The sequence below is a fragment of the Bacillus sp. EKM206B genome, from assembly GCF_011066015.1.
GTDB classification, from domain to species: Bacteria; Bacillota; Bacilli; order Bacillales; family Bacillaceae; genus Bacillus; species Bacillus velezensis.
This window is the reverse complement of record NZ_JAAMNL010000002.1, coordinates 230,686-288,356: the sequence shown is the minus strand read 5'-3', so window position 1 is coordinate 288,356 and position 57,671 is coordinate 230,686. Positions and strand designations below refer to the sequence as shown.

Genomic DNA, 57,671 nt, shown 5'->3' with positions numbered 1-57,671 from the left:
CGCTCCTCTTGCTTTAGCCGCGTGTACGGCATCATAAATAACCGCAGCAGGGTCGCTTCCGGCAGCCTGCTTAATGACAGGCACGCCTGTACGCTCCCCCCACACTTCAAGCTGTTCAATCGCCCCGGCTCTGAAGGTGTCTCCGGCAGCGAGCACAACGGATTTGCCTTCATTCTTCAGCTTATGGGCAAGTTTTCCGATCGTTGTCGTTTTTCCGACGCCGTTTACCCCGACAAGCAGAATAACGTTCAGGCGCCCGTCCTGAATATTTAATTCAGAAATCTGTTCGTCGCCGCTGTTATAAATGTCGACAAGCTTTTCAGAAATGACGGACTGCACTTCCTGAGGATCCTGGATGTTTTTCAGCTTCACTTCTTTTTTGAGCTCATCAATCAGCTCCATAACGGTTGTAAAACCTACGTCAGCGCCAATCAGCACTTCCTCAAGCTCCTCGAAGAAATCCTCGTCGACTTTCCGGTAGCGGGAGACGAGTTCGTTCACTTTATTTGAGAAGGAATTTCTTGTTTTTTCAAGACCATCTTTAAATTTTTCAGAGACGGAGTCTGTCTGTTTCGTGATTTTCTCTTTTAATTTTTTAAAAAAGCTCATCTTTCAACCTCTTTCCTCGTTACTGAACGAATTCTTTTGTTTCTTCCAGTTTGACCGAAACCATTCGGGAAACGCCGGATTCCTGCATCGTAACACCGTAGAGGACATCCGCTTCTTCCATGGTGCCTTTTCTGTGGGTGATGACGATAAACTGGCTGTCGCCGCTGTATTTTTTTAAATATTGCGCAAACCTGAATACATTGGCTTCATCAAGCGCAGCTTCCACTTCATCAAGGACGCAGAACGGCACGGGCCTTACTTTCAGAATGGAGAATAAAAGGGCAATGGCAGTCAGCGCCCGTTCTCCCCCTGACAAAAGATTTAAGTTTTGCAGTTTTTTGCCCGGAGGCTGCGCGATAATGTCCACCCCGGAATTAAGAAGATCATTCGGATCAGTCAGCTTCAGTTCAGCCCGTCCTCCTCCGAATAAAGAACGGAACACGTCGTTGAATTGAGAACGGATCTGGATAAACGTTTCATGGAATCGCTTCGTCATTTCAGAATCCATTTCTTCAATGACTTGAAACAGTGTATTTTTCGCTTCCGTCAGGTCATTTTTCTGCTCTGTTAAAAACTGATACCGTTCGTTTACTCTTTCAAATTCATCGATGCTGCCGAGATTGACCGTTCCGAGCTCTTCAATTGAAAGCTTGATCAGTTTGACCCGTTTTCTCGCCTCTTCAGGCTCGAGTTCGAGCTGATATTGTTCTTTTGCTCCTTCAAAGGATAAGCTGTACTCCTCGCGTAAATACTGCAAGAGATTATCAAGCTCAACTTCCATCCGGCCGAGTTTTACCTCTTCATCTTTCAGAATGTCTGTTTTTTGCTTGTACAGACGCTTCATCTCTTTCAGCTCAAGTTCGTTCGTATCAAGAGCCCGCTGGAGCTTCACACGCTGGTCGCGCCGGCTGGCGATCAATTCGATCGTTCTCGTTTTATCGTGAAGCTTGTGATGGGCTGCTTCTTCAAGCTGCTCCTCACCGCTTGTGCTGGACGTCATCTCTGAGGTCAGGAGGCTTAAATCTTCCCGTGTTTCTTTCAGAGCGAGCTGTGTTTCTTCAAGCTCTTTTTTCAGCCTTTTGAGGTTGTCTTCCTCACTCGAGCACGCCTGTTCTTTTTTCGCAGCGGCCACTTTACATTCCGTCAGTTCATGAGAGAGCGTTTCTTTTGTTGAGGATAGGGTCTGCTTTTGTTTTGTCAGCCTTTCCATCTCTTCCTCAAGCTCTTTCAGCTGGCCGGATGCCTCACTCAGCTGTTCTTCCAGAGCTGATTTGCGCGTCTCTTTTTCCCGGCTGCTTTCCGTCAGTGATGCTTTCTCCTGATCGTAAAGCTCCAGATGGGTATTGATGTTCTTTTCAGCGACTTCGAGTTCATACAGCCTGCCTTTTACATCCTGCTGCTTTGTTCTGAAAGCTTCACCGTCTTCACGGAGACCGCTCAGCGTATGTTCAAGCTCTTGAATGGCCTGCTTCAGCGTTTTGACCTCTTTTTCGAGCAGAGCTGTTTTTTCTTCCATTTCGGCAAGCCGCGCAGTCACCGTCTCAAGCTCACGGCTTCTGCCGAGCAGAGAATTGTTTTTCTTTTTGACCGCGCCGCCTGTCATTGATCCGCCTGGATTGACGACATCGCCCTCAAGCGTCACGATGCGGTAGCGGTGCCCGAGAAGCTTGGCCAGTTCATTCGCGCCTTTTAAATCTTCAGTGATCAGCACGGTGCCGAGAAGGTTTTGAATGACATTCCGATACGCGGCATCATATGTGACAAGCCCGCTCGCTGTGCCGAGGAAAGACGGATGCTTCTGAGCCGTCTGTTCATCACGGGTTTGGAGCTGGCGCGGTTTCATAACCGTAAGCGGCAGGAACGTCGCGCGGCCGAATGAATTCTGTTTTAAATATTGAATCGCTTTCCGCGCCGCCTGCTCGTCGTCTGTGACAACGTGCTGCGCCGCTGCGCCGAGTGCAATCTCGATCGCCGTTTCATACTTTTGTTCGGTGGCAATCAGTTCGAGAACGGCGCCGCGGATGCCGCCGAGCTTCTCTTTCTGCTTCAGCACTTCTTTTACGCCTTGGTAAAATCCTGAAAAATCGCCTTGCATCGTTTCAAGCATATCTTTTTTGGATCTGGCCTGCTGGACGAATTGATATGCCTGATACAGCGCAGATTCTTTCTTTTCATATTGGCGTTTTTTCTGTTCATATGCTGTCTGGACTTCGCGAAAGCGGACGACCTGATTGTGAATATCCTCTTCAACGGCGGCCAATTCTTCTTCGCACGCCGCTTTGCGGACTGCAATATCGTTACGTTCTTCAAGATATTTTTCATTGTTTGCGGTCAGTCTCGCCTGCTGGACCGCAGATTGGGACATCTGGTCATCTAAAAGCTGCAGCTCGTTGCGAATCGACGCCTGGCTGTTTAACAATTCAAAGTAATCGCTTTTTAATTGTTCAATTTTCTCTTCTACATTTTCATTATGCAGACTGAGAGCCTGCTGCTTTTCTTTCACTTGGGCGTTTAACCGCTTCACTTCCGCACGCAGCTTATCATAGACGGCAGACTGTTTTTCAATGTCGGCTTTCAGTTCGGCTTCTTTGTTCGTGTAATGTGTAACGGATTCCTCAAGCTGTTCCCGGTTTTGCGCGGCATTTTTTTTGCGCTCTTTCAGCACTTCTTTCCGGCCTTCCAGCTTTTCCAGCTCTTCACTTGTCACGAGCAGAACCTGCTGCAGCTCGTTGACGGATTCATCAAGCGCGAGGATTTTATCTCTCGTCTCTTCTATCATCGCTTCTTTTGCGGATAGAGCCGATGATTCCGCCAATTCTTCTTCTTTAGCAGCCTGCACCTTGTCTTTTAAACCCGACCATCTGCCATGCAGTTGTTCGATGTCAAAGGCGGTAAGGGCAATTTCGACATGCTCAAGCTCTTTCTTTTTTTCTAAGTAGTCTTTGGCGATTGATGCCTGGATTTTCAGCGGTTCGACCTGATCTTCAAGCTCATGGAGAATATCTTCCACCCTGTTTAAGTTATCCTGCGTCTCAAACAGTTTGTTTTCCGCTTTTTTCTTTCTTGTTTTATATTTCAGCACGCCGGCCGCTTCTTCAAAAATACTGCGGCGGTCTTCCGCTTTGCTGCTGAGAATCTCTTCGACTTTCCCCTGGCTGATAATAGAGAATGCTTCTTTTCCGAGCCCGGAGTCCATAAATAAGTCAATGATGTCTTTCAAACGGCACTGCTGATTGTTGATGAGAAATTCACTTTCTCCGGAGCGGTACACCCGTCTCGTCACGCTGACTTCGTGGTAATCGATCGGGAGAAAATGATCTTCATTATCAAGCGTTAACGTGACTTCGGCAAGGTTCAGCCGCTTGCGCGAATCACTTCCCGCAAAAATGATATCTTCCATTTTTCCGCCCCGAAGCGAGCGGGCTGATTGTTCGCCGAGCACCCAGCGGATGGCTTCGGTAATGTTGCTCTTCCCGCTGCCGTTCGGACCGACAACGGCCGTGACGCCTTTTACAAAGTCAACGGATATCCGTTCTGCAAATGATTTAAATCCTATAACGTCTAAACGTTTGAGGAACATCCCAGATCCTCCTTATCGTATAAGTATCTCAATATTATCATAATCACCCGCTTATATCAGGCGCAGACATACTGAAATCCCCCTAGGGAAACAGGGGGATTTTATTGTTTCGTATGATGTTTTTGCATTTTTGCAAGAGCTTCCTGTGCCGCATGCTGCTCGGCTTCTTTTTTGGAACGTCCGTTCCCGATACCGAGCGCCTCACCTTTAAGGGAGACTAGCGCCTCGAATTCCCGGTTGTGGGCAGGCCCTTTTTCATTGAGAATTTTGTACTCAAGCGATCCTTTTCCGTCCCGCTGTACAAATTCTTGAAGCTGGCTTTTGAAATCCATCACATGAGAAAAAGCACCATCGTTTATTTTAGGGAACACGTACACTTTCAGGAATTGCTGAACCGGGTCAAGGCCCTGATCCAGATACAGTGCGCCGATAAACGCTTCAAACACATCCGCTAAAAGCGCAGGACGCTTTCTGCCGCCCGTCATTTCTTCTCCTTTTCCCAAGAGAACAAGATCGCCGAATGACAATTCATGGGCAAGTGAGACGAGTGACGGCTCGCATACGATAGCGGCTCTCAGCTTCGTCAAATCTCCTTCACTCATGGCCGGATATTTGGCAAATAAGAATTGGGAGATCGTCAGTTCCAAAACAGCGTCACCTAAAAATTCAAGCCTTTCATTGTCTTCATACGGCTTTTTCCGATGCTCATTCACATAAGATGAATGTGTAAATGCTTGATACAAAAGTTTCTCGTTTTGAAAATGAACCGAAATCCGTTCTTGGAACTCTTTAAATTGCTCTATTTTTTTATAGAACTTTTTTTTATCTTTAAAATGTGAGTGTTTTGACATAGTAACCTCCATAGGCACATCAGGTTCACCGCGCTCCCCGCCGTAAACGGAATCGGCAGCGCGTACAGCGTCAGACGCCGGTAACCGAACGATTAAAGGGCTAAAGCCCCGCTGTCAGGCGGGACTTTTAGCATCAGCTTATTGCTGGTTTTGTATGTAGTTCACAGCGTCGCCGACTGTTGCAATCTTTTCAGCATCTTCGTCAGAAATCTCCATATCAAACTCGTCTTCAAGTTCCATAACAAGCTCAACTACATCTAGGGAATCAGCACCTAAGTCTTCCTTGAAAGAAGCTTCAAGTTTGACGTCAGCTTCATCAACGCCAAGGCGGTCTACGATGATTTTCGTTACACGCTCTAATGTATCTGCCATAGCAATTCACCTCCCCTCAAGTATTATAGAGGATTCGTTTTTAAAAAACTAGAGAAACTAGGATGAAATTTTAAAAACAAATCTTTACATCACCATTCCGCCGTCAATATGAAGGGTTTGGCCCGTCATATAACGCGATCCTTCAGAAGCAAGGAACGTAACAACGCTGCTGATATCGGAAGGATCACCGAAACGCGCGAGCGGAATCTGCTTCAGCATTTCATCTTGGACTTCTTTAGAAAGCTTGTCCGTCATATCCGTGGAAATAAAGCCCGGAGCAATGGCATTGACCGTAATATTTCGGCTCGCAAGCTCTTTGGCTGATGACTTCGTTAAGCCGATTACACCGGCTTTTGCCGCCACATAGTTTGCCTGGCCGGGGTTTCCGCTGACGCCGACGATTGATGATACGTTGATAATCCGGCCGGAGCGCTGTTTCATCATCTGTCTTGTCACGGCTTTCGTGCAGTTGAATACACCTTTTAGGTTAATGTTAATGACATCATCCCATTCATTTTCTTTCATTCTCATCAGAAGATTGTCTTTTGTGATCCCCGCATTGTTCACGAGAATGTCGATTGAAGAAAATGCAGCGACAGCCTCTTTCATCATGTTTTGTACTTCTTCGGAATTTGATACATCAGCTTTTACCGCGATCGCGTTTCGGCCCAAAGATTTGATTTCATCTACGACTTCGTTCGCTTTCGCTTCATTCCCGGAGTAGTTGACTACTACGTTACAGCCGTTTTTCGCAAGATCAAGCGCGATCGCCCGCCCGATTCCGCGGGACGCTCCCGTTACCACTGCTGTTTTTTCATTAAGCATCCTGATTCTCCTCCTTCAGCGTTTGAATCGCCAGTTCGATGGTTTCATGGTCAGAAACCGCGATTGTTTTAAGGCGGCGGTTCACTTTTTTCACAAGGCCTGAAAGCACTTTTCCCGGCCCGATTTCAACAAACGTCGTGACGCCTTCGTCAATCAGTTTGTTAATGGTTTCTTCAAAGCGAACAGGTGAGTACAGCTGTTCGATCAGTTTTTTCTTGATATCGTCTTTTTCTGTCATAACGTCAGCCGAAACGTTTGAAATCACGGGAACAGCCGCATTTTTTAACTCACAGGCGCTGAGCACCTCCTCGAGTTTTTGCGCTGCCGGCTTCATTAATTCAGAATGGAACGGTCCGCTTACTTCTAATGGGATTGCCCGTTTTGCTCCGTTGTTTTTCGCTTCCTCTGAAGCCAGCTCCACGCCTTTTGCCGTTCCGGAAATTACGATCTGGCCGGGGCAGTTCAAGTTTGCAAGCTGTACAAGATGACCGTTTTCCGTCACTTGATCCGTCACCTTTTTCAATGACTCCGCATCCATGCCGAGAATAGCGGCCATGGCGCCTTCTCCGGCCGGCACGGCTTCATTCATGAATTCTCCCCGTTTTCTTACCGTGTAAACGGCATCTTTAAATGTCATCGCTCCCGCCGCAACAAGCGCCGAATATTCTCCGAGGCTGTGGCCGGCGGTGAAATCAGGCGTGATGCCGGATTCTTTAAACTTTTCCAATACGGCAATGCTCGTTGTCAACAGCGCAGGCTGCGCATTGTATGTAAGGGTTAATTCTTCGGCGTCACCTTCAAAAATGAGCGAGCTCAGCTTTGTTTCAAGCGTTTCGTCCGCTTCATCAAAAATACGTTTTGACGCTTCTTCGCGTTCGTACAGGTCTTTTCCCATACCGATATATTGTGATCCCTGTCCGGGAAATAAAAATGCAATCTTACTCATGATGCGGTAACCTCCAGACTACTCATCTGTTTTTTCTTCTTTTACTTCTTCTTCTATAAATGCGGCCACGTTTTGGCTGACCATTTCTCTCGCCTGGCGCAGCGCATGGTAAACAGCGCGTGCGTCAGAAGAGCCGTGCGCTTTAACGACGGGCGCTTTCAAACCGAAAAGACTCGCCCCGCCGTACTCAGAATAGTCCATTTTCAGTTTCATTTCCATCAGCTTCGGCTTCAGCACTCCCGCTGCGAGCTTAGAAACAAAACTTGAAGTCAGTGTATCTTTCAGCATTTTGAAAATCGATAACGCTGAACCTTCCAATGTTTTCAATGTGACGTTGCCCGTAAAGCCGTCTGTGACGATGACGTCAGCAGCGCCTTCGAGCAAGTCTCTCGCCTCAACGTTTCCGACAAAATTCACGTTTGTTTCTTTTAATAGTTCAAACGTCTTTTTTGTCAGGTCGTTTCCTTTCTTTTCTTCCGTGCCGACATTTAACAATCCGACGCGGGGCGAGCTGATTCCGAGAACCTGCCGGGCATATACAGATCCCATAATTCCGTACTGGACGAGATGCTCCGGTTTGGCATCGACATTGGCTCCCACGTCCAAAAGAAGGAAACCGTCGCCTGAAACGGTCGGAAGCGTCGGCGCAAGCGCAGGCCGGTCGATTCCTTTAATTCTGCCGACGATAAACAGTCCCGCTGTCATGAGTGCGCCCGTATTCCCCGCTGAGATGCAGGCGTCCGCTCTGTTTTCAGCCACTTCCTGCGCCATCAGCACCATAGAAGAGTTTTTCTTTCTGCGTACGGCGCGGACCGGTTCATCCGTCGGTTCAATCACTTCATCGGCGTGCAACACAGTGATGCGGTCTGATGTTGTTGGCAAGTGTGATTCTATCGTTGTCTTGTCACCGACCAGCGTAATATGAAGATCGTCAAATGCCTCAATACTCTTCATTACTCCGTCAATAACAGCTTTGGGTGCGTTGTCGCCTCCCATTGCATCTACAGCTATTCTCATGCATGCTCCACCTTTATGATTGTTTTGAACGGTACATGTCAAAGCTGCCGGAGAACACGACTTCTTCTCCCACATAGCTGTTGACTTCGACTACCGTTCTGCCTTTTTCTTTTTCGACTGCCGTCACTTTGGCTTTCGCAACGACGCGCTCGCCTTCTTTCACCTGTCTTGTAAAGCGGATATTTGCGCTTGCGGTCAGCGCCAGCTCATCATCAATGACGGCTACGGCGAGTGAGTTCGCCTGCGCAAACAAATGATGCCCCCGCGCAATTTGATTGCGGCTGAAGACATGCTCGCGTCTTACTTCTAATATGGAAATGGCCTGGCCGTCAAGCTCCAGATCAATAATTTCACCGATCACTTCGTCTAAAGACAGTGATTTCACTTCATCATCAAGCGTTTGTTCTGCCACGTTTTTAATTCTTTCCCTCAGCTCCGGTATTGAGAGCTCTAAGCGGTCTAAACGGATCGTCTGAATGCTGACGCCGAATTTCCCCGCTAATTCTTCATCTGTGATGAAGGGTGTCGATTTGATCGTCTGCTGCAATAATTTTTGGCGTTCTTTCTTGCTTCTTCTCATCTGTAAACACCATCCGGACAATTAAGACTAGGTACTAATAGTAGTATATAATCTCATAGATTGGAATGCAATGATTGTTTTTTGAAAGCTGCCGAATTTTGCAGAATCAGCTTAACTTCTCCCCTTCCAGGACGCCGCTTGAAAGTAATTGACCGCGCAGCATGCGGTATTCGTCATCTTTCCAAAACGCCTCTGAAGACACCAGATTGGCCGCATCCTGGCGGGCCGTTTCCAAAGCTCTGTAGTCATGAACCATATCCGCCACCTTGAACTCGGGCATACCGCTCTGTTTTTTTCCGAAGAAATCACCGGGGCCGCGCAGTTCAAGGTCCTTTTCAGACAGCTCGAAGCCGTCGTTTGTCTCCGACATGATTCTCATCCGTTCCTTCCCGGTTTCGGATTTCGGATCTGCCATCAAGATGCAGAAAGATTGGTGGTCTCCCCGCCCGACCCGGCCGCGGAGCTGATGGAGCTGAGATAATCCGAAACGGTCGGCGTCATAGATGACCATAATCGTCGCATTCGGCACGTTCACCCCGACTTCTACGACGGTTGTTGACACAAGTACCTGACATTGATTGGCGCTGAATTCTCTCATCACCTGATCTTTTTCATCAGAATGGAGCTTCCCGTGCATCAGGCCGACATTCCATTTACCGCGGTAAACGTCAGACAGCATGTTATATACGTCAATCGCATTCTGTACATCCAGTTTATCCGACTCTTCAATGAGCGGGCAGATAATATAGGCTTGCCTTCCCTGCTTCAGCTCTTTTTCTATAAAAGCCAAAATCCGCTCCAGCATGTCGTGTTTCACCCAATACGTTTCGATTTGTTTTCGTCCCGCGGGCATTTCATCTATCACGGAAACATCCATTTCTCCGAAGACGGTAATGGCCAGCGTTCTCGGAATCGGAGTAGCTGTCATAAACAGCACATCCGGATCCTGACCTTTATTCTTGAGTTTTTTGCGCTGTTCGACCCCAAACCGGTGCTGCTCGTCCGTAATAACAAGGCTCAGCGCTTTGAATTCCACTTCATCCTGGATTAAAGCATGGGTCCCTACTAAAATATCAATCTCTCCGAGAGCAAGCCGCTCCAAAAGCTCCCTGCGCCGCTTTCCTTTGACAGAACTCGTCAAAAGCGCGATATTTACATCTTCATTTGCAAACAACGATACGAGAGAATCTGCATGCTGTTCGGCCAAAATTTCAGTCGGCACCATTAATGCCCCCTGATACCCCGACAAAATCGCAGCGTACAAAGCGATGGCGGCGACGGCCGTTTTCCCTGAACCGACATCACCTTGCAGTAGACGGTTCATTCGGTAAGGGGATGTCATATCAGCGGTAATTTCCCGAAGCACACGCGTCTGTGCGGTCGTGAGCGAAAACGGCAGGCCGTCTGTGAAAGCGGCGAGCTTTTCAGCAGGAAACACATGGCTGATGCCTTTTGACTGTTCCCTTTCCGCTTTACGGAACGCCTGCATTTTCAGCTGAAATAATAAGAATTCCTCGTAAACAAACCGGCGTCTTGCCTGCTGTAACGATTCCCTTGTTTCAGGCTGATGCATCGTCTGCAGGGCATGTTTGTAATCAGGCAGCTTGTAGCGGATTCTCAATTTTTCAGGAAGCGGATCGGCCGCACTGTCCAAATGATGCTGCAGCGCTTCCTTAATAAACCGTCTCATCATTTTTACGGTGACGTTTTCTTTAACGGAATAAACAGGCTCAATGCTTTTATCTTCTTGATGAGGACCGTTTTTTAATTCCTGCACGGAAACGGTCTGTCTGTGTTTATCCCATTTCCCGGATATCGTGACGACAGAACCTAACGTCAGTTTCTTTTTTAAGTAGGGACGGTTAAAGCAGACCGCGGTAATTAAATAATTGCCGACAAGCACTCTGAATGTCAGCCTGTTTCGTTTTTTGCCGTAATAGGTAAGAGAAGGTTCTGAATGAACCTTCCCTTCTACCGTCACTCTTTCTTCATGTTTTACTTCTTCTAAATCCCTCAGCTCATAGTCGTCATAACGGTAAGGGAAATAATTCAGAAGATCAGAAATGTCATAGATACCAAGTTCGTGCAATGTTTTTTCTGTTTCCGGCCCAATGCCCTTAATTTCCGCTATACTAGTTTGCTGATGGTGTGTCACTTGATTTCAGCGCTCCTCCGAAAATTTTTTTCTCTAATTCTCTTCCCGTCGGTGTCGCGGCTAAACCGCCTTGTCCGGTTTCACGCAGTGCTGTCGGCATTGTCTGGCCGATTTTGTACATCGCGTCAATCACCTCATCGCAAGGAATGCGGCTTGTAATTCCGGCCAGCGCCATATCCGCCGCGATCATTGCGTTGGATGCTCCCATTGCGTTTCGTTTGACACACGGCACTTCTACCAATCCGGCAACCGGGTCACATACGAGACCGAGCATATTTTTCAATGTAATCGCCATTGCTTCCGCTGATTGCTGAGGCGTTCCGCCCGCCATTTCCACAATCGCAGCCGCTGCCATGCCTGATGCTGACCCGACTTCCGCCTGACAGCCTCCTGCCGCTCCTGAAATACTCGCATTATTTGCTACGACAAAACCGAACGCGCCGGCTGTAAACAGAAAACGGATCATTTGTTCTGTCGTAGGGTTCAGCTTATGCTTTACGGCGAATAACGTTCCCGGCACGACCCCGGCAGAGCCGGCGGTCGGTGTAGCGCAGATCGTTCCCATCGCCGCATTGACTTCATTTGTCGCCACAGCTTTAGAAACGGCGTCTAAAATCAGATTGCCCGACAGGCTTCTTCCCGATTGGATGTATGCTTGAAGTTTCACGGCATCTCCGCCTGTTAAACCGGTCTGACTCGTGACGCCCTTCAGCCCTTTTTCAACAGCTGCTTCCATGACGGAGAGATTGCGCTCCATTCCTTGAAAGATTTCTTCCCGCGTTTTTTGCGTCACTTCCATCTCTTGGGTGATCATCACTTCCGAAATCGGAATTTGTTTTTCTTGAGTGATTTCTATTAATTCTTTTACATTACGAAACATGTCATTTTCCTCCTGACTTTTTAGTCAGCTATCTTAGTAACCTGTATAATATTAGGAAGTGTTGAAAGCTCGTCAAGCACTTCTTCTTCAATATTCTGATCGACCTCAATCGTCATCAGCGCAAGCTGGCCGACGTCCTTACGCGCCACTTCCATATGTCCGACGTTGATGGAGAATTTCGCAAGCACATTGGCAACGCCTGCAATCGTGCCGAATTTATCATTGTGAACGACTAAAATAGCCGGATGGTTTCCGGACAAACGCAGCTCAAAGCCGTTGAGCTCCGTGATTTCTATTTTTCCGCCGCCGATGGAAATACCGGTAAGGGCAAGCTCTCCCTCATCATCAGAAATGACGATGCGCGCTGTATTCGGATGAACGGGCACGGCATCCTCTGTACGGAACTCTACATATATGCCCTTCTCTTCCGCAATTTGAATCGCTGTTTTAATCCGCTCATCAAATGTATCAAAATCAAGCAGGCCGCCGATAATCGCGACATCAGTGCCGTGACCCTTATACGTCTCCGCAAATGATCCGTAAAAAGACACAACGATCCGGCGGGGCTCCCGCCTGAATAAGCTTCTGGCCACTCTGCCGATCCGGGCGGCGCCTGCGGTATGTGAACTGGACGGACCGATCATTACCGGGCCGATAATATCAAAAACGCTTCTATACTTCATGCTGGTTTGTTCCTCCTTAACATCACTTTATTCAGCGCTTTTCTTTAGACTAATTGAACATTTCTCAATTGGCAAGCAGGCACACTGCCGCACTGCCGCAGGTAAATAAAGGCATAAGAATAGAAGGGCCTGATAAGCCCTTCTATTCTGCCGCAAATATATATGGATACAGAGGCTGTCTGCCGTTATGGATTTCAACCTCGATATCTTCATAGACGCTTGCAATATACTCAGCAAGTTTCTCAGCTTCTTCTTCCGGCGCGTCCTCTCCGTACAGGATGGTGACGATTTCATCTTCTTCCCCGATCATTTCATCCAGCAGCAATTTCGCCGCACTTATCCGATCTTCGGCGCTGCCGATAATTGAACTGTTTAAAATGCCGATAAAATCACCTTTTTTAATATCCTTGCCGTCGATATGGGTGTCTCTGACTGAATATGTCACCTGTCCGCTTTTCACATTCCGGATGGCCTCAAGCATATTGGCTTTATTTACATCAGCCGGCTGGTCAGGGTTAAACGCAAGCAGGGCGGTCATGCCTTGAGGGACCGTTTTTGCCGGAATGACAATGACATTTTCTTCAGCCACGCTCGCCGCCTGATTGGCAGCCATCACAATATTGGAATTGTTCGGAAGAATGAAAACCGTCTCCGCATTGACAGACTGAACGGCTTCAACAATATCTTCCGTGCTCGGATTCATTGTCTGGCCGCCTTCGATTACGTGTGAAGCGCCGATGCTCGTAAACAATTCAGAAATGCCCTCTCCCATTGCCACAGTCACGATGCCAAAAGGCTTGCGGGCTTCTTTCATAACGCCGGCCGGCTTTTTTTCATCATGTTCTTGACTGATGATTGAAGTATGCTGTTCCCTCATGTTTTCAATTTTAATTTTAATCAAATCGCCGTAACGCTGTGCGAGATTGAGTACGTTCCCTGGTTCTTCGGCATGAATATGAACTTTCGCAAGCGTATCATCAGCCACGACCAGCAATGAATCGCCGAAACGGCTCAGTTCGTTTCTGAACGTCTCTTCCTTGAACGTCCGTTTATCTTGATCCAGCCTCACCATCACTTCCGTACAAAATCCGAATTCAATGTCTTCTGTACTCAGCATGCTCTGCGCGCTTTTATGATGCTCGGCATTCACCATATCATCGAGTGCCGGAAGAACCGCTTTTTTCGGTACGGCCTCTCCTTTTAAAGCAGCCAAAAAGCCTTCATATACACAAAGCAGACCTTTTCCGCCGCTGTCAACGACACCGACGTCCTTTAAAACAGGAAGCAGATCCGGCGTGCGGTTCAGCGACGCTTCCGCTTCTTCAATAACGGCCTCCATGACCGAAATAATATCGGTTTCTTCTTTGGCCGAGGCGACCGCTTTTTTAGCCGCATCCTTGGCCACGGTTAAAATCGTTCCTTCAACCGGTTTCATGACCGCCTTATATGCCATATCCACTCCCGCTTGGAGTGCTGCGGCAAATTCTTGGGCGTCTATTTGATTTTTGTTTTCAATGCTCTTTGTGAAACCTCTGAACAATTGGGACAAGATCACCCCTGAGTTTCCTCTCGCTCCCATAAGCAGGCCTTTTGACAGGGCGATGCCGACTTTGCCGATGTCGGGTGAGTCAATGTGCTCTACCTCTCTTGCACCGGATGACATCGATAAATTCATATTTGTTCCGGTATCGCCGTCAGGCACGGGAAACACGTTCAGCGCATCCACCGCGGACGCGTTTTGAGACAATGTCTCAGCCCCCGCCAGAATCATTGCCGCAAAAGCTCTCCCATCTAAGTTTCGTCTAGACAATACTCATCCTCCTCACTACGGGTTCGTTACTCGTACGCCTTGGACATAAATATTTACAGAATCAACTGCAAGTCCGATTGTTTGATTTACTGTGTATTTTACCTTCGTCTGAACATTGTGGGCTACTTCGGATATTTTAGTGCCGTAGCTGACAATAATGTACATGTCGATATGTATTTGTTCGGCTTCCTGACGGACATGTACGCCTTTTGCGAAGTTCTCTCTCCGGAGGATTTCAGACAAACCGTCTTTAATCTGGTTTTTTGAGGCCATCCCCACTATTCCGTAACAGTCAATGGCAGCGCCTCCGGCAACCATTGCGATGACTTCGTTGGATATATCAATCTGTCCGTATTTTGTCTTCATTTCAATGGACACACAGGTTCCTCCTTCAGGTGCATAGAGTTATCATTATTCTACTATATGTATCCCATTATGAAAAGAAAAGATACAGACAGCGGCCTTCAGCGCGGAAATGTGATTGGTTTTACATGTCAAGTGATTTTTCTTGAAAGTAAGGGAAACAATAGTTGCAAACGGTTTTTAGCTGTGGTAAATTATTTAAAGTATTGTATAACGAAAGCATCTGAGACACTATGTTTGAAAAGATGTTTCGCGCAGTTAGGAGGGAAACAAATGGCACGTAAATGTTTTATTACAGGTAAAAAAACAAAAGCCGGAAACAACCGTTCTCACGCAATGAACGCTTCTAAGCGTACTTGGGGCGCCAACCTTCAAAAGGTCCGCATCCTCGTTGACGGCAAACCTAAAAAAGTATATGTATCTGCCCGGGCTTTAAAATCCGGTAAAGTTGAGCGTGTATAAGCAAAAATGAACGCCTGCCCTTTTATGCGGCAGGCGTTTTTTATGCGTTCAAAGAGGGCAATTTCAGTTTCTTGGGCCTACTCTTTTCTAAATGAGCCCAGCATCGCCCGGACAATTCCTCCTAAAAACTTCGGCAATTTAATGGTATAAAATTTCATTTTGTCCCCTCCTATAAGTCCCGTATCCGCTGCGTTCATCACTTTAGGATTCATGGTTTTTTCCGCATATGGCAGAAGCCGCTTTTCTAATCCGCGCTCCTTACCATTATTAATATGCCTTTTGCAAACGAAAAAGTACCTCGTGAATGAATGAGTTCGTTACTAATACATAGTGTGGAACCCAGAGGAATATGACAATTATCAAGGGGATATTTAAAACCGTCGAGTGTCAGGCCGTCTGCCGCTTCCGTAAACGGAATGAAAGAAATATAGCGTCTGCGCGCTTTTTCTTCAATTGTATAACGGCCGGGCCCGAACATCTGAATGTCATTCTGCCGGTCGATCAGCTCGACATCGGTATTCTTATGTAAGGCTTTATACAGCAGCTGGATGTTCCCTAAAAAGTGATCGGCTCTTCCGCCCGTCACACCGAATATCCGAATGGTTTCCGGTTCTTTTTGTAAAGCCCAGTCAAGGGCGAGTTCAAGATCGGTATAATCTTTTTCCGCCTGAAACACATGGAGGGCCGGCGCCGCTTTTTGAATCTGCTTGAGCTCCTCTTCCGTAATGCTGTCAAAATCACCGAAAGCTTCCTGCGGAATGATTCCGGCCTCCAAAAGAGCAACCGTCCCTTTATCGACTCCGACCCACGTCGTATCTCCGTCTGTGTATTCGGATAGATCGGGAATAAGCTCCCGCGGGCCGCCCGCAACGATATTGATTGTCTTCATATGTTTTCCTCTCTCTTAGACGCGAAAAGAGCCGGCGGCTTTCACCGGGCTCTTTTTCAGCATGTTTATTACGCGTTTCGGATGTCAGCGATGGCTTTTTTCCGATCCGGCTGATTATATACGGCAGACCCGGCAACAAGCAGATTGGCGCCCGCTTCAGCGCATAAAGGGGCTGTTTCTTTATTAACGCCTCCGTCCACCTCGATTAAAAGCTCAGACAGGCCTTTCTCCTCAGCCAGCTGTTTGACCTGACGGATTTTCGGCAGAACCGAATGAATGAAGCGCTGTCCGCCAAAACCGGGGTTAACCGTCATTAACAGCACAAGGTCAAGCTCCTCGATCACATGTTCAATCATTTGGACGGGCGTATGCGGATTGAGCACAACTCCCGCTTTTACTCCCTGCTCTTTTATCAATTGAATGGTCCAGTGAAGATGCGGACACGCTTCAGCATGAACGGAAAGGATGTCCGCACCGGCTTTTGCGAATGCCGGGATGTAGCGGTCCGGGTTTTCAATCATAAGATGGACATCCAGCGGCAGATCAGTCACCGGACGGACGGCTTCAACGATAAGCGGCCCGATTGTAATGTTAGGGACGAAATGGCCATCCATGACATCAATATGGATATAGTCCGCCCCTCCTTTTTCCACGTCTTTAATTTCCTCGCCCAGTGAAGCAAAATCGGCGGAAAGAATTGATGGCGCAACCTTAATCATATTAATACCTCGGCTTTCTCTCTTTTATTTCCTGCATAAATTCTTTGTAATGCTCATAGCGGTACGGCTGAATCTCTCCTTCTTCCACCGCTTGCTTTACCGCGCATTTCGGCTCTTTAAGATGCAGACAGCCTCTGAATTTGCAAGAGGCGCTTATTTCTCTGATCTCAGGGAACGTGCTGCCCAGCTCTTCTTCCTCAATGCCGGTAAATTCAAGCGAACTGAACCCCGGAGTATCCGCCACCAGACCGCCTGATGTATGAATGAGCTCCACATGGCGCGTCGTATGTTTTCCGCGTCCCAAATGCGCGGAAATCTCGTTTGTTTTCAGCTCAAGCTCCGGGCTGATCGCATTTAAAAGCGAAGATTTTCCGACTCCGGACTGACCGGCAAACACCGTCGTTTTGTTCTCGAAGTGTTTCACAATGCCTGTTAAACCGCTGTTTTCTTTTGATGACGTCACATATACGTCATAACCGATCGCCTGATAGTCTTTCACGTAAGAAAGTATCGCCTCTTTCGATTCCCCGTCTGCAGCTAAGTCCATTTTGGTTATGCAGATGATCGGGTGAATGCCGTTGGCTTCCACAAGGACGAGAAAACGGTCCAATAAAGACGTGCTGAACGCCGGCTGAACGGCAGAAAAGACGAGAACGGCCTGATCGACATTTGAAATCGGCGGCCTGATCAGCTCGTTTGTTCGTTCTTTGATTTCCAGCAGGTAGCCTTCTTTATCATTTTCAGCCTGATAAACGGCATAATCGCCGACCAGGGGCGTTATTTTATTTTTTCTGAAAATGCCCCGGCCCCTGCATTGAATGATCTTGTCCTGTGATTCATCCAAGACATAATAGAATCCGCTTAACGCTTTTATAATTTTGCCCTCAGGCATAGGGTCCCTCCTTGTCAGTCATTATCTTTCGGGTATTCAATCGTTTTGTAGCTGACGACTTTATGATCGACCATCACTTGATAATACCCCTTCTGTCCCTGATCAATCTTCAGTTCAATTGTTTTTTCAGTCGGCTCTTTTATTTTAAATGAGTCATACGTATCAGAGATGCTGTGGTCCTTATCATCGATGGCGATTTGCACTTCAAGCTCGTCCCCTTCATGTTCGGGTTCGTAAGGAATGCTGATTTTTTCTTTTACCGTTTTCGCCGGTTTTTCTTCAGGTCCGAGCGAGAACGTCACTTCAACATTACTTCCCGGCTTAACCGCAGTGCCGGCTGCCGGCTCTTGCTTCATGACTTGTCCTTCCGGCACGTCATCTGAATGGGCTTGTTTTTCAACAAGCTGCAGGCCGTTATCTTCAAGATACCCTGAAGCCGCTTCTTTGCTGTAAGTCTTTAAGTCCCTCAGCGTAACATCCGCGGGGCCGAGGCTGACCGTTAGATTGACTTCATCGTCGCTTGCGACCATGTCGGTGCCGGCTGACGGGTTCTGATCAATTACGGTGCCGGCCTCGCTGTCATCGTTCTCTTCTTTGACATTGACATGTTTGAAGCCTTTTTCCTTCAGCGCTTTTTTTGCGTCGCCGATCTGCCGTCCTTTCACGTCGATCAGCTGGGTTTTCGGTTTTCCGATGCTTTTGTACAGTTTTACAGAAGAGCCTTCTTTAACGGTAGACCCCGCTTTTGGGTCCGTTTTGACCATTAATTCCTCTTCTATTTTTTCATCTTCAATGTCCGTTATATCAGGATCCGCCCGGAGCCCGTTCTTTTCAAGCAGGGCTTCCGCTTTTTCGTACTTCATGCCCCGTACGTCGGGGACGCTTACATCTTTAGGCATAAACAAAGACGGAAACACGGTAACCGCAAGAACAGCTGCCATAATGAAAATGAAACAGACGGCCAGCAAAACCCACGGCCATTTCCGTTTTTTCTTTTTGGCGGGCTGCTGTTCCTTATCATCCGTCTCCCCCGGCGTTTCCGCCTGAGGCGCGGCTTTTGCGCCGTCAGTAATAACGGGAATGGCTTTTGTCATTTCCTCATCATCCTGCACGGAAAATTTTTGTTCATTCAGCCTGCCGGCGTCAAAAGCCGTTCTGATGTCCGCTTCCATGTCCTCGGCGCTTTCATAGCGGTGAAACGGGTCTTTAGCGGTTGCCTTTAAAATAATGTTTTCGACGCTCTGCGGAATGGAAGGGTTCCACTTTCTGGCGGAAGGCGTTTCTGTTTGCAGATGCTTTAGCGCTATACTGACGGCTGATTCTCCGTCAAAAGGAATTTTACCTGTTAAAAGCTCAAACAGCACGATGCCGAGCGCGTAAATATCTGATTTTTTCGTTGCCAGACCGCCTCTCGCCTGCTCCGGAGACAAATAATGAACCGAGCCCAGCACAGAATTCGTATGTGTGATTGTCGTAGACGTAAGCGCTGTGGCGATGCCGAAATCCGTCACCTTGATATGCCCTAAATGATCTATCAATATATTGTGCGGTTTAATATCCCGGTGCACGATATGGTTTTGATGGGCATGGGCGATGGCCGAGACGATCTGCTCCATAACGGACAGCGCTTCTTTCGGATGAAGCGGTCCGTGTGCGTTTATGTATTCCTTTAATGTCATGCCTTCCACATATTCCATGACAATGTAATAAATATCGCCTTCCTCCCCGATATCGTAAATACTGACGATATTCGGATGATCGAGGCTTGATGCCGACTGTGCTTCTCTTCTGAAACGCCTGATAAAATCAATGTCATTCACAAAGTCAAACCGCAGAATTTTAATTGCGACTTCACGTTCGAGAATGATGTCCTCAGCTAAAAAAACGTTTGCCATTCCGCCGCCGCCAATGGGCCGGAGGATATGATAACGCCCGCTGATCCGCTTGCCGGTTAGCACTTGTCTTCACCCTCTTTTGCATCTGCGGAAAACTCAATCAACACAGCCGTGATGTTATCTTCGCCGCCGTTTTGATTCGCTTTGCTGATGAGAAGGTCTACTTTTTCCTGAGGATCAGATTCGGCTTGAAGCATTTGTTTGATCTCGTGATCTTCTATTTTATTTGACAGTCCGTCAGAGCATAAAAGCAGCTGATCGCCGTCAGACAGTTCAAAAGAACGGGCGTCGGGACTGATGGTTTCATCTGTCCCCAGCGCTCTCGTCAATACATTTTTCCGCGGATGGTGCTCGGCGTCCTCTTTCGAAATTTCTCCTGTCTTGACCAGCTCATTCACAAGCGAATGGTCTTCAGTCAGCTGAGTGAATTCCCCCTCTTGAAGCAGGTAGCACCGGCTGTCACCGATATGAGCCACAGTGACAAACTTCCCCGTGAATAAGGCGCAAACAACAGTGGTGCCCATTCCCCGGCATTCTTCATTCGCTTTAGCGTGGTCATGTACTTTAACATTCGCCTCATGAATCCGGTCTTTCAGCCAATCCTCGCAAGCAGACGGCAGAGAAGGAACCGTTTCGGTCCGGTTCCACTGCTCTTCCATCGCCGCAACCGCCATCCTGCTCGCTACATCTCCGGCAAGATGACCGCCCATGCCGTCGGCGACAACCGCAAGCACCGCGTCTTCTTTTGTGAAAATGCCCGCCGCATCTTCATTATGCCGGCGGACTTTACCTGTATCTGTTTTCAAGGCTGTAATCAACCTCTTCACCTCGTCTCGTCTTGACGCTCCTTCGCGCGAAGCTGACCGCAGGCCGCGTCAATGTCATGGCCTTGCTCTCTTCTGATCGTGACATTTACACCGCGGGATTTTAACGTTTTTTCAAATGCGAAAATCTGATCTCTCGGTGTGCGGACGTAATCCCGTTCAGGCACATAGTTTACCGGAATTAAATTGACATGGCATTTCACGTCTTTTAACAGTTCTGCAAGCTCTTCTGCATGTTCGACCTGATCATTTACGCCGCCGAACAGCCCGTATTCAAAGCTGATCCGTCTGCCTGTTTTCTCGATGTAATATTTGACGGCCTCCATAAGGTCAGGAAGCTTATAGGCTTTATTAATCGGCATCAGACGGCTTCTGATTTCTGTATTCGGAGCATGCAGAGAAATCGCGAAATTGATCTGCATTTTTTGATCCGCGAAATCGTAAATCTTCGGAATGATTCCGCTGGTGGAAACTGTGATATGACGCGCTCCGATGTTCAGCCCTTTATCGTGGTTAATGATTTTTAAGAAAGCGAGCATTTCATTGAAATTATCAAACGGCTCTCCGATTCCCATGATGACGACTGAGCTGACGCGTTCATCCGTTTCATCAAGCGCCTTTTGCACTTTCACGACTTGAGCGACGATTTCTCCCGCTTCAAGATTCCGTTTCAGTCCGCCGAGCGTTGACGCGCAAAATGTGCAGCCGATCCGGCAGCCGACCTGTGTCGTTACACATACAGAATTACCATACTCGTGTCTCATTAAAACCGTTTCGATCGTATAACCGTCATGAAGCTCAAATAAAAATTTCATCGTGCCGTCTTGAGATGTCTGTTTTACAGCCGTTTTCAGCGTTGTCAGCACAAAATTGCTCTCGAGTTTTTCACGCAGGCTTTTTGAGAGGTTTGTCATTTCATCAAATGAAGAAACCCGCTTTTCATAGAGCCATTCAAAAATCTGTGCTGCGCGGAACGGCTTTTCGCCATTCTCGGTCAGCCATTGTTTGATTTCATCTAATTCAAAAGAGTAAATGGACGGCTGCTCAGTCCGCAGCTCTTTCCGTACGCTTGTCTTTTTTAATTGTGTCATTTTTTATCCCTTCTTTCTCATGCTGCTAATAAAGAAACCGTCTGTTCCGAAATAATGCGGAAGAATTTGAAGGCTTCCATCCTGAACAAAGGGTCTCGCCTTTTCAGGCAGCCGCTTTTCAAGAGACAAATCGGGTTCAAACTCAGGGTGTTCTTGTATAAACGCATGCATAACTTCTTCATTTTCTGTCCGGTCCATTGTACACGTACTGTATACGAGTGTGCCACCTTTTTTTACTAATGGGGCGATTTCCCTTAAAATGCCGAGCTGGATTTCTGACAGCCGTCTGCTGTCCTCCGGCGTCTTCGTATATTTCATATCGGGTTTTCTTCTGATGACGCCGAAACCTGAGCAAGGGGCATCAACGAGAACACGGTCAAACCGTTCTGCGCCAAAGGCCTCTCCCGCTTTTCGCGCATCCATCGTTTGTGCGTCGATGATCGTAAGCCCGAGCCGTTCTGCGCCCTCTTTAATCAGCTTCACTTTATGGCGGTGAAGATCAAGCGATGTGAGGCTCCCCTCGTTCTCCATCAGTTCCGCAATGTGAGCCGACTTTCCGCCCGGTGCGGCGCATGCGTCTAAAACGGTTTCGCCCGGCTTCGGGTCCAGCGCCCGCGCGACAAGCATTGAGCTTTCATCCTGTATGGATACCCGGCCGTTTTGGAAAAATGCCGTGTTCGCGATACTTCCTTTTAAAAGCTTAATCGCATCAGGAGAAAGGTCTCCGGCTTCAGCTTCAAGACCGGCATTCTCCATCTCATTCAGCACCGTTTCCCTGTCGCTCTTTATGTGATTGACACGGAGCGTCTGCTTCGGCGGAATGAGATGAATCCGGCAGATCTTTTCAGCTGCCTCAAAGCCGTACGCCTCGACCCACTCTTTTACGAGCCACTCGGGATGGCTTGTCTCTGTGGAAAGACGGAGAACCGGGTCTTCAATTTCAGCGAATGACGGCGCCCCTTCACGCTGCAGGGAGCGGAGGATGCCGTTGACAAAGGACGCAATGCCCTTATGCCCGCGTTTTTTGGCGATCTCAACCGCTTCATGAATGGCGGCGCGATCCGGTATTTTTTCTAAATACTCCATTTGATACGCGGACAGACGAAGCAGCTGAATCACCCATGGCTTCACTTTATTCGGCTTGCGGATAAAAGGCTTCAGCATGTAGTCTAAGGCGATTTTATTTTGCAGTGTTCCGTAGACAAGCTCTGTCAGCAGTCCTCTGTCCTGATCGCTGAGCGTGTTCGTTTTGATAACCGATGTAAGAAGCAGGTTGCTGTATGCCTGATTTTGCTCAAGCTTCTCAAGCGCTTCAAGGGCGAGCTCCCGGACATTAATTTTCTTCATTTGCTTCTCCTAACACGTCACCGGGCTGCACATTTTTGCCTCTTACAAAATCTTCGCCCTTCATCCGTTTTTTTCCCGCCGGCTGCAGCTCAGTAATTAAAAGTGCGGTGCTGTTTCCTGATGCGACGACAATGCCGTTTTGCTCCGTGCGGATGACTGTTCCGGGCGCAGCTTCAGTTTTTGCCGCAACTTTTTCAGAAGCCCATACTTTCATATTTTGACCGTTCAAAGTTGTATAGGCGACAGGCCAAGGGTTTAAACCTCTGATCTGGTTGTAGATCTCTTCTCCGGGCTTTGCCCAATCAATCCGCTCCTGCTCACGCTTAATGTTAGGCGCGTAAGTCGCTTTTGATTCGTCCTGTTTGATCGGTTTAATATTTCCGGAAATGACGTTCGGGACGGTCTCTGACAAAAGCTTTGCCCCCGCTATGCTTAATTTGTCGTGAAGCGTGCCGACGTTATCCGTTTCATCAATTTCCACTTCGATTTTCGAAATCATATCGCCCGCATCAAGCTTTTCAACCATATACATGATTGTCACGCCCGTTTTCTTCTTGCCTTGGAGAATCGAATAATGTATCGGCGCTCCGCCTCTTAATTCAGGCAATAGTGACGCGTGTACGTTGATACAGCCGTATTTCGGGCCGTCCAGCAGCTGCTTGGGCAGGATCTGTCCGAATGCCGCCGTAACAATCAGGTCCGGCTTCAGGCTGAGCACTTTTTCTATTTCTTCTTCGAGCCTTACTTTTTCGGGTTGAAGCACGGGAATGCCGTGACGTTCAGCTTCAGCCTTTACAGGAGGGGGCGTCATGATTTTTTTTCTGCCTTTCGGGCGGTCAGGCTGCGTAACGACACCAACCACTTCATACCCGTCTTCAATAAGCGTGCGCAGGACGGGAACTGAAAAGTCGGGCGTTCCCATAAAAACGATCCTTGTCATCCAATCATCCTTCCATTTCTGCCAGTTCTTCTTCAGTGTAGTAAGCCGTAATTTTTGATGTGAATAAAATGCCGTCTAAATGATCCATTTCATGCTGAACGGCTCTGGCCAAAAAACCCTCCGCTTCTAAAATAAACGGTTTTCCTTTACGGTCGTGGGCTTTTACCTTTACGTAATCCGGGCGGGTGACATCGCCGTAAACCCCGGGAAAGCTTAAGCAGCCCTCGACTCCGGTCTGTTCACCGCTCTTTTCAAGAATAACCGGATTTACAAGGTCGATCCGGCCGCTTTCTTCACCGATGTCCACGACGGCCGCTCTTTTTAAAATGCCGATTTGCGGCGCGGCGAGGCCGACGCCATCCATTTCGAGCATCGTATCGTACATATCGTCAAGCAGTTTTTTTAATTTTTTATCAAATACTGTCACTTCATCGGCAGGTGTTTCCAGAACCTCCGCCGGGTGTGTGACGATTTTTTTCACAGCCAAAATTTTGCCCTCCAAAAACTAATGTTACATCAGCATGTACGGATTCATATCGATTGAAATCATTACATGCTTTTGCGCAATGTCGCGTTTATAGTGCTCCAGTATCTTTTTCAACTGAATCTGCAACTCGTTTTCCTGTCTGTATTTTATCACGCATTGATAGCGATATCTATCTTTGATCCTGGCGATCGGGGAAGCCGCCGGCCCGAGAATTTTCGTATCAGGCCCGCATCCCGCTCTTAAATAGTTTGTAATCTTTTCTGCGGTGACCGCGGCTTTTGCCGCTTCTTCATGAGAAACGGTCACCAGCGCCACGTAATAATAAGGCGGGTATGACTGGGCCCTTCTGTGCGCCATTTCCTGCTGAAAAAAAGTTTCATAGTCGTGCGTTTTCGTCAGCTGAATGCTGTAATGAGACGGTGTATACGTTTGAATGACCACCGTTCCCGGCTTTTCATGCCGCCCGGCCCGTCCGCTTACCTGCGTCAGCAGCTGGAATGTCTTCTCCGCGGCCCTGAAATCAGGGATGTGAAGCGTCGTATCTGCGCTTAATACTCCGACGAGCGTCACGTTCGGAAAATCAAGCCCTTTTGCGATCATTTGCGTACCGAGCAGGATATCCGCCTTCCCTTCACCGAACGCTGACAACAGTTTTTCATGGGCGCCTTTTCTTGAAGTGGTGTCCACATCCATCCTGATCACGCGCGCCTGAGGCAGCACTTTGGTAAGCTCCTCCTCCACACGCTGCGTGCCCGTGCCGAAAAAGCGGATATGTTCGCTGCCGCATTCCGGGCATGTTCCCGGGACAGGTTCCTCATGGCCGCAGTAATGGCATTTCAGCCTTTGTCCGTAGCGGTGATAAGTCATCGAAATGTCGCAATGCGGACATTGCGGCACATAACCGCAGTCCCGGCACATCACAAACGAGGAATACCCCCGTTTATTCAGAAAAAGGACGGCCTGCTCTTTTTTTGCAAGCTTCTCTTCCAGCTGTTCCATCAGCTCTCTTGAAAACATTGATCTGTTGCCGTTTCTCAGTTCTTCTCTCATATCAACGAGAGAAACGTCAGGCATGAGCTGGCGATTTACGCGATGTTTTAATGGAAGCAGCTCATAAACGCCTTTTTTCGCCCGCGCAAATGACTCCAATGTCGGCGTGGCGCTCCCGAGGACGACCGGACAGCTGTGATGCTCGGCCCGGCGGATGGCTACGTCCTTTGCATGATACCGCGGCATTTCCTCCTGCTTATAGGAAGATTCGTGCTCTTCATCAATAATGATCATGCCGAGATTTTCAAACGGGGCAAAGATGGCCGATCTGGCTCCGACGACAAGCCGGACTTCCTTGCGCTGAATCTTCCGCCATTCATCGTATTTTTCACCTGTGGATAATCCGCTGTGCATGACCGCAACCTGTGAGCCGAAGCGGCCTTTAAAACGGTTGACCATTTGCGGTGTCAACGAGATTTCCGGAACGAGCACGATGGCTTCTTGTCCTTTTGCCAGCACTTTTTCAATGGATTGCAGGTAAATTTCCGTTTTGCCGCTTCCCGTGACGCCGTGAAGCAGAAAGACGTGATGGACTTGATCGGCTACAGCTTGTTTAATCGGCTCAAAAGCGGCCTGCTGCTCTTCTGTAAGAGAGAGCGGCTCTGTTTTTTTGAACATTCTGTCCTGATAAGGATCGCGGTAAACCTCCTCATAGCTTTCCGTAAGAAGCCCCTTTTTAAGAAGCGTTTTCAGCGTCGCGGAACTGGAATCGGTCTTTTTGCAAAGCTCGGCCGCGGAAATCTTTGCTCCCCCGCCGATAAAATAAGTAAGCACGGCGAGCTGTTTAGAAGCCTGCTTTGTCAATGCATCTGCGTGCCGGGCGAGTTCTTCTTTGTCCGCCCCCGCTTCGATCATGCGGATCATTTTTTTATTCGTTTTTTGGGCGACTTTATATGTGACATCAATGCTTCCTTTGCGCACGAATTTTTGAAGTGACGAAAGAATGCTTTCATCGGTAATATCCGAGTACAGAAGACTTTTTTGATTCCTGAAAAGCTGTTTGATGTCCGGTGTCAGCGCTTCTTCGTCAACAACTTTCAGCTCTTTCTCGTACTTCGCCTTCAGTGCGGCGGGCAGCATTGCCTGAAGCGCCGTGATTTTAAACGACAGCGTTTTGTCAGAAAGCCATGAAGACAGCTGCATCAGTTCCTCAGTCAGAACGGGCGTCAAATCAAGAAGCTTCTCGACTTCCTTCATTGAGCCGCCGTTTAATTCAGACGAATCTTTCAAACCGGTCACAAATCCTTGAAGCTTGCGCGGGCCAAACGGGACAATCACCCGCATGCCGACTTCGATCATCCCTTTTAAATGATCGGGAATTTTGTAATCAAAGGGTCTGTCAATGTTTTTGGAGCTGACATCGACAATGACTTCTGCTACATTCATACGGGTTTTCGGTCCTCGGCTTTCAAAGCGGTCATTTCCTTCAGCATTTCAAAGGAAACGTCAAGTTTAGACATAAGCGCAAGCTCCCGTTTTCTTCCGTCCCGGAAATAGAAGGTGACGACATTCGTATCCGTGCCAAATCCGGCCCCTTCTGCTTTCACATCATTCGCAACGATCATATCAAGGTTTTTCTGTTCGAGTTTTCTGCGCGCATAGCGTTCGACGTCTTGCGTTTCAGCCGCAAATCCGACCAGCAGCTGGTGTGTTTTCCGTTCGCCGAGTTCTTTCAGTATGTCTGCCGTACGGTTGAATTCGATCACGAGCGAACCGTCTTTCTTCTTCATTTTGTGATCAGAAACAGCCGCCGGCGTAAAATCGGCCACGGCCGCCGTCTTAATCACCATGTCGCATGAATCAAACACAGAAAGCACGGCTTCTCTCATATCGGCTGCCGATTGCACAGGAAGAAACTGATACAGCCCGACTGGCGGCTCTATTGACACCGGGCCTGAAATCAGCGTCACCCGCGCCCCGAGACGGACAGCGGCTTCAGCAGCGGCGTAGCCCATTTTGCCGGTGGATTTATTTGTGAAGAAGCGGACAGGGTCCACGGCTTCGCGCGTCGGACCGGCCGTAATGACAATATGTTTTCCTTTCAGCGGCGCATCGTCTTCAGGCTCCTTAAAATGCTCTCTGACACGCTCAACAATAAGCTCCGGCTCCTCCAGCCTTCCTTTGCCGACATATCCGCATGCCAAATAGCCTTCACTCGGTTCGATAAAGCGGACCCCGTCCTGATAAAGCACAGAGATGTTCCGTTTCACCGCCGGATGATCATACATATGGACATTCATCGCAGGCGCCACCCAGACCGGGGCCTCAGCCGCCAGCACCGTCGTTGTGAGCATATCGTCAGCAATTCCGTTGGCAAGCTTGCCGATGATATTTGCCGTAGCGGGCGCGACAATAATTAAATCCGCCCAGTCAGCGGCATCAATATGAGAAATCACCTTCGGATTTTGTTCATTAAATGTATCTGTATATACTTCATTCCGGCTCAGCGCCTGAAATGTCAGCGGAGAAACAAACTCACGCGCGGACTCAGTCATAATCACTTTGACGTTTGCGCCGGCCTGAACCAGCTTGCTCGTGAGTGCGGAAGCTTTATAAACGGCAATTCCTCCGCTTACGCATAGCAAAATGTTTCGGTTTTTCATGAAGTCTTCTCCCCTTTATGAAAGCATTGGACAAATCCCAAACGGAAAAAAATAACAACCTATGTAGAGATAGGTTGCTACGTGTGCTTGTTATTCGCTGTCTTCTCTTTCAAACGAAAGCAGGCCCGCGTCAATTTCTTCTAAAGCTTTGCCTACATATTTGTGAGAAATGGTATGTTCAATCTGCTGGTCTTTTTTGATCTGCATTTCACGCGCGCGTCTTGCAGACACGGTCACCAGCGTATATTTAGAATCTAATTTATTCATTAAAGAGTCAATTGACGGATCTAACATAAGTTATTCTACCTCCAGCATTTTCTTATATCTCGGAGCGACGCGTTCACGTTTTAAGTGCTCGGCGAGAACGATTGCGTTAATCTTATCACAAGCCGTTTGGATATCGTCGTTTTCAACGACATAATCATACGCGTCCATCATTTCGATTTCAGCTTTTGCGGCATTCATTCTGTTTTCGATTAAATCGTCGGTTTCAGTTCCTCTTGTCACGATTCTGTTTTTCAGCTCAGAAAGACTCGGCGGCGCTAAGAAGATAAACAGGCCTTCCGGAAATGCATTCCGCACTTGGAGCGCGCCCTGCACTTCAATCTCTAAGAAGACGTCTTTTCCTTCTTGAAGCGTCTGTTCGACATAATCAACGGGCGTTCCGTAATAGTTGCCGACATATTCTGCCCACTCAAGCAGTTTGTTGTTTTCAATCATGCGTTCGAATTCATCTCTGGATTTAAAGAAATAATCGACGCCATCGACCTCGCCCTCTCTCGGGTTTCTCGTCGTGACTGAAATTGAGTATTCAAATTTCGTGTCCTGTTGTGAAAATATTGCTTGCCGAACCGTTCCTTTTCCAACTCCGGAGGGACCTGAGAGAACGATTAATAACCCTCTTTCTTTCATGCGGCAATTACCCCTGCCCTTCATCCATAATTTCTTCTTTCACAGAAAGTCTGTGTGCAACTGTCTCAGGCTGGACGGCAGATAAGATAATGTGATCACTATCCATGACGACAACTGCACGGGTTCTTCGTCCGTATGTAGCGTCTATTAGCATTCCGCGGTCTCTTGCATCCTGGATCATTCGCTTTATTGGCGCAGACTCCGGGCTGACAATCGAAATCATCCGATTGGCGGAGATGATATTGCCAAATCCGATATTAATCAGTTTAATCGTCATCTTCTACGTTCCCCCTGTAAAATAGACGTCTCTAGTGTAACCTGAAGAGGCCGTCTGTAAACAATACGCACAGTCGCTATTCTATATTTTGCACTTGTTCCTTCAATTTTTCAATAGAACTTTTCATTTCAACGACAAGCTTTGTGATTTGATGATCATTGGCTTTTGAGCCGATCGTATTCGCTTCCCGGTTAAGCTCCTGAACAAGGAAATCAAGTTTGCGGCCGACTGCCCCGCCTTCTTTTAATATATCACGGAATTGAACAAAATGGCTCTTCAATCTGGTAATTTCTTCCGTTATATCAGAACGATCGGCGAAAATGGCGCATTCCGTGATCAGCCTGCTTTCGTCGAGCGCATCCTCCGTCCATTCCTTCATTCGGGCGTAAAGACGCTCGCGGTATTGAATAACAACGGCCGAAGCGCGCTCTTTCACCTGTTCGGACAGCGTCTCAAGCCGCTCGATGTGCAGAAAGCAGTCTTCCGCCAAAAGCCGTCCTTCTTTTTCCCTCATGTCACAAAGTTCCTTTACAGCCAGCTCAGCGGCTTCCCTGATGACTTCTTCAAGCTTGTCATCACGCATCTGTTCTTCGTGTATCTGCGCAATATGTTCAAATTTAAAGAACTCCATTGCATCGGGTTCTGCGGCCAGGCTGTAGCGCTCTTTCATGACGCGTGCGGCGCTCACATATTCATCAAGGAGCTCCCAATCGATGTTCAGGCTTCTTTTTATGAGCGCGTCACTGTTTACAGTGAGAAACAGCTCTACTCTTCCGCGCTGTATATGCTGCAATATCGTTTGTTTCAGCTTATCCTCTACATATAGCAAAGGCCGTGGCAGGCGGGCGTTCACTTCTTTGAACCGGTAATTGACGGATTTCAATTCAACGGTTGCCGAGAGATCGCCTTTTGTGCTGCTTGCGCTGCCGAAGCCTGTCATACTCCGTATCATATGAAACACCCAATTCTTTCCCGTTATCAAAATAAAAGGGCAATAGATATGCTATTACCCCTAAGATTATATCATATGGAATTATTTTTTTCTTGTCAAAAGTGAACCCGCCAGCAAAAAAGTAGGTATGCCCGACATACCGATAATCAGCATCCAATCGCCCGGCGTAATCGGCACTGTTTTGAAAATCGGCTGCAGCGGCGGATAATAGATGACGATGACCATCAGGAAGATAGAAGAAATGATGGCCCCGAGCAGATAGATATTTTCAAACGGATTCCGGGAGAAAACAGACGTTTCGCTCCGGCAGTCAAACACGTGTATAAGCTGAGCCAGGACAAGAGTCGCGAATGCAACGGTCTGTGCGTAGGGCAGATTTTCAGGATTGCGGTGATAGACGATGATAAACGCTAAAATGGTTGCAGCTCCGATTAAAAACCCTCTTGATACGACTTTCCAGCCCAGTTTTCTCGCAAACACTCCTTCTTTCGGGTGCCGCGGCTTCCGCCTCATCAGGTCTCCTTCCGGCTGATCCATACCGAGGGCCATCGCCGGCAGCCCGTCAGTGACTAAGTTCACCCACAGTATCTGAATCGGAACGAGCGGCAGCGGCAGAGCGAGAAGCATCGCAAACAGCATCACTAAAATTTCACCGACGTTGGAGGCGAGCAAATAACGGACGAATTTTCTTATATTTTCATAGATATTCCGTCCCTCTTTTATGGCTGATTTAATCGTAGCAAAGTTATCATCTACCAGAATGAGAGAAGAGGCTTCCTTTGCCACATCCGTTCCCGTCACGCCCATGGCAACGCCGATATCTGCCTGCTTTATGGCCGGCGCGTCATTAACCCCGTCTCCCGTCATGGCGACGACGTGTCCGTTTTCCTGGAACGCTTTGACGATTTTCAATTTATGTTCAGGCGACACGCGTGCGAAGACGTAGACATCATCGACTGTTTCGATAAGTTCTTTCTCCGTAAGCTCATTCAGCGTCTTGCCGTCCATCACACGCCCCTTTTTCGGAAGAAGACGCAAATCTTTTGCAATGGCCTTTGCCGTTTCGACGTGATCCCCTGTGATCATAACCGTTTTAATGCCGGCTTCACGGCATTCTTTAATCGCCTGTCTGACCTCCGGACGGGGCGGATCAATCATGCCTGACAAGCCGAGTATCGTCAGATTTTTTTCCGCCTGCTCCATTGTCGGCTTTTCTCCGGGCTTAAGCGGTTTATAAGCAATCGCGATCGTACGCAAAGCTTGCGACGCCAGCTCTTTCAGAACCGCTTCCGTTTCTGCTTTCTTTTCTCCTGAAAATGGCGCGCTTCTTGCGTCGTACATCAGATGTGACGAGCGGTCAATCAGCACATCGGGCGCTCCTTTAGTGATGACGAACTGCTTTTTTTCCTGATCCTCTACAATGACGGTCATCATTTTGCGGACGGAGTCAAACGGAAACTCGGCAACCACGCGGTAGTGCCCGCTGAGCCAATCGTTTGAATAGCCGCCCTTTCTTGCAGCCGTCAGCAGCGCTCCTTCTGTCGGATCGCCGTCGAGTACATAATGGCCGTCTTTCAGTGCGATTTCGGATGTGTTGCACAACGCGCCGAAAACCAGCATCTGTTCAAGAATCTTCTCATCTTTCGGCTTGATTTCCCGCTCATCTCGGGTGAAAACGCCCTCCGGCTCATAGCCGATGCCTGACACTTTAAATGTTTTTCCCCCTGACCACATATGGGTGACGGTCATTTTGTTTTGTGTCAGCGTGCCGGTTTTATCAGAACAAATGACAGAGGCGCAGCCCAATGTTTCAACCGCCGGGAGCTTTCTGACAATTGATTTTTGTTTGATCATGCGCTGGACGCCGATTGATAATGCCACCGTAACAATAGCGGGAAGCCCTTCCGGAATCGCGGCGACGGCCAATGACACCCCGGCCAAAAACATGCTGTAAAGCTCATGTCCCTGTAAGACGCCGACTGCAACGACCAATACCGTTAAAAGGAGCGCGACGATAATTAAAATTTTGCCGAGCTCTTCAAGTCTTCGCTGCAGCGGTGTTGAAAGGCTGCCGGCGGATTCCAGCATATCGGCGATTTTCCCCATTGCCGTATTCATTCCTGTACCGACGACGACGCCGACACCGCTGCCGCGCGTTACGATCGTACCCATAAACGCCATATTGCTGATGTCGCCTAACGAAACATCCGGCTTTCTCAGTTTATCAGCTTGTTTAACCACCGGAATTGATTCCCCGGTCAGCGCCGATTCCTCAATTTCAAGGCTTTTCGCTTCAACAATCCGCACATCCGCGCCAATCCGGTCGCCGCTTGAAAATTTCATGATATCGCCGGGAACGAGCTCCTTGGACTGAATTTTCTTCCAGCTCCCGTCCCGCAACGCTGACACATACGGCGTTGACAGCTCTTTTAATGCGTGTAAAGACTTTTCCGCACGCCGCTCTTGAAAAAAACCGAGAACCCCATTGACAAATACAATCGCCATAATCGCTACGGCATCTACATATTCGCCTAAAAACCCGGATATTAAGGTTGCCGCCAGCAGCACAAGCACCATAAAATCTTTAAATTGGGCGAAAAACACGGCGATCGCCGGTGTCCTCTTGCCCTCCTGAAGCTCGTTCGGTCCGTGCTTTTCAAGGCGTTTTTTCACCTCTTTTTCGGTCAACCCCTGTTTAATGGACGTATTTGTTGCTTTCAGCAAATCGGTTTGTCCCATTTCATGAAACTTCATTCTTCTCGTCCACTCCCCTGCCTCGCTTTAGAGATGTCACTCTGTAAACAAGCTTATTCTGACTCGTCCCTTTTCATGCTATAATTATCGAATGCAGGAAGAAGGAAAGGGTGTTTTATATGTCTTTTGATGGCATGTTTACATACGGAATGACACATGAATTAAACAGCCGGATCGCCGGAGGCCGGATTACGAGAGTCCATCAGCCTTTTAAGCATGATGTGATATTTCATATCCGCGCTAACGGAAAAAACCATAAATTATTATTATCGGCGCATCCGAGCTATTCACGGGTGCACATGACAAACCAGGCCTATGAAAATCCGAGCGAGCCGCCGATGTTTTGTATGCTGCTCAGAAAGCATATAGAAGGCGGATTTATTGAGAAAATAGAACAGGCCGGATTAGACCGGATTATGATATTCCGGATAAAAAGCAGAAATGAAATCGGCGACGAAACCGTCAGAACGCTGTATGTTGAAATTATGGGACGGCACAGCAATATTATTCTGACTGACGGAGAAGGAGCCATCATCGACGGGCTGAAGCATTTATCTCCGTCGATGAACAGCTACCGGACCGTTCTGCCGGGCTATGATTACAAGCTTCCTCCCGCTCAGGAAAAAATTTCGCCGCTTGCCGCGGATGAAGAGGACGTTTTGCGTTATCTCAGTTTTCAAGAAGGACGGCTTGACCAGCAGATCGTCAGACATTTCTCCGGTGTTTCTCCGCTGTTTGCAAAAGAAGCCGTGCACAGAGCGGGCCTCGCTAACAAAATAACGCTGCCGAAGACGCTGATTGAAATGTTCCATGCCGTGAAAGATTGCAGGTTTACACCGAACATTACGACAGCCGGCGGAAAGGAATACTTTTATCTCCTGTCTCTCACACATGTAAACGGTGAGGAGCGCACCTTTCACTCGCTGAGTGAACTGTTGGACCGGTTTTATTTCGGCAAGGCGGAACGCGACCGCGTCAAACAGCAGGCTCAGGATCTCGAGCGGTTTGTCGCAAATGAACGGAAAAAGAACGCCAATAAGATAAAAAAGCTGGAAAAGACGCTCGACTACTCAGAAAATGCGAAGGAATTCCAGCTATACGGCGAACTGCTGACGGCGAATTTGTACATGCTGAAAAAAGGTGACAAAGAAGCGGAAGTCATCAATTATTATGATGAAGAAAGTAAGACAGTGACCATCCCTTTAAATCCGAACAAAACACCGTCAGAAAACGCGCAGATGTATTTTACAAAGTATCAAAAGGCGAAGAATTCCGTCGAGGTGGTAAAAGAACAGATCCGTCTGGCTGAGGAGGAAATCGCTTATTTCGATCAGCTGATCCAGCAGCTCTCCTCCGCCTCCACAAAGGATATTCACGAAATAAGGGAGGAGCTCGTGGAAGGCAAATATCTGCGACCGAAACAGCAGCGAGGACAGAAAAAACAGAAGCAGCACGTTCCTGTTTTGGAGCAATATGAATCTTCACGGGGATTGACGATTCTTGTCGGCAAAAACAATAAACAAAATGAGTACTTAACGACAAAAGCTGCCGCAAGGGATGATTTATGGTTCCACACGAAAGACATTCCGGGTTCCCACGTTGTGATTAAAAGCAGCGATCCGGATGAACAATCCATACTGGAGGCGGCTGCGATCGCCGCTTATTTTTCCAAGGCGAAAGATTCCGGCTCCGTTCCCGTTGATTATACAAAAATCAGACACGTGAAAAAGCCAAACGGCGCAAAGCCCGGATTTGTCACCTATGACAGCCAGCATACCGTATTTGTCACACCTGATGCCGACCTTGTCATACGGCTGAAAAAATAAACGCACCTCCAAGCTGAAACCCGCACTCAGCTTGGAGGTGTTTTTTATTACGTATAAACGGAGACGAAACTCTCCCAGCCGTCAGAACCGATTTTTACAATATCTGTTCAGTTCCCCGTCATGTCTGCCTGATCCGCCGGGCCGTCTCTGATTAAAACGGTCACACCTGATTTGGCGGCGGATACTGTCACCTTCCCTCGCCGCACCTGAGCACATCCGGGCAGTCAATATAATCATGCCGGGTCTCTGACCGTTCCTTTGTATGCGGGCGGAATCCAGGCGGCATTGGGATCAGATACATATTCCGCATCACTTCGCAATTCTGACCTCTTGCCGGCATATACCGTTCAAACTGCCCGCTTTCGTTTTGAATTGTTCACATTCGGGGACTGTGAGAACAGTATAAAAAACACCCTGCCTGATGACAGACAAGGTGTTTTTTATGGTCTTCTTCTTTTCTCAAATAATCGATCCACTTCTTCAGCCAAATCAGCAGTAATGAGAGGCTCTATGTCCTCAGCCAGTCTTTTCGTATGTGCCGGGCTTGCGCCGCTTGTTGATACGGATACTTGAATGCGCCCTTTGCGGATGATCTTCGGCATATACACGCTGCCCTGTTCAGCCTCGCTTACACAATTGACCAGCTGCGTTTCAGAAGCGCTCGCGGCTATCTCCTGATTTACGCTGCGGTCATTTGTCGCGGCAATGATGAAAAAAGCGGGCGCGAGATCCTTCATTTCAATTTTACGGGAAACCCAGCGGATGCGCCCTTCATCCGCCAGCTGTTTAATTTCGGGCAGGGCATCGGGACTGATTACAGTAATATCCGCGCCTTCCGGAAGCACCGTTTTGAGCCTTCTTAAGGCAACATTGCCTCCGCCCGCGATGATAATTCTTTTTCCGCTTAAATTAATGTGCAGAGGCAGCATACTGTCCCCCCTTAAAATCAAACTGACCGCCGGGGTTTCGAACAGCTTCTGACACACGGTTCAAAAACGCCTGCTTAATATGCGGGTGAAAACCTAAGTATGAAGCGAGATGAACATTTTGATTGACCGTTTGAAGCTTTTGAACTTCCCGTTCAATCTCAGTCATTAAAAGCCCGGTAAACAGAAGATATGGAACGATAAAAACGGGTGCTCCGTCATCCTCTTCAAGGCCGGCAAACACTTCTTTATAGTGCGGATCACATGCTGTTAAAAAACAAGGGATGACTTCTTTAACAGGTGTAATCGCCTCAAGTTTTCCGGCAATCTCACTGACTGCGTTCTTAACTGCCGGATCTGTGCTTCCTCTTCCGATCAGCACCACTTTCGCCTGCTCAATGGGCACTCCGGTATCTTCAATGCGATGATGCACCGCTTTTACGACTTCATCGTCCACTCCGATCGGAACACCATATGTCACTTTTATATCGGGATGCAGGGCCGCCGCACGGGCGATTTCAGCCGGAATGTCATGTTTTGCGTGGGCAGCGGTCAACAGCAGTAAAGGCACGGCCGCAATATGAGTGGCGCCTTGTCTGACACATGCTTCAAATCCCGCTTCAATAGACGGTTCCTGCAGTTCTAAAAAACAAATTTCCTGAATGGGAGCGTCAGCGTGCGGCATGCACCCTTTTAAAAACGCCGCCGACTCTGTCTGCGCTTTTTTCAGCCTGCTTCCGTGCCCGATGTATAAAATCGCCTGCTTCATTTACAACGCCTCGCTCAAATCCAGATTTTTCTGATCAGATGCATACCAGTCCAGTTTACAGTGATAATTGACGACATCACCGATAACAATTAAGCTCGGGTTTTTGATTTCTTCTTTTATCACTGTGTCTGAAAGCGTGCCGACGGTGCAGACGACTGTTTTTTGCCTGTCCGTCGTTCCCCAATGAATAAAGGCTGCCGGGGTGCCGCCGTCTCTGCCGTTTTCCAGCAGCATTCTTTCAATCTGCCGGATATTTTTAATTCCCATATAAATCACCAGCGTATCAATGCCCGTCGCCAGCGCTTTCCATTTTTCTTCAAAGTCGTCTTCTTGTTTATAATGTCCCGTAACGAATGCGACATTGGAGCTCGCCTCTCTGTGCGTCACGGGAATGCCGGCATAAGCAGCAGCCGCGATTCCTGATGTAATGCCGGGAACGATCTCAAACGGAATGGCGTTTTGCGCGAGAGCCTCCGCTTCTTCGCCTCCGCGGCCGAAAACAAACGGGTCGCCTCCCTTGAGCCTTACAACGGTTTTCCCCTTTTTCGCATACTTCACAAGGAAATGGTTGATCGTATCCTGTTTCATAATGTGAAAATCCGGGAGCTTTCCGCAGTAAATCAGATCCGCTTCTTCTCCGGCATACTGTAAAATCTCTTTGCTTACCAATCTGTCATATAATATAACGTCCGCTTTCTGTATGGCTTTCATTGCCTTCACCGTTAATAAGTCCGGATCTCCCGGACCGGCTCCAACGATAAATACTTTCCCCATAGCATGTCTCCCCGATCCGTTTTGAAATCTTCCCAGAACAGCCGCGAGGCCGCACTTCAGCTATTTTACCATATCCCGCCATTGCGGGGGATATCCGGCTGATTGCGCGGCCTTTTTGGACCTATTATGCTAAGCTGTTTTTCACAAAGTCAACCAGTCTTCCGGTGCATTCTTCGCGTTCACATTTGCCTGAATCAAGTACGAGCTCTGGCGCTTTCGGCTCTTCATACGGTGAGTCGATCCCCGTAAAGAACGGAATTTCACCATTTCTTGCTTTTTTATATAAACCTTTCGGATCGCGCTTTTCACATATATCGAGGTCGCATTTCACATAGATTTCATTAAATTCGCCCTCCGCTACAAGCTCTCTCACCTGATCTCTGTCCTCACGGAACGGAGAAATAAAAGCCGTGATGACGATGGTTCCCTGCTGAACGAAAAGCTTCGCCACTTCCCCGATGCGGCGTATATTTTCCTTGCGGTCATCATCGGAAAAACCTAAGTCCTTGTTTAAGCCGTGGCGGATGTTATCACCATCAAGCACGATGACTTGATAGCCTTGTTCAAACAGCTCGCGCGCTGCGGCGTTTGCAATCGTGGATTTACCTGAACCGCTTAAGCCCGTCAGCCAGAGGATAGAGCTTTTATGCTTGTTTTTCTGCTGGTATTCTTCTTTCGTTATTGAGGCTTCATGCCACACGATATCACGATTTGTCACTCTATTTTCCTCCTTAAGAAACGCCTGCTTCTTCTTTCGTTTTCAGCCCTTTAATCAACACCTCGACAACTTCAGGACGGCTGAATTCCGCCGGCGGCATGACGCCGCTTCGCAGCATTTCTCTGACCTTTGTTCCTGACAGAATGACGTGGTCTTCTCTGTCATGCGGGCATGTTTTGGCCGTTCCCATGTTGCCGCATTTCCGGCAGAAGAAGCTGTGCTCGAATTTCATCGGTGTAATCCCGAGTTCATCCGCTGTAAATTGATCAAACAGCTCTTGCGCTTCATATGTGCCGTAGTAATCACCGACGCCGGCATGATCGCGGCCGACGATAAAATGCGTGCAGCCGTAGTTTTTGCGGACAAGCGCGTGGAAAATGGCTTCTCTCGGCCCCGCATACCGCATAGCCGCCAAAAATACGCCGAGGAACACGCGGTCTTTCGGATAATAATGATCGAGCAGCACCTGGTAGCTTTCCATTCTGACATCCGCCGGAATGTCATCTGATTTTGTTTCACCGACGAGCGGGTTCAAAAACAGGCCGTCAACCGTCTCAAGCGCGGTTTTTTGGATATATTCGTGGGCGCGGTGAACCGGATTTCTCGTTTGGAAACCGACAATGGTTTTCCAGCCCTTTTCTTCGAAGCTTCGTCTTGTATCGGCAGGTTCAAATGTAAACTCGGGAAACTGCTTTGACGCTTTTTTAATTAATGTGATCGGCCCGCCGACATACGTATCGCCGCGTGAAAATAATTTTTTCACGCCCGGATGCGCGGCATCATCGGTTTTATATACGTGAACGGCTTCTTTTTGTTTATCCGGCGTATAAATATCTTCGATGTCGACTACGCCGTATGTTTCTCCGCCGTAAGTCAGTTTCACCGTGTCGCCGACGGCAAGCTCAGCCGCTTTTTCTGAATCGACCGGAAGCGTGATCGGCAGGGACCAGACAACCCCGGATGCCAGACGCATATTTTCAACGACTGACACGTAATCTTTTTCTGTGAAAAATCCTTCAATCGGGCTGTACCCCCCGATCCCGATCAGCTCTAAATCAGCGAACGAAATCAAATCAAGCTCAATTTCTTTTTGGACGGATGTAAGATCATACTGCTCATTTACCCGATTAATTAATGTTCCTCCGTGCGGTGCTAAACTCATAATACATGATTCCTCCCAGTTAACAGATAAATAAACTCAGATTAATAGTTAAATGCCTCCGCCTTGTTCATGGACAGAGCGTTTCTCTTTTCGGATGGCTTTCATCAGACTGGCGGCTCCGCCAGCTGCCAAAAGCACGCTGGCCATCATAAAGATGGAATAATAATCTCCTTTTAACAGCAGGGAGACAAGCAAATACGAAATCGACAGTGACAAAAACGGTGAAACGACCCATACTTTGAGCATCGTTTTCACGACTTCTTTATGAAAAACGTTCGGCCCGTTTTTGGCCATTCCGATACCGATAATTGATGATGATGTGACTTGCGCCAATGGGACCGGCAGACCGAAGACGGAACTGATAATGACAAGCCCCGCGCCGGTTCCTGAAAGCAGTATGCCTTCTCCGGCTGAAAATCTCGTAATCTTTTTCCCGTTGGTTTCAAGCACTTTGCGTCCTAAAAGCAGAGCGCCGAGAGCGACAAAGATGCCTCCGTACAGCGTTCCTTTGGACACGCTGAGCACGCCCGCAGCAACCAAAGGGCCCACCGCATTTGCGACATTGTTCATTCCGGCTGAAAAAGCTTCCCAAAACCCCGCAATCAGCAGCACAATCCCTAAAATCTTCTGTTTCCGACTCGAAATGACTCGAATATTCAGAGAACTGAATACCTTCGAGACGAGAAACGTGAAACAGAACGCGACAAACGGTACAAGCACCCAAAAAATCACGATGACCAAAAGATGCTGTAAAAACAATACTTTGTACGCGACGCCGACACCGACAATCGCCCCGACAGTGACCTCACTCGTCGACAGCGGAATGCCGAGCACATTCGCCGTGAATAATGATAGCGCCGCCGATCCGATAATAATGCAGACAATGGTGAGCGTAATGGTTTGTTCGGGAATGATTCCGCCGCTGATCGTTTTAACGACTTCTCCGCCGCCGATAACCGCCCCTGACAGGACTCCGGCCGCGCAGATGATCAGCGCATACGTTTTCTTTTTAACGGCGCCGGACCCATAAGCGACTCCCATTGAAGCCGCGGCTCCGCTTGCTCCGATATTCATGGCAAAAAACAGGCAGAATAAAATAGCGGCTAATTCCATCGTGCAGCTCCTTTATTCATGCAGTCCGCATTCTGTTTTCGCCATGCCGTTCCATCTGCCGCTCCGCAAATCTTCCGCGGTAAACGCAGGTGAAGTGCACGGTTCACAGCCGATGCTCGGATACCCCTGATCATGGAGGATATTGTAATCCAGCTCATGCTTGGAAGTATATCTCCAGATGTCTTTCCATGTCCAATGGATCAGCGGGCATACTTTAATCGATTGAAACTTGTCGTCTTTATTCAGGAAATTCGTATTCGCCCGGCTCGGCCCTTGATCCCGGCGAAGACCGGACAGCCATGCCGGATGTCCTGCGAGCGCTTCTCTTAACGGCAGAATTTTTCTGATGTAGCAGCACTGGTTCGGTTCTCTTTCCCACAGTTTATCTCCGTGAGCCTCGGCCTGTTCTTCAAGAGTAAGGCTTGGCTTTTTCAGGATAATGTTCAGTCCCGGGTAACGCTCTTTCACTTTTTCGATCGTTTCATATGTTTCTTTAAAGTGAAGACCCGTATCGAGAAACACGATTTCCGCGTCTTTCTTTACTTTAGAAATTAAATCGATCAGGACGATGCCTTCAATCCCGAAGCTGCACGCGTAAACAAGCTGGTCTCCGTAGTGGCCGTATGCCCATTTTAAAACGGACAGCGCGCCTTTATAGGAATCGTCTTCCGGAAATGTAATCGCCGGCTCTTCCCATGTGTCATACGTTAGCATTTTTCCTTTCCTCCTCCCGGAGACAATCAAACAGCTGTTGTTTTCTGCCGGTTGTCTTATCCCTCAATCTTTTTTTCATATAAAAAACTTTCAATCCAGCGGAATGAAAGACAGTGACCCGGTATAGCCCTTATCTTCAAAATGCTGTGCATTTTTCTGGATGCGGCACCTTGCATGACACGCAGGTTGCCGGGCGTCATCGGTCCAGTCCCTCAGCCGCTCTTGATAAGCTTTTTAGATTTGTACTAAATTTTAGCACAATTCTAACAGAAGTCAACCCGAGTTTTTTGATAGGAATAATAAAACAGGCCCTGAGGCCTGTTTTTATTGTCATTATTTTTTAAACCAATCTTTTGACTCGGGATTCTGTTTCCATGATTTCAGTTTCTCAATGTCATCTGAATGAATCGTTCCGTTTTCAAGCGCGACTTCAATCAGCGTGTCATAATCCGTTAACGAGTAATAAGGAAGACCCGCTTTTTTAAAGGCTTCTTTTGCTTTCGGCAGTCCGTATGTAAAAATGGAAATGACGCCGAGGACTTCCGCGCCCTCTCTTTGAAGGGCCGCCGCAGCTTCAAGCACGCTGCCCCCGGTAGAAATCAAGTCTTCAATCACGACTGTTTTTTGCCCTTTTTTAATGGCGCCTTCTATTTGATTTCCTTTGCCATGCGCTTTCGGTTTGCTTCTGACGTAGCACATCGGCGCGCCTGTACGATCTGCGAGAAGCGCAGCATGCGGAATGCCCGCCGTTGCAGTGCCCGCGATCATCTCCGCCTCGGGAAAATGCTCTTTCAGCAGTTTGCCGAGCCCGTCCGCCACATCATTTCTCACTTTTGGATACGACAATGTCAGACGGTTGTCACAATAGATCGGTGATAAAATACCGCTCGCCCACGTAAACGGCTCATTCGGGCGTAAAAAGACAGCTTCAATGTGTAATAGATGTTTTGCGATAGCCTGTTTCATCGGCGAACGCCCTCCCATTCCAGTTTAATTGCTTCATATGCTTCAACGGGGTTTTCCGTTTTTGTAATTGAGCGGCCCACGACGATGGCTGACGAACCGTTTTCTTTCGCAAATGACGGAGTCGCCGTCCGGACTTGATCGTCAGCTGCGTCACTGGCCGTGCGGATGCCCGGTGTGACTGTCAGAAATGAAGGCCGGACCGCTTCATAAATGGCTTTTGTTTCATGCACCGAACATACCACTCCGTCCAGCCCGCACTCTTCCGCCATTTTGCCGTAATGCACGACCGTTTCTAACAGCGGCTTATGCAGCAGAAGCTCTTCCTTCGCCACCTGCTCTGAAGTGCTGGTCAGCTGAGTCACCGCGATTAAAGACGGGCGTTTTCTGCCTGTCGGCGTGCCTTCTTCAAGCCCCTCTAGGGCCGCGCGCATCATGCGTGCGCCCCCTGCCGCATGCACATTGACGAGATCAACGCCGAGGCCGGCCAGCCGCTTCATCGCTTTATTGACCGTAGTCGGGATATCATGAAGCTTTAAATCTAAAAATATATCACAGTTCCGTTCTTTTAATTGGTGAATGATGGCGGGGCCTTCCTGATAAAAAAGTTCCATCCCCGTTTTGACAAAAAGCCTTTCCTTTTCAAACAAGTCTAAAAACGTTAAAGTCTCTTCCCCTGATGCAAAATCAAGCGCGATGATGGGCAGGTTGTTTTTCATGTTTCCAGCTCCTTCCGATGCATTCACTTACAGATTGAAAGCCGTGTTGGCGCAGTACACGGGGGAGCTGTTCTATGATTTCCGGGCAGACGAACGGATTGACGAAGTTTGCCGTGCCGACGGCAACCGCACTCGCTCCCGCAAGAAGAAATTCTAATGCATCCTCTGCGGTCTGAACGCCGCCCATCCCGATAATCGGGATTTGAACGGCCTGGCTGACTTCGTATACCATCCGGATGGCGACCGGTTTGATCGCCGGGCCTGACAGTCCGCCCGTTTTATTTGCTAAGATCGGCCGTCCCGTCTTGAGATCGAGCCTCATCCCGATGAGTGTATTAATCATCGTCAGACCGTCAGCACCGGCCGCTTCAATCGCTTTGGCAATCTCGGTTATGTTTGCGACATTAGGCGAAAGCTTCACATACACAGGCACTGCGGAAACTTCTTTCACCGCTTTTGTCAGTTCGGCCGCCATGACGGGATCAGTACCAAAAGCAATCCCCCCCGTTTTGACATTCGGACATGAAATGTTAAGCTCAAGCGCATGCACATTCGGCGCTTGGCTGATGTGCTCGGCCACTTCTTTATAGTCGTCCACCTGAGAACCGGCGACATTTGCGATAATCGGCGTGTCAAATTGTTCGAGCCAAGGCAGCTCATGATTGAGCACATGCTCAAGGCCGGGGTTTTGCAGTCCGATGGCATTCAGCATTCCCGCGCTTGTCTCCGCCACTCTCGGCGTCGGATTTCCGAAGCGGGCTTCGTTCGTCGTGGCTTTAATCATAATGCCTCCGAGGCATGATAAATCGTAAAATCCGGCATATTCTTTCCCGAAACCGAAACATCCGGAAGCGGGGATGATCGGATTTTTCAATTGGAGACCCGGCAGATTCACTTCTAACATTACAGCGCCACCTCCTCAGCTTTAAATACCGGCCCGTCAAGGCAGACCTTTACATAGGATGTATCGCTTTCACCCGTGCGGCACACGCAGGCGAAGCAGGCTCCGATGCCGCAGCCCATCCGCTCTTCCATCGAAAGATAAACCTCTTTATGGCCGTACTGCTGCTTCAGAGCTTTCAGCATCGGTGTCGGTCCGCAGCTTAGCAGGACATCAAATTCGAGCTGCTTTTCACGGATGACATCGGTGACAAACCCTTTCTCTCCATATGTTCCGTCAGCCGTCGCCACATAGGTGTCTCCGTACGCACGACATTCCTGTTCGTAAAAAACATCCTTTGCTGATTGAAATCCAAGCACATGAATGACGTTTACGCCTTTTTCCGTCAGGCGCTTTGACAGTTCCTGCAAAGGCGGAACCCCCACTCCGCCTCCGACTAACAGCGCGGTTTTGCCGGGTTCAATCCGCCGGACGGGGAATCCGTTGCCGAGAGGGCCGAGAACGTCTATCCTGCCGCCCTCTTTTTTCCCGGCCAAAAGACGCGTTCCCTCACCGTCAGCTCTGTAGATAACGGATACTTCATTCGCGGCGAAATCGACGTCCGCAATGCTGAGCGGTCTTCTTAATAGCGGCGTGACCGCGTCACTCACCTTCAGATGAAGAAATTGACCCGGCTCGGTAAGGTGCCGGACAAGCTCTCCTTTCAGCACCATCTTATAAATCCGGTCGGCAATTTCTAAGTTGGATTGAACAGTCAAATGCGCTTTCTTCATATCGTGACTGCCGCCTTTTGATTGGTTTCGGATGCAGGCATATGATCCGCCCGGAATGTCATGCTTTCCAATACCCGCAAAATGGCTTCGGCCGTATCTAAAGATGTCAGGCAGGCGACTCCGTTCTCAACGGATTCGCGGCGGATTCTGAAGCCGTCTCTGGCCGGCTGTTTGCCTTTTGTCAGCGTATTGATGACAAATTGCGCTTCGCCGTTTCTGATCACATCGAGCAGATTTTTCCCTTCTTCGCCGATTTTTCCGACGACCTGAGCCGGAACCTGAGCGTCTTTCAAATAAGCCGCCGTTCCTTCCGTTGCCAAGATTTTATAGCCGATGGCGTGGAACCGCTTCGCGATCAGCAGTCCTTCTTCTTTATCTTTATCGGCAACAGTCAACAGCACTGAGCCGTAGTTCGGGATTTGAATGCCAGAGGCAATCAGCGCTTTATAGAGCGCTTTTTCCAGGGTTGAATCTTTGCCCATGACCTCTCCCGTCGACTTCATTTCAGGGCCTAACGTAATATCTACTCTTCTCAGCTTCGCGAATGAGAAGACAGGCGCTTTCACGAATACCCCCTCCTGTTCAGGCTGCAGCCCCTCTTGATAGCCGAAATTAGCAAGCTTTTGGCCGAGAATGACCTTTGTCGCCAGATTCGCCATCGGAATCTTTGTGATTTTGCTTAAGAACGGCACGGTTCTGCTTGACCGCGGATTTACCTCAAGCACATACACTTCACCTTGCGACAGTACGAACTGGATGTTCAGCAACCCGATGATGTTAAGGCCTTTTGCCAAGGCTACAGTGTATTGTTCGATTTTTTTCTTAATGTCTTCGCTTAAAGACTGAGGCGGATAGACGGCGATTGAATCCCCTGAATGGACGCCGGCCCGCTCGATATGCTCCATAATTCCCGGAATAACGACTGTTTCGCCGTCAGATACGGCATCGACTTCGATTTCTTTCCCCGTCAGATAACGGTCGATTAACACCGGATGCTGCGGGTTGATTTTGACCGCATTTTTCATATAGTGAAGCAGCTCTTCTTCGTGATAGACGATTTCCATCGCCCGGCCGCCGAGCACATACGAAGGGCGGACAAGTACCGGATAGCCGATGGATGCGGCAATTTTGACCGCTTCGTTCACCGACACAGCGGTTTTTCCGAGCGGCTGCGGCACATTCAGCGCCTCAAGCGCCTGCTCAAACTTATCCCGGTCTTCCGCACGGTCTAAATCTTCAAGTGATGTGCCGAGGATTTTGACGCCGCGGGCGCTCAATTCTTCCGCAAGATTGATCGCCGTCTGGCCGCCGAATTGGACGACAACGCCTTCCGGCTGTTCCAAATCGATGATGTGCATGACATCTTCTACCGTCAGCGGTTCAAAATACAGTTTGTCTGATATGCTGAAATCAGTGGACACCGTCTCAGGGTTGTTGTTGATAATAATCGCTTCATAGCCTGCCTGTTTGATGGCCCAGACAGAATGAACGGTCGCATAGTCAAATTCGACGCCCTGTCCGATACGGATCGGCCCGGAACCGAGGACGACGACGCTTTTTCTTGATGTAACCTCAGACTCATTTTCTTCCTCATATGTGCTGTAGAAGTACGGGGTTTCTGATTCGAATTCCGCCGCGCATGTATCCACCATTTTATATACAGGCTTGATGGCTGCTTCTTTTCGCATTTGATACAGCTCTTGTTCCGGCATATTCCATTCCCGGCTGATATATTTGTCGGAGAAACCGAGTTCCTTCGCTGTCTGAAGGACGGCGAGGCTGCCTTTTTCCGCTTTCAGCTCTGTTTCAAAAGCGACCAGCTTACAGAGCTTGTGCAAAAAGAATACGTCAATTGCGGAAAACTCATGAAGCTGCTCGACTGTGTAGCCTCTTCTGAACGCTTCAGCAAGATAAAACAGCCGTTCATCTCCGGCCTTTCTGATCCGTTTTTCCAAAAGCCCGTCAGAAATCTCTTCCGCATCCTTCAGTTCCAGGTGATAGACATCGGCTTCCAGTGAGCGGACCGCCTTTAACAGCGATTCTTCAAGGGTGCGTCCGATGGCCATGACCTCTCCGGTGGCTTTCATTTGCGTCCCGAGCCTGCGGTTTGCCGACTCAAATTTGTCGAACGGCCAGCGCGGGATTTTAGAAACGACATAGTCAAGCGCGGGCTCAAAAGCCGCATATGTTTTTCCCGTTACGGGATTCATCATTTCATCAAGAGAAAGCCCGACTGCGATTTTCGCCGCAAGCTTTGCGATCGGGTAACCCGTCGCTTTTGAGGCGAGGGCAGATGAGCGGCTCACCCGCGGATTCACTTCGATAATGTAATATTGGAAGCTGTCGGGATCGAGCGCGAGCTGAACATTACAGCCGCCTTCAATGCCGAGCGCGCGGATCAGCTTTAATGAAACATTGCGCAAAAGCTGGTATTCCCGGTCGCTCAAAGTCTGGCTCGGGGCAACGACGATGCTGTCACCCGTATGGATGCCGACTGGATCGATATTTTCCATGTTGCAGACGACGATCGCGTGATCTCTGCTGTCTCTCATGACTTCATATTCGATCTCTTTGTAACCGGCAATGCTTTTTTCCAGAAGGCATTGATGGACGGGGCTGAGTTTTAATCCGTTTTCGACGATCTCTTTCAGTTCTGCTTCATTCGAGCAGATGCCGCCGCCCGTTCCGCCTAATGTGTAAGCGGGGCGCACAATAACCGGAAACCCGATCCGGCCGACAAATTCCTCGGCTTCCTGTAAAGTGCGAATGATCTCACTTTCCGGCACCGGTTCATTCAGCTCATTCATCAGCGTACGGAATAAGTCGCGGTCTTCCGCCTGCTGGATGGCGGACAGCTTTGTGCCGAGCACTTCCACCCCGCATTCCTCAAGAACCCCGAGTTCAGACAGCTCAACGGCAAGATTCAGTCCGGTCTGTCCTCCCAGAGTCGGCAGGATGGCGTCCGGCCGTTCTTTTCTGATAATACGCGTGAGAAACTCCGGCGTCAGCGGTTCTATGTATACCCGATCAGCCATTTCCGTATCCGTCATAATCGTTGCCGGATTCGAGTTGACGAGAATAACTTCATAGCCTTCTTCCTTTAAAGCGAGACACGCCTGTGTGCCCGCATAATCAAATTCCGCCGCCTGTCCGATAATAATCGGGCCTGATCCGATCACTAAAATCTTTTTAATATCTACGCGTTTTGGCATACCGCTTCCCCTTCTTTCTCAGTTGTTTCGATCAAGTCAATGAATCTGTCAAATAAATGATTGGCGTCTTCCGGCCCCGGTGAAGCTTCAGGGTGGTACTGAACCGTAAATGCCGGCAATGTTTTATGCTTGAGTCCTTCGATCGTTTGATCATTGATCGCAATGTGCGTCACTTCAAGCTCTGTCTCATCTATTGAAGAAACTGTATATCCGTGGTTTTGGGCGGTTAAAGCGACTTTCCCTGTCGCAAGCTCTTTAACCGGATGATTGGAACCCCTGTGTCCGAATTTCATTTTTTCCGTTTCCGCTCCGGATGCCAGCGCAAATAATTGGTGGCCGAGGCAGATTCCGAATAACGGCACCTTCCCGAGTATTCCTTTTATCATTTCAATGGCTTCCGGCACATCTTTCGGATCTCCGGGTCCGTTAGAAAGCATGATGCCGTCCGGCTTGAGCTGAAGCACTTCTTCCGCCGTTACATTGTACGGCACAACGATGACATCGCATTTTCTTTTGTTTAACTCTCTTAAAATGCCGTGCTTCATACCGAAATCGACGAGTACGATGCGTTTGCCGCGGCCCGGACTCGGATATGCCGTTTTCGCAGATACTTGAGCGACTTGATTTCTCGGCAGTTCCGTTTCTTTCAGCCCTGCAAGAACCTCTCCGACATTCTCCTCACTTGAAGCAAACGTTCCTTTTAATGCGCCGGCCGTGCGGATCATTCTTGTGAGCTTTCTCGTGTCAATCCCTTGTAAGCCGGGGATATTTTTCATTTTCAAATACTCGTCAAGCGTGTAAGCCGAACGCCAGTTGGAAGGCAGCTCGCACAGTTCTTTTACGATCAGCCCTTTTACAAAAGGAGTGATGGATTCAAAGTCATCTCTGTTAATTCCGTAGTTGCCGATCAGAGGATACGTCAGCGTCACGATCTGCCCGCAGTAAGAAGGGTCTGATAAAATTTCCTGATAACCGGTCATCCCCGTGTTGAATACGACTTCACCCGCGGTATGCTCCAGGCTCCCGAATGCTTCACCCTCAAATACCGCTCCATTTTCCAGCACTAGTCTTCTTTTCATTTGACGAGTCTCCCTTCTTCGTATGCAAGCTTACCGGCAGCCATCGTTGCAACAGGCCAGCCGAAGCACTTCATCTTGTTGAATGGCGTATTTTTTCCTTTAGATAAAAATGTATCTTTGTCAATGGCTGCTTCTTTTTCCAGATCAATCAGGGTGATGTCAGCCGGCGCCCCCGGTGCAAGCGTTCCGTACGGAAGATCAAATGCCTCGCAAGGTTTTACCGTCATGAAATCAACCAGCTGCTTCAGCGTCCACGCCCCGTTTTTCACAAAATGTGTGTACAGAAGCGGAAAGGCTGTTTCTAAACCGACGATCCCGAAAGGCGCAAGCTTCATATCCGTGTTTTTCTCTTCTTCTGTATGCGGCGCATGGTCAGTGGCGATGAAATCAATCGTACCGTCTAAAAGCCCTTCAATCAACGCCTCTCTGTCCTCTTTGCTGCGAAGCGGCGGATTCATTTTAAAATTGGTATCAAGTCCCGGGATATCTTCCTCACAAAGCAGCAGGTGGTGCGGCGACACTTCCGCCGTCACGCGGATTCCCGCTTTTTTTGCGTCTCTTACGGCTCTGACGGATTCTTTCGTGCTGATATGACACACGTGGTAATGGCAGCCCGCCGCTTCCGCCAGCAGGACGTCACGGGCGATATGTACAGCTTCACAAATGGAAGGTATGCCGTTCAGGCCGTTCGCTTTTGAAAAAGAACCTTCATGAACGCTCCCTCCGTAAATAAGCGAGTTATCCTCACAATGAGCGACAATCGCTTTATTTATTGAAGCCGCCCGTTTCATGGCTTCATACATCATTCCGGCCGTCTGAACGCCGACGCCATCATCGGTGAAGGCGAATGCGCCGGCTTCATGAAGCGCCTCAAAATCTGTCATTTCTTCGCCGGTTTGTCTGATCGTAATGGATGCGTAAGGAAGGACCCTGACAGATGAGGTTTCTTTGATCCGGTTTTGCAGCCATTCCATCTGCTCTTTCGTATCCGGTACCGGCCTTGTATTCGGCATGGCTGCGACTGTGGTAAAGCCGCCCCGCGCCGCAGCTTTAGAGCCCGTCTCAATGGTTTCTTTTTTCTCGCCGCCCGGTTCTCTGAAGTGGACATGAAGGTCTACGAGTCCCGGTGAAACGAACAGTCCCCCAGCGTCGATCACCGTTTCTCCGTCTTTCGCTGTCAGAAGCCCGGTTTCCGAAATGAATTCACCCGTTACCCGGATATCCTGTGCCACTTTTTCTCCCTGTTCATTTAACATCCAGCCGTTTTTAATGAGATAAGACATAAGCCGCTTCTCCCCTTTTCACATTGGTTTGCAGTGCTCTTTTTAAGACTGCCATTCTGATATACACACCATTTTCCATTTGTTTAAAGATTCTTGATTTTCCGCATTCCACTAATGTTGTGTCAATTTCGACTCCTCTGTTCACCGGTGCGGGATGCATGATGATGGCATGCCGCTTCATGCTCTCCGCCCGCTTTGCGGTCAGCCCGTATGCTTCCAGGTAGCCTTTTTGGTCGGCTTCTGTCTGATGCCTTTCATTTTGGATGCGGAGCAGCATGACGACATCTGAAGCTTGTATGGCTTCATCCGTCTGTACACAGGTGCCGAAGGCGTTTTTCTCATCCTGCCATTGCGGCGGCCCTGAAAACAGCACGCGTGCGCCGAGCCTTGTCAGCACCTCGGCATTTGACCTTGCCACCCTGCTGTGTTTGATATCGCCATGAATGGAAACCGTCAGGCCCTGAAAGGTCTCAAATTCCTCTTGAATCGTCATTAAATCGAGTAATGACTGAGTCGGGTGCTGGCCGCAGCCGTCGCCGGCGTTTAAGATCGGAATATTGACTCTGCCGGTCAGATCTTTGTAATATTCATCCGTGCTGTGCCTGATGACGCAGGCGTCCGCTCCGATTGATTCCAGAGTTTTGACCGTGTCGTATAAGGACTCGCCTTTTTGAACGCTTGTGCTCGTATCGTCTAAGCTGAGCACGTTCATCCCGAGTTTCTTTTCCGCCACTTCAAAGCTGAACCGCGTTCTCGTGCTCGGTTCAAAAAACAGATTCGCAACGAATTTTCCCGCGAGATCGGGGCGGACTGTTCCCTCTTTTATCGCTTTTGCCTCACGCAGCAGTTCTGTAATTTCAGCTGCGCTCAGTTCAGACATCGCCGTTAAATGATTCATGTTTTTCTCCTCCGTTTCCGCTTGAAGGCCGTAAAAAAACACCCCGGTCTATAGACTCGGGGTGCGGTTAAAGAGAGAAGCAGCGTACAGCTTCTTCCCGTTATAACCCTTCCAAGCCTCTCTGGACTTTCTTTAAAAGGTTTTACATATGATTTTGTTTTTCTGATGCAATCGCGTCTTCTTCATTTGCATGCGGCAGGATAAGGTTCAGGATGACTCCGACGATTGCCGCAAGCGCCATGCCGGATATTTGGAACCCGCCTTTTGATACTTGAATGAACGCACCGCCGACGCCGATCACGAGGATGACGGATGTGATAATTAAATTTCGCTTGTTTTCATAATCAATGTTGTTGTCAATCAGCATTCTTAAGCCGCTGGAGGCGATAATTCCGAAGAGCAGGAAGGAAACGCCTCCCATAACCGCGGACGGAACAGAGCTGATCAGCGCTGATACTTTTCCGATAAATCCGAAGCACAGCGCAATCACACCCGCGCCGCCGATGACAAAGACGCTGAAAACTCTCGTAATTGCCAGTACTCCGATGTTCTCGCCGTATGTCGTCGTCGGCGGGCCGCCGATTAACGAAGCGATGATCGTCGCAACACTGTCCCCCATTATGGAGCGGTGCAGTCCCGGCTTTTTAATGAAATCCTGTCCGACGACTTTACTCAGCACCATTTGGTGGCCGATATGTTCTGACATCGTCACGAAAGCGACCGGCACCATCGCAGCCGCAATGCCCAATGTCACTGACGGCGTATAGTCTTTGAAAGGGATGATAAATTCAGGAACGGCGAACCACTTTGCATCAATGACCGGCTGGAAATTGACGATGCCCTGTGTCAGCGCAAACAGATAGCCGCCTATAATGCCGATCAATACCGGAATCAGGCTTAAAAATCCCCGTAAAAAGATGGCGCAGATAATGGTGATGGCCAAAGTGACGCCGGCTACACTGAAATGTTTCAAGCTGTAGACGAGTTCCTTTGCATTCGGATCGGCATACATTGCCATATTGACGGCTGTGCTTGCCAGTCCGAGGCCGATGACGATGATGACCGGCCCGACGACCACCGGGGGCAATAGCTTCATCAGCCACCCCGTTCCAAGCTGCCTGATGAGCAGTGCGATCAGGCCGTACACAATTCCCGCCAGGAAAGCGCCGACCATGGCAGCCCCCGGCCCTCCCGTCGCCTTCACCAAGATAATCGGTGATATAAAGGCGAATGATGAGCCGAGATAAGCGGGAATCTGGCCTTTTGTCACCAAGAGATAGGCGAGTGTCCCGATTCCGCTCGTGACAAGCGCCACTGCCGGGCTCATTCCGACCAGTTTCGGCACGAGTATGGTTGAACCGAACATGGCGAATAAATGCTGCAGGCTGAATGACAGCCAGGACAATGGATTGGGGACGTCCCTGACTCCCAGGTTTACTTTTTTCTTACTCATGGCGTTTTCCTCCCGGTTGACTTTCAAATGGTATAAAAAAACCTCTTTGCTTTTTGCGCAAAGAGGCATACAAAACCCGGCCGCGTCGATCCGCCCGGCTTTGTGTTTTAAAATCCTCTTCGCAAACTCTCTGGAATGCATTTAAAAAGGGTGATTATTCATTTTCGTAAATGGCGACCATATCAGTCAGATCAACTTCGCTCAGCTGAACCATCACTTTTTCAGCTTTTGAGGTCGGAATGTTTTTCCCGATATAGTCCGCTCTGATCGGCAGCTCCCGGTGCCCTCTGTCGACAAGCACGGCAAGCTGTATCGATGACGGCCGCCCGACATCAACGAGGGCATCCATCGCAGCTCTCACCGTCCGGCCGGTATAAAGCACATCATCAACCACAATGACCTTTTGGTCTGTGATATCGGCCGGAATGTCCGCGCCTTTTACAAGCGGCTCTTCATTGCTCGTTTTTTTCGTCAGGTCGTCACGGTAAAGGGTGATATCGATTTCCCCGACGGTGACCGGATTCCCTTCAATCTGTTCGATCCGCTCGGCCAGCCGCTTCGCTAAATAAATGCCTCTTGTTTTAATTCCTACAAGAATGCAGTCATTCATTCCTTTATTCCGTTCGATCATTTCATGGGCTATCCTTGTCAGCGCCCGCCTGATTGCCTGTTCGTCGAGAATAACAGCTTTTTGATTCACTCGTGACACCTCTCCATTCGTATATAAGAAGAAAAAACCCCTCCTGCCAGAGCATAGAGGGGTTCCTTTCCAGGACGAAGACACACGTGTATCTCTTCTGTCCTATCCGTTATCCTTCTCAGCCTCTCTGGACTGTGTTAAAGAATCTATTCAGCTTGTTTTTATTATTTCAGAAAAGAAAGTCGCTGTCAATGGCTATTTCTTAAATCTTCAATGAGTTTTTTCATATCTTCAGGAAGGGGCGCTTCAAACTCCATGTATTCTCCCGTCCGCGGATGATCAAAACCTAATATTCCGGCATGAAGCGCCTGACCATTGAAATCAATGGTTTTTCTCGGTCCGTACTTCGGGTCGCCTGCCAAAGGAAACCCGATATATTTCATATGAACACGGATCTGATGCGTTCTTCCGGTCTCAAGACGGCACTCTACGAGCGTGAAATCTTGAAAACGCTCAAGCACGTGGAAATGCGTGACGGCGTTTTTGCTGCTTTCTCTTGTTACGGTCATGCTTTGACGGTCTTTTTTATCTCTCCCGATCGGAGCGTCAATCGTTCCGTCATCATGTGAAATCACCCCGTGGACAACCGCTCTGTACTTTCTGGTCACGGTTTTATCGACGAGCTGATTAACGAGTGATTCATGCGCCATATCGTTTTTAGCGACCATTAACAGACCGGAAGTATCTTTATCAATCCGGTGGACGATTCCCGGGCGCATGACGCCGTTAATGCCGGAAAGGTCGTTGCAGTGAGCCATCAGTCCGTTTACAAGCGTCCCTGTCACATGGCCGGGCGCCGGGTGTACAACCATGCCCCGCGGTTTGTTCACAACCAAGACGTCCTGATCCTCATAGTAAATGTCCAAATCCATCGGCTCTGCAAGCACGTCCAATTCTTCCGGTTCAGGAATGGTGACGTTTACCTGATCGCCGGGCTGCATTTTATAATTCGCTTTTACGGATTTGCCGTTAACGGATACCAATCCCTCTTTTACCCATTGCTGCACTTGAGTGCGTGACCAGTTTTCTCCCGTTGAAGCCAAAAATTTATCAATCCGTTCGCTCTTTTGTTCAGGCTGAACGGTTATCTCAAATTGATTCATGTTATTGCTCCTTCTTTTTCCCGCTGTCAAACAGCATATGAATAAATAAAAGTATTACACCGACGCACAGTGAGGAGTCCGCGATATTAAAAATCGGATAGTGATAATCCACGATGATGACATGAATAAAATCCACCACTTCCTGGCGCGCCGCCCGGTCTATAAAGTTTCCGGCCGCACCGCCCAGCATTAAGCCGAGAGAAATTCCGAGTAACATCTGCCCTTTTGCATAACGCTGTATGTAATAAACGATTCCGATAATCACGGCGATGGTAATGACGTAGAAAAACCACATTTGGCCGGCTAAAATCCCCCACGCCGCTCCCGTGTTGCGATGAGATGTGATATAAAGCACCTGATCGATGACAGGTATGCTTTGTCCCAATTCCATATGGCTGACGACAAGCCATTTGGTCAATTGGTCGGCAATAATAATAAAAAGAGCGATAAGATAATAAAGCACACACGTTCCTCCAGTATACAGTTACTTTTATCCTTTATGAATTTTATCAGTAAAAGATGCCAGAGTAAAGGCAGATCATAAGCGCATGCAAACAGACGCTGTCACTCATACAGCGCCTGATCATATGCATAATCTCCGGGTTCCCAATATGGAAGGGTTTTCTTTTCAAATTGAGCGGGATAATAAAAATCATCAGCGGTTCTGGCCGTCGGCAGCACCGCAAGTTTTTCAATCGGAATGGGGTCGCCTGTTTTTTCACAATAACCGTACGTATTGTTTTCAAACTTAGACAGGGCAAGAAGAACGTCCTGAAGTTCTTCTTTTATATGATAGATCAGAGTTGCTTCTTGGTCGTTCATTGAAGGTTCAACAGATGCTGACATTTGAAAGCAAGAATATTCGAATAATCTTGATTGAAGTTCTTCTTTCATCATGAGAAGCTCCGTGTGGATTGCGGTCAGTTGATCATTCATTCATCACAACTCCTGCTCTTGATGTTATGGCTTTATTGTTGCCCCCAGAGCGCCATTTGAAGCCCATAAGATTTTTCCTGTCGTTCTAATCGATGACATTAGTGGCATCTAAAAAAAGCGCCCGGCTGTCACCGGGCGCTTTCTCATTCATTATTTTTGATAATATTTTTCAACGATTTCCGCATTGCGCAGTGATAATGTCGGATATTTCGGATTGGCTCCGACATCTTTAGAAATTACGCGGGAACGTTCACACATCTGGCCTTCCGCTTTTTCTACGGTCATTTTTCCTGTTGTGAAACTTTGCGCGTTTTCAGGCGCTTCACTTTCGTCTTTTACTGTCAGTTCTGAGACGATAAACAGCTGCGCGATATTTTCTTTAATGGATGACAAGAGGTCGCGGTTTTCTTTGTTCGGATACAAAGTCAGGCTCGCTTCCAATGATCTTCCGATAATTTTTTCGTTACGGGCTGTTTCCAAAGCTTTCAGCACGTCGTTTCGAAGCTCCATGAAGCTGTCGAACTTTTCTTCTGTCGCTTGACTGTCCGGAACAGCGATGGTTTCCGGCATATCTGTCAGCTGCACGCTCGCTTCTTCAACAAATGATAAGTGAGACCACATTTCATCCGCCGTATGCGGGAGAATCGGCGCCGTCAGCTTCACTAACGCCAGCAGCGTTTCATAGAAGACGGTCTGCATGCTGCGGCGGTCCGGATGATCCGCATGCTCGATGTACACAACATCTTTTGCAAAATCAAGATAGAAGGAGCTGAGCTCGATCGTACAGAAATTGTGAATGCTGTGATAAACAACCGCAAATTCATATTCATCGTACGCTTTTTTCACCTTATCGATCAGCTTATTCAGCTTGATCAGCATATATTGATCCACTTCGCGGAGATCTTTTACATCCACGGCATTGACGCTTGGATTGAAATCGAACAGGTTGCCGTGAAGGAAGCGGAACGTGTTGCGGACTTTCCGGTATACTTCCGCGACCTGCTTCAGAATGGCGTCAGACACGCGAACGTCCGCCTGATAATCCACTGACGATACCCATAATCTTAAGATGTCGGCACCAAGCTGTTTCATGACTTTAGCCGGAACAACAACGTTACCGATTGATTTACTCATCTTGCGTCCTTCTCCATCCAGTGCGAACCCATGGCTGAGCACACCTTTATACGGCGCTTTTCCTGTTACGGCTACTGCTGTAGAAAGAGAAGAGTTAAACCAGCCGCGATATTGGTCAGATCCCTCTAGGTATAAATCAGCCGGGCGAATTAGGTCATCACGTTCTTCAAGCACTGCTTGATGTGAAGAGCCTGAATCAAACCAAACATCCATGATATCCTGTTCTTTTGTAAATGTGCCGTTCGGGCTGCCAGGATGCGTAAAGCCTTCCGGAAGAAGATCCTTTGCTTCTTTTTCAAACCAAATGTTTGATCCGTGCTGTCTGAACAATTCAGAAACATGTTCAATGGTTTCATCTGTAATAATCGGTTCTCCGTTTTCAGCGTAAAATACCGGAATCGGCACACCCCACGCACGCTGTCTGGAAATACACCAGTCTCCGCGGTCCCGAACCATGTTGTGCAAACGCTGCTCACCCCATTCAGGAACCCATTTGGTTTCTTTAATGGCATCCAGCAGGTCTGATCTGAAATCTTTAATAGACGCAAACCATTGCGCTGTCGCTCTGAAAATGGTTGGTTTTTTTGTTCTCCAATCATGCGGATAAGAGTGAGTAATGAATTCAAGCTTCACAAGTGCGGCTTTTTCATCGAGCTGCTGTGTGATCGCTTTGTTTGCATCATCATAGAACATGCCTTCAAACCCAGGAGCTTCGCTTGTCATTACACCTTTTTCATCGACCGGGCAAAGCACATCTAAACCGTATTTTTGGCCAATGATAAAGTCATCTTCCCCATGTCCTGGCGCTGTATGAACACAGCCTGTTCCGGCATCAGTTGTTACGTGTTCACCAAGCATAACGAGAGAGTCTCTGCCATATAGCGGGTGTTCAGCGATAATGTTCTCAAGGTCTTTTCCTTTGACCGTTCTTGTCACTTCATACTGATCAAATCCGCATGCTGATGCAACACTTTCGACTAAGGCACTTGCTACGACAAAGCGGTCTTCACCTACTGCAATCACGCTGTACTCAAGATCAGGGTGCACTGAGATTCCGAGGTTCGCCGGAATTGTCCAAGGCGTTGTTGTCCAAATGATGATGCGCTCGCCGTTTTCAAGAACGCCTTTTCCGTCTTTTACACCAAAAGCGACGTAAATAGATGCTGAACGTTTGTCTTGATATTCGATCTCGGCTTCAGCCAGAGCAGACTCACTTGAAGGTGACCAGTTAACCGGTTTAAGGCCTTTGTAAATGTAGCCTCGTTTTGCCATTTCACCAAATACGCGGATTTGCTGCGCTTCGTATTCCGGTTTTAATGTCACGTATGGGTTTTCCCAGTCACCGCGGACACCAAGACGTTTGAATTGCTCACGCTGTCCCTCGATTTGCTTCCAAGCGTACTCTTCACATAGTTTGCGGAATTCTGCTACTGACATTTCTTTCCGGTTTACTTTTTTGTTTTTCGTCAGCGCCGTTTCAATCGGCAGTCCGTGCGTATCCCAGCCCGGCACGTACGGTGCGTTGTAGCCGCTCATTGATTTATAGCGGACGATGAAGTCTTTCAGGATTTTGTTCAGGGCATGGCCCATGTGGATGTCTCCGTTTGCATAAGGAGGTCCGTCATGCAGCACGAATTTCGGGCGGTCTTTCGTCCGTTCTTGAACAAGACGGTAAATGTCCTGCTCCTCCCAGTCTTTTTGCATGTCCGGCTCACGATTCGGCAGATTTCCGCGCATCGGAAAATCTGTT

The 57,671-nt window shown here is 48.5% G+C and carries 53 protein-coding genes and 1 riboswitch (2 of these 54 only partly in view); of the genes, 2 read left to right on the top strand and 51 right to left on the bottom strand.

The window, feature by feature from the left end:
* From ftsY to G9F50_RS04490, 13 genes are all read right to left on the bottom strand, one after another.
* Nucleotides 1–609 carry the 5' portion of a signal recognition particle-docking protein FtsY gene (gene ftsY / locus G9F50_RS04550; protein WP_003154301.1) on the bottom strand. 381 nt of this gene lie to the left of the window's left edge, so 609 of the gene's 990 nt are visible here — the first part of the coding sequence; the start codon lies at nucleotides 607–609; its stop codon lies beyond the left edge, outside the window.
* 19 nt (nucleotides 610–628) lie between these two features.
* Nucleotides 629–4,189, bottom strand: a complete 3,561-nt coding sequence (smc, locus tag G9F50_RS04545; protein ID WP_060561701.1) for a chromosome segregation protein SMC — start codon at nucleotides 4,187–4,189, stop codon at nucleotides 629–631.
* Between the two features lie 101 nt (nucleotides 4,190–4,290).
* Nucleotides 4,291–5,040, bottom strand: a complete 750-nt coding sequence (gene rncS, locus G9F50_RS04540; RefSeq protein WP_012117543.1) for a ribonuclease III — start codon at nucleotides 5,038–5,040, stop codon at nucleotides 4,291–4,293.
* A 138-nt stretch (nucleotides 5,041–5,178) separates the two neighbouring features.
* Nucleotides 5,179–5,412, bottom strand: a complete 234-nt coding sequence (gene acpP / locus G9F50_RS04535) for an acyl carrier protein (RefSeq protein ID WP_003154310.1) — start codon at nucleotides 5,410–5,412, stop codon at nucleotides 5,179–5,181.
* An 84-nt stretch (nucleotides 5,413–5,496) separates the two neighbouring features.
* A complete protein-coding gene (gene fabG, locus G9F50_RS04530; RefSeq protein WP_003154312.1) occupies nucleotides 5,497–6,237 on the bottom strand; it encodes a 3-oxoacyl-[acyl-carrier-protein] reductase in 741 nt (246 codons plus the stop codon).
* Nucleotides 6,230–7,183: an ACP S-malonyltransferase gene (gene fabD, locus G9F50_RS04525; RefSeq protein WP_007409759.1), complete on the bottom strand. Its 954-nt coding sequence runs from the start codon at nucleotides 7,181–7,183 to the stop codon at nucleotides 6,230–6,232. Before fabD ends, fabG begins: the two co-directional genes overlap by 8 nt.
* Nucleotides 7,184–7,201: 18 nt before the next feature.
* Complete coding sequence (gene plsX / locus G9F50_RS04520; RefSeq protein WP_007409758.1) at nucleotides 7,202–8,200, bottom strand: phosphate acyltransferase PlsX; 999 nt, start codon at nucleotides 8,198–8,200, stop codon at nucleotides 7,202–7,204.
* A 13-nt stretch (nucleotides 8,201–8,213) separates the two neighbouring features.
* Nucleotides 8,214–8,780, bottom strand: a complete 567-nt coding sequence (gene fapR / locus G9F50_RS04515) for a transcription factor FapR (protein WP_003154320.1) — start codon at nucleotides 8,778–8,780, stop codon at nucleotides 8,214–8,216.
* A gap of 106 nt (nucleotides 8,781–8,886) precedes the next feature.
* Nucleotides 8,887–10,935 (bottom strand): ATP-dependent DNA helicase RecG, encoded by a 2,049-nt coding sequence (gene recG / locus G9F50_RS04510; RefSeq protein ID WP_060561702.1) that lies wholly within the window; start codon nucleotides 10,933–10,935, stop codon nucleotides 8,887–8,889.
* A complete protein-coding gene (gene sdaAA / locus G9F50_RS04505) occupies nucleotides 10,913–11,815 on the bottom strand; it encodes an L-serine ammonia-lyase, iron-sulfur-dependent, subunit alpha (RefSeq protein ID WP_003154324.1) in 903 nt (300 codons plus the stop codon). The genes recG and sdaAA overlap by 23 nt, the downstream gene beginning before the upstream one ends.
* A gap of 20 nt (nucleotides 11,816–11,835) precedes the next feature.
* Nucleotides 11,836–12,498, bottom strand: a complete 663-nt coding sequence (sdaAB, locus tag G9F50_RS04500; protein WP_003154325.1) for an L-serine ammonia-lyase, iron-sulfur-dependent subunit beta — start codon at nucleotides 12,496–12,498, stop codon at nucleotides 11,836–11,838.
* Nucleotides 12,499–12,640: 142 nt separating this feature from the next.
* Nucleotides 12,641–14,308 carry a DAK2 domain-containing protein gene (locus G9F50_RS04495; RefSeq protein WP_060561703.1) on the bottom strand — a complete coding sequence of 556 codons (1,668 nt, stop codon included), beginning with the start codon at nucleotides 14,306–14,308 and terminating at the stop codon, nucleotides 12,641–12,643.
* 15 nt (nucleotides 14,309–14,323) lie between these two features.
* On the bottom strand, nucleotides 14,324–14,686 hold the full coding sequence (locus G9F50_RS04490) for an Asp23/Gls24 family envelope stress response protein (RefSeq protein WP_003154327.1): 363 nt from the start codon (nucleotides 14,684–14,686) through the stop codon (nucleotides 14,324–14,326).
* Between the two features lie 258 nt (nucleotides 14,687–14,944).
* Here G9F50_RS04490 and rpmB point away from each other — a divergent pair, with 258 nt between their 5' ends.
* Nucleotides 14,945–15,133: a 50S ribosomal protein L28 gene (gene rpmB / locus G9F50_RS04485; protein ID WP_003154328.1), complete on the top strand. Its 189-nt coding sequence runs from the start codon at nucleotides 14,945–14,947 to the stop codon at nucleotides 15,131–15,133.
* A gap of 77 nt (nucleotides 15,134–15,210) precedes the next feature.
* Here rpmB and spoVM read toward each other — a convergent pair whose 3' ends face one another.
* The 17 genes from spoVM to G9F50_RS04400 form a co-directional block, all read right to left on the bottom strand.
* A complete protein-coding gene (gene spoVM / locus G9F50_RS04480) occupies nucleotides 15,211–15,291 on the bottom strand; it encodes a stage V sporulation protein SpoVM (protein ID WP_003154329.1) in 81 nt (26 codons plus the stop codon).
* Nucleotides 15,292–15,377: 86 nt separating this feature from the next.
* Nucleotides 15,378–16,022, bottom strand: coding sequence for a thiamine diphosphokinase (locus G9F50_RS04475; RefSeq protein ID WP_060561704.1), 645 nt, complete (start codon nucleotides 16,020–16,022; stop codon nucleotides 15,378–15,380).
* Nucleotides 16,023–16,090: 68 nt separating this feature from the next.
* A complete protein-coding gene (rpe, locus tag G9F50_RS04470; RefSeq protein WP_060561705.1) occupies nucleotides 16,091–16,741 on the bottom strand; it encodes a ribulose-phosphate 3-epimerase in 651 nt (216 codons plus the stop codon).
* Between the two features lies 1 nt (nucleotide 16,742).
* Nucleotides 16,743–17,633, bottom strand: a complete 891-nt coding sequence (gene rsgA, locus G9F50_RS04465; protein ID WP_007409752.1) for a ribosome small subunit-dependent GTPase A — start codon at nucleotides 17,631–17,633, stop codon at nucleotides 16,743–16,745.
* A 14-nt stretch (nucleotides 17,634–17,647) separates the two neighbouring features.
* The gene (gene pknB, locus G9F50_RS04460) at nucleotides 17,648–19,591 is read right to left on the bottom strand and encodes a Stk1 family PASTA domain-containing Ser/Thr kinase (protein WP_012117534.1); all 1,944 of its coding nucleotides are present in this window, start codon (nucleotides 19,589–19,591) and stop codon (nucleotides 17,648–17,650) included.
* Nucleotides 19,585–20,346, bottom strand: a complete 762-nt coding sequence (locus tag G9F50_RS04455; protein ID WP_007409750.1) for a Stp1/IreP family PP2C-type Ser/Thr phosphatase — start codon at nucleotides 20,344–20,346, stop codon at nucleotides 19,585–19,587. Before G9F50_RS04455 ends, pknB begins: the two co-directional genes overlap by 7 nt.
* A gap of 5 nt (nucleotides 20,347–20,351) precedes the next feature.
* Nucleotides 20,352–21,443 (bottom strand): dual-specificity RNA methyltransferase RlmN, encoded by a 1,092-nt coding sequence (gene rlmN / locus G9F50_RS04450; protein ID WP_003154339.1) that lies wholly within the window; start codon nucleotides 21,441–21,443, stop codon nucleotides 20,352–20,354.
* 3 nt (nucleotides 21,444–21,446) lie between these two features.
* On the bottom strand, nucleotides 21,447–22,790 hold the full coding sequence (gene rsmB, locus G9F50_RS04445) for a 16S rRNA (cytosine(967)-C(5))-methyltransferase RsmB (protein WP_043021074.1): 1,344 nt from the start codon (nucleotides 22,788–22,790) through the stop codon (nucleotides 21,447–21,449).
* Complete coding sequence (gene fmt / locus G9F50_RS04440) at nucleotides 22,777–23,730, bottom strand: methionyl-tRNA formyltransferase (RefSeq protein WP_012117531.1); 954 nt, start codon at nucleotides 23,728–23,730, stop codon at nucleotides 22,777–22,779. The genes rsmB and fmt overlap by 14 nt, the downstream gene beginning before the upstream one ends.
* 4 nt (nucleotides 23,731–23,734) lie before the next feature.
* The gene (gene def / locus G9F50_RS04435) at nucleotides 23,735–24,217 is read right to left on the bottom strand and encodes a peptide deformylase (RefSeq protein WP_029325903.1); all 483 of its coding nucleotides are present in this window, start codon (nucleotides 24,215–24,217) and stop codon (nucleotides 23,735–23,737) included.
* Nucleotides 24,218–24,241: 24 nt separating this feature from the next.
* Nucleotides 24,242–26,653, bottom strand: a complete 2,412-nt coding sequence (priA, locus tag G9F50_RS04430) for a primosomal protein N' (protein WP_060561706.1) — start codon at nucleotides 26,651–26,653, stop codon at nucleotides 24,242–24,244.
* Nucleotides 26,650–27,870 (bottom strand): bifunctional phosphopantothenoylcysteine decarboxylase/phosphopantothenate--cysteine ligase CoaBC, encoded by a 1,221-nt coding sequence (coaBC, locus tag G9F50_RS04425; protein WP_003154345.1) that lies wholly within the window; start codon nucleotides 27,868–27,870, stop codon nucleotides 26,650–26,652. The genes priA and coaBC overlap by 4 nt, the downstream gene beginning before the upstream one ends.
* 90 nt (nucleotides 27,871–27,960) lie before the next feature.
* On the bottom strand, nucleotides 27,961–28,164 hold the full coding sequence (gene rpoZ / locus G9F50_RS04420) for a DNA-directed RNA polymerase subunit omega (RefSeq protein ID WP_003154346.1): 204 nt from the start codon (nucleotides 28,162–28,164) through the stop codon (nucleotides 27,961–27,963).
* 3 nt (nucleotides 28,165–28,167) lie between these two features.
* Complete coding sequence (gene gmk, locus G9F50_RS04415; protein WP_003154347.1) at nucleotides 28,168–28,782, bottom strand: guanylate kinase; 615 nt, start codon at nucleotides 28,780–28,782, stop codon at nucleotides 28,168–28,170.
* A 7-nt stretch (nucleotides 28,783–28,789) separates the two neighbouring features.
* Complete coding sequence (gene remA, locus G9F50_RS04410) at nucleotides 28,790–29,059, bottom strand: extracellular matrix/biofilm regulator RemA (protein ID WP_003154355.1); 270 nt, start codon at nucleotides 29,057–29,059, stop codon at nucleotides 28,790–28,792.
* Nucleotides 29,060–29,135: 76 nt separating this feature from the next.
* Entirely contained in the window at nucleotides 29,136–30,011 is an 876-nt protein-coding gene (locus G9F50_RS04405; protein ID WP_007409745.1) for a YicC/YloC family endoribonuclease, read from the bottom strand.
* Nucleotides 30,012–30,092: 81 nt separating this feature from the next.
* Entirely contained in the window at nucleotides 30,093–32,765 is a 2,673-nt protein-coding gene (locus tag G9F50_RS04400) for a calcium-translocating P-type ATPase, SERCA-type (protein ID WP_025284709.1), read from the bottom strand.
* A 119-nt stretch (nucleotides 32,766–32,884) separates the two neighbouring features.
* Between G9F50_RS04400 and G9F50_RS04395 the strand changes: the two genes are divergently transcribed.
* Complete coding sequence (locus G9F50_RS04395; RefSeq protein WP_031378752.1) at nucleotides 32,885–34,591, top strand: Rqc2 family fibronectin-binding protein; 1,707 nt, start codon at nucleotides 32,885–32,887, stop codon at nucleotides 34,589–34,591.
* A gap of 440 nt (nucleotides 34,592–35,031) precedes the next feature.
* Here G9F50_RS04395 and G9F50_RS04385 read toward each other — a convergent pair whose 3' ends face one another.
* The 21 genes from G9F50_RS04385 to ileS form a co-directional block, all read right to left on the bottom strand.
* Complete coding sequence (locus G9F50_RS04385) at nucleotides 35,032–35,520, bottom strand: precorrin-2 dehydrogenase/sirohydrochlorin ferrochelatase family protein (protein ID WP_022553365.1); 489 nt, start codon at nucleotides 35,518–35,520, stop codon at nucleotides 35,032–35,034.
* Nucleotides 35,501–36,286, bottom strand: a complete 786-nt coding sequence (locus G9F50_RS04380) for a sirohydrochlorin chelatase (RefSeq protein WP_007409741.1) — start codon at nucleotides 36,284–36,286, stop codon at nucleotides 35,501–35,503. Before G9F50_RS04380 ends, G9F50_RS04385 begins: the two co-directional genes overlap by 20 nt.
* Nucleotides 36,287–37,060 carry a uroporphyrinogen-III C-methyltransferase gene (gene cobA / locus G9F50_RS04375; RefSeq protein WP_060561707.1) on the bottom strand — a complete coding sequence of 258 codons (774 nt, stop codon included), beginning with the start codon at nucleotides 37,058–37,060 and terminating at the stop codon, nucleotides 36,287–36,289.
* Between the two features lie 124 nt (nucleotides 37,061–37,184).
* Nucleotides 37,185–37,778, bottom strand: coding sequence for an adenylyl-sulfate kinase (cysC, locus tag G9F50_RS04370; RefSeq protein WP_007611313.1), 594 nt, complete (start codon nucleotides 37,776–37,778; stop codon nucleotides 37,185–37,187).
* 13 nt (nucleotides 37,779–37,791) lie between these two features.
* Nucleotides 37,792–38,940, bottom strand: a complete 1,149-nt coding sequence (gene sat, locus G9F50_RS04365; protein WP_007611312.1) for a sulfate adenylyltransferase — start codon at nucleotides 38,938–38,940, stop codon at nucleotides 37,792–37,794.
* 48 nt (nucleotides 38,941–38,988) lie between these two features.
* Complete coding sequence (locus tag G9F50_RS04360) at nucleotides 38,989–40,053, bottom strand: sulfate permease (RefSeq protein ID WP_015239832.1); 1,065 nt, start codon at nucleotides 40,051–40,053, stop codon at nucleotides 38,989–38,991.
* A 12-nt stretch (nucleotides 40,054–40,065) separates the two neighbouring features.
* Nucleotides 40,066–40,767, bottom strand: coding sequence for a phosphoadenylyl-sulfate reductase (locus G9F50_RS04355; RefSeq protein WP_003154369.1), 702 nt, complete (start codon nucleotides 40,765–40,767; stop codon nucleotides 40,066–40,068).
* 127 nt (nucleotides 40,768–40,894) lie between these two features.
* A riboswitch (SAM riboswitch) is annotated at nucleotides 40,895–40,999 on the bottom strand.
* 101 nt (nucleotides 41,000–41,100) lie between these two features.
* Nucleotides 41,101–41,733, bottom strand: a complete 633-nt coding sequence (gene pyrE / locus G9F50_RS04350) for an orotate phosphoribosyltransferase (RefSeq protein ID WP_023356887.1) — start codon at nucleotides 41,731–41,733, stop codon at nucleotides 41,101–41,103.
* Nucleotides 41,730–42,449, bottom strand: coding sequence for an orotidine-5'-phosphate decarboxylase (gene pyrF / locus G9F50_RS04345; RefSeq protein ID WP_060561708.1), 720 nt, complete (start codon nucleotides 42,447–42,449; stop codon nucleotides 41,730–41,732). Before pyrF ends, pyrE begins: the two co-directional genes overlap by 4 nt.
* A complete protein-coding gene (locus G9F50_RS04340; protein ID WP_003154377.1) occupies nucleotides 42,418–43,353 on the bottom strand; it encodes a dihydroorotate dehydrogenase in 936 nt (311 codons plus the stop codon). The genes pyrF and G9F50_RS04340 overlap by 32 nt, the downstream gene beginning before the upstream one ends.
* A complete protein-coding gene (locus tag G9F50_RS04335; RefSeq protein ID WP_060561709.1) occupies nucleotides 43,353–44,123 on the bottom strand; it encodes a dihydroorotate dehydrogenase electron transfer subunit in 771 nt (256 codons plus the stop codon). The genes G9F50_RS04340 and G9F50_RS04335 overlap by 1 nt, the downstream gene beginning before the upstream one ends.
* Nucleotides 44,120–47,335 (bottom strand): carbamoyl-phosphate synthase (glutamine-hydrolyzing) large subunit, encoded by a 3,216-nt coding sequence (gene carB / locus G9F50_RS04330; RefSeq protein ID WP_060561710.1) that lies wholly within the window; start codon nucleotides 47,333–47,335, stop codon nucleotides 44,120–44,122. The genes G9F50_RS04335 and carB overlap by 4 nt, the downstream gene beginning before the upstream one ends.
* Nucleotides 47,320–48,414 carry a carbamoyl phosphate synthase small subunit gene (locus G9F50_RS04325; protein ID WP_060561711.1) on the bottom strand — a complete coding sequence of 365 codons (1,095 nt, stop codon included), beginning with the start codon at nucleotides 48,412–48,414 and terminating at the stop codon, nucleotides 47,320–47,322. Before G9F50_RS04325 ends, carB begins: the two co-directional genes overlap by 16 nt.
* On the bottom strand, nucleotides 48,411–49,697 hold the full coding sequence (locus tag G9F50_RS04320; protein WP_060561712.1) for a dihydroorotase: 1,287 nt from the start codon (nucleotides 49,695–49,697) through the stop codon (nucleotides 48,411–48,413). Before G9F50_RS04320 ends, G9F50_RS04325 begins: the two co-directional genes overlap by 4 nt.
* The gene (locus G9F50_RS04315) at nucleotides 49,681–50,595 is read right to left on the bottom strand and encodes an aspartate carbamoyltransferase catalytic subunit (protein WP_007409728.1); all 915 of its coding nucleotides are present in this window, start codon (nucleotides 50,593–50,595) and stop codon (nucleotides 49,681–49,683) included. The genes G9F50_RS04320 and G9F50_RS04315 overlap by 17 nt, the downstream gene beginning before the upstream one ends.
* A 142-nt stretch (nucleotides 50,596–50,737) precedes the next feature.
* Nucleotides 50,738–52,048 (bottom strand): uracil permease PyrP, encoded by a 1,311-nt coding sequence (gene pyrP / locus G9F50_RS04310; RefSeq protein ID WP_007409727.1) that lies wholly within the window; start codon nucleotides 52,046–52,048, stop codon nucleotides 50,738–50,740.
* 154 nt (nucleotides 52,049–52,202) lie between these two features.
* Nucleotides 52,203–52,748 carry a bifunctional pyr operon transcriptional regulator/uracil phosphoribosyltransferase PyrR gene (gene pyrR, locus G9F50_RS04305; RefSeq protein WP_060561713.1) on the bottom strand — a complete coding sequence of 182 codons (546 nt, stop codon included), beginning with the start codon at nucleotides 52,746–52,748 and terminating at the stop codon, nucleotides 52,203–52,205.
* 188 nt (nucleotides 52,749–52,936) lie between these two features.
* Nucleotides 52,937–53,851, bottom strand: coding sequence for an RluA family pseudouridine synthase (locus G9F50_RS04300; protein WP_060561714.1), 915 nt, complete (start codon nucleotides 53,849–53,851; stop codon nucleotides 52,937–52,939).
* A gap of 1 nt (nucleotide 53,852) precedes the next feature.
* Nucleotides 53,853–54,314, bottom strand: coding sequence for a signal peptidase II (gene lspA, locus G9F50_RS04295; RefSeq protein ID WP_003154398.1), 462 nt, complete (start codon nucleotides 54,312–54,314; stop codon nucleotides 53,853–53,855).
* Between the two features lie 101 nt (nucleotides 54,315–54,415).
* Nucleotides 54,416–54,787, bottom strand: coding sequence for a TraR/DksA family transcriptional regulator (locus G9F50_RS04290; protein ID WP_007409725.1), 372 nt, complete (start codon nucleotides 54,785–54,787; stop codon nucleotides 54,416–54,418).
* Nucleotides 54,788–54,937: 150 nt separating this feature from the next.
* Nucleotides 54,938–57,671: the 3' portion of an isoleucine--tRNA ligase gene (ileS, locus tag G9F50_RS04285; RefSeq protein WP_060561715.1), read on the bottom strand. Its footprint extends 32 nt past the window's final position; only the last 2,734 of its 2,766 coding nucleotides appear in the window; its start codon lies off the right edge, out of view — the gene reads right to left on this strand; it ends in the stop codon at nucleotides 54,938–54,940.

Bases quoted from the DNA above. Each gene is read 5' to 3' on its own strand.
- smc (WP_060561701.1), bottom strand. From the start codon at position 4,189: ATGTTCCTCAAACGTTTAGACGTTATAGGATTTAAATCATTTGCAGAA.
- rncS (WP_012117543.1), bottom strand. From the start codon at position 5,040: ATGTCAAAACACTCACATTTTAAAGATAAAAAAAAGTTCTATAAAAAA.
- acpP (WP_003154310.1), bottom strand. From the start codon at position 5,412: ATGGCAGATACATTAGAGCGTGTAACGAAAATCATCGTAGACCGCCTT.
- fabG (WP_003154312.1), bottom strand. From the start codon at position 6,237: ATGCTTAATGAAAAAACAGCAGTGGTAACGGGAGCGTCCCGCGGAATC.
- fabD (WP_007409759.1), bottom strand. From the start codon at position 7,183: ATGAGTAAGATTGCATTTTTATTTCCCGGACAGGGATCACAATATATC.
- plsX (WP_007409758.1), bottom strand. From the start codon at position 8,200: ATGAGAATAGCTGTAGATGCAATGGGAGGCGACAACGCACCCAAAGCT.
- fapR (WP_003154320.1), bottom strand. From the start codon at position 8,780: ATGAGAAGAAGCAAGAAAGAACGCCAAAAATTATTGCAGCAGACGATC.
- sdaAA (WP_003154324.1), bottom strand. From the start codon at position 11,815: ATGTTTCGTAATGTAAAAGAATTAATAGAAATCACTCAAGAAAAACAA.
- sdaAB (WP_003154325.1), bottom strand. From the start codon at position 12,498: ATGAAGTATAGAAGCGTTTTTGATATTATCGGCCCGGTAATGATCGGT.
- rpmB (WP_003154328.1), top strand. From the start codon at position 14,945: ATGGCACGTAAATGTTTTATTACAGGTAAAAAAACAAAAGCCGGAAAC.
- spoVM (WP_003154329.1), bottom strand. From the start codon at position 15,291: ATGAAATTTTATACCATTAAATTGCCGAAGTTTTTAGGAGGAATTGTC.
- G9F50_RS04475 (WP_060561704.1), bottom strand. From the start codon at position 16,022: ATGAAGACAATCAATATCGTTGCGGGCGGCCCGCGGGAGCTTATTCCC.
- rpe (WP_060561705.1), bottom strand. From the start codon at position 16,741: ATGATTAAGGTTGCGCCATCAATTCTTTCCGCCGATTTTGCTTCACTG.
- rsgA (WP_007409752.1), bottom strand. From the start codon at position 17,633: ATGCCTGAGGGCAAAATTATAAAAGCGTTAAGCGGATTCTATTATGTC.
- rlmN (WP_003154339.1), bottom strand. From the start codon at position 21,443: ATGACACAATTAAAAAAGACAAGCGTACGGAAAGAGCTGCGGACTGAG.
- rsmB (WP_043021074.1), bottom strand. From the start codon at position 22,790: ATGAAGAAAATTAATGTCCGGGAGCTCGCCCTTGAAGCGCTTGAGAAG.
- fmt (WP_012117531.1), bottom strand. From the start codon at position 23,730: ATGACAAGGATCGTTTTTATGGGAACGCCCGACTTTTCAGTTCCCGTC.
- priA (WP_060561706.1), bottom strand. From the start codon at position 26,653: ATGAATGTAGCAGAAGTCATTGTCGATGTCAGCTCCAAAAACATTGAC.
- coaBC (WP_003154345.1), bottom strand. From the start codon at position 27,870: ATGAAAAACCGAAACATTTTGCTATGCGTAAGCGGAGGAATTGCCGTT.
- rpoZ (WP_003154346.1), bottom strand. From the start codon at position 28,164: ATGTTAGATCCGTCAATTGACTCTTTAATGAATAAATTAGATTCTAAA.
- gmk (WP_003154347.1), bottom strand. From the start codon at position 28,782: ATGAAAGAAAGAGGGTTATTAATCGTTCTCTCAGGTCCCTCCGGAGTT.
- remA (WP_003154355.1), bottom strand. From the start codon at position 29,059: ATGACGATTAAACTGATTAATATCGGATTTGGCAATATCATCTCCGCC.
- G9F50_RS04405 (WP_007409745.1), bottom strand. From the start codon at position 30,011: ATGATACGGAGTATGACAGGCTTCGGCAGCGCAAGCAGCACAAAAGGC.
- G9F50_RS04400 (WP_025284709.1), bottom strand. From the start codon at position 32,765: ATGAAGTTTCATGAAATGGGACAAACCGATTTGCTGAAAGCAACAAAT.
- G9F50_RS04395 (WP_031378752.1), top strand. From the start codon at position 32,885: ATGTCTTTTGATGGCATGTTTACATACGGAATGACACATGAATTAAAC.
- G9F50_RS04385 (WP_022553365.1), bottom strand. From the start codon at position 35,520: ATGCTGCCTCTGCACATTAATTTAAGCGGAAAAAGAATTATCATCGCG.
- G9F50_RS04380 (WP_007409741.1), bottom strand. From the start codon at position 36,286: ATGAAGCAGGCGATTTTATACATCGGGCACGGAAGCAGGCTGAAAAAA.
- cobA (WP_060561707.1), bottom strand. From the start codon at position 37,060: ATGGGGAAAGTATTTATCGTTGGAGCCGGTCCGGGAGATCCGGACTTA.
- sat (WP_007611312.1), bottom strand. From the start codon at position 38,940: ATGAGTTTAGCACCGCACGGAGGAACATTAATTAATCGGGTAAATGAG.
- G9F50_RS04360 (WP_015239832.1), bottom strand. From the start codon at position 40,053: ATGGAATTAGCCGCTATTTTATTCTGCCTGTTTTTTGCCATGAATATC.
- G9F50_RS04355 (WP_003154369.1), bottom strand. From the start codon at position 40,767: ATGCTAACGTATGACACATGGGAAGAGCCGGCGATTACATTTCCGGAA.
- pyrE (WP_023356887.1), bottom strand. From the start codon at position 41,733: ATGAAACAGGCTATCGCAAAACATCTATTACACATTGAAGCTGTCTTT.
- pyrF (WP_060561708.1), bottom strand. From the start codon at position 42,449: ATGAAAAACAACCTGCCCATCATCGCGCTTGATTTTGCATCAGGGGAA.
- G9F50_RS04340 (WP_003154377.1), bottom strand. From the start codon at position 43,353: ATGTTAGAAGTGAATCTGCCGGGTCTCCAATTGAAAAATCCGATCATC.
- G9F50_RS04335 (WP_060561709.1), bottom strand. From the start codon at position 44,123: ATGAAGAAAGCGCATTTGACTGTTCAATCCAACTTAGAAATTGCCGAC.
- carB (WP_060561710.1), bottom strand. From the start codon at position 47,335: ATGCCAAAACGCGTAGATATTAAAAAGATTTTAGTGATCGGATCAGGC.
- G9F50_RS04325 (WP_060561711.1), bottom strand. From the start codon at position 48,414: ATGAAAAGAAGACTAGTGCTGGAAAATGGAGCGGTATTTGAGGGTGAA.
- G9F50_RS04320 (WP_060561712.1), bottom strand. From the start codon at position 49,697: ATGTCTTATCTCATTAAAAACGGCTGGATGTTAAATGAACAGGGAGAA.
- G9F50_RS04315 (WP_007409728.1), bottom strand. From the start codon at position 50,595: ATGAATCATTTAACGGCGATGTCTGAACTGAGCGCAGCTGAAATTACA.
- pyrP (WP_007409727.1), bottom strand. From the start codon at position 52,048: ATGAGTAAGAAAAAAGTAAACCTGGGAGTCAGGGACGTCCCCAATCCA.
- G9F50_RS04300 (WP_060561714.1), bottom strand. From the start codon at position 53,851: ATGAATCAATTTGAGATAACCGTTCAGCCTGAACAAAAGAGCGAACGG.
- G9F50_RS04290 (WP_007409725.1), bottom strand. From the start codon at position 54,787: ATGAATGATCAACTGACCGCAATCCACACGGAGCTTCTCATGATGAAA.